Below are 57,671 nucleotides of genomic sequence, written 5' to 3' on the forward strand. Positions count from 1 at the left end.
CGCAGCAGCCCGCAACTCGACCGCGCGCTGCTGATCGAGATGTGGACCGCCGCGGCCTATGGCGACTTCCGCCGGCGGCAAGGGGGCTGAGGCATGTTCGAATCCCTTACCGAAGGCTTGTCCGGGATCGGCGCGGCCGCTGGCCAAGCAGTGCAGCAGGCACAACAAGCCGCCGCTGTCGCAGCCCAGCAGGCCGCCACCGCCGCGCAGGGCGCGATCGGCGAGGCCCAGACCGCCGTCTCCAATGCCGCCACCGCGGCGGCCGGTGCGGCCAACGGCGCGGTGGCGCAGGCCCAGCAGGCGACGCAGCAGGCCATGGCCCAGGCCGGCGCCGCTGCGCAAGGGGCGCTGGCACAGGCCAACCAGGCGCTGGACGGCGCCCGCGCTGCCGCCAACGACATGGCCCAGAACGCGCTGGGACAAGCCAACGCCGCATTGACCCAGGCCCGTACCCAGGCCGGGGCCGCCGCCCAGCAGGCGCTGGACCAGGCCCAAGCCGCGGTGGATACCGCCCAGCAGCAGGCCAGGACCATGGTGCAAGGCGCACTGGAGGCCGCCAACCAGGCGTTGGATCAGGCGATGGACACCGCGGAACAGGCCGCGCAGGACGCGATCGAGCGCGCCATGGGCATGGTGGACAACGCCATGGCCCTGGTCGAGGACGGCGTCGGCCGCGCGCTGGACGCCGCCAACAATGCCATCGACCAGGCCCAGTCGCGGCTGCGCAATGCGGCTACCGACGCCCTGCAGCAGGCGCGCGCCGCCACCCTCGACCGCGCCCGCGATGCGCTGGGCCTGGTACAGGGCGCACTCGACGCCTTGCCCGAAGCCTTCCCCGACCTGCCCACCGAGTTCCCGGCATCCGAATGCCCTTACGTGCGCGCCCTGCAGGATGAACTCGCGCGCCGCGCGGCCCAGGCTCGCAACGCCCTCGGCAATGCCGCCAACGCCATCCAAGGCGTGGCCGGCCCACTGCTGGACCAGGCCGGCGACCTGCTCGATCGCGCCAACGGCCTGGCCGACCAGGCGCTGGCCGCGATGGACACCGCGCTGGATGCGCTGGATCAGGCCCAGGCGATGGCCAACAATGCCGCCCGGCAGGCCCTGGACACCGCCAAGGGCGCGGTGCAACAGGCCCAGCAGGCCGTGCGCGAACAGGCCGGCAATGCGATCGCGCAGGCCCGCCAGACCGTGGGTGCGGTGCGCGAGCAGGCGCAGCAGGCGGTGGAAGGCGGCATCGACCAGGCGATGGCGGCGGTGGATGGGCTGCAGCAGCAGGCCGGCGACGCCGCACAGCAGGCGCTGGACACGGCCCAGCAGGCCGCGGAACAGGCGCAGCAGCAGGCCAGCGCGGCCGCGCAGCAGGTACTGACGCAGGCCAACCAGGCCGCGCAACAGGCGCAGCAGGCCCTGTCCGGCGCGGCCCAAGGCGCGCTTGCCAGCGCCCAGCAAGCCGCGCAGCAGGCCGCCGCGACCGCCGGAGACGCTGCACAGGGGGCCATCGCTGGCGCACAGGGGGCCATCACCCAGGCCTCGTCCGCTGTGGCCGAAGCGGCTGGCAGCGCGGTAGCGGGGGCGCAGTCGGCCATGGCGGGTGCCGCGCAGGCCTTGGGCAACGCGGCCTCCTCGCTCGGGAACCTCTAGCGCGACTTCCGGCCAAGGCGCGCGAGCCAGGCGTTGCATCGCGCCCTCCCAGCAGCATGGCCGCAGGCCTGCCGCCGCTAGCGCGGAAGCGGATGCTGATGCGGAACCGGGTGCGGCATTCGATGTGGAATCGCGTCCATGCCGGCACCCCAGCGAGCGCCTCCCCGCGCAACATGGATCAAGCGACGCGCAGTGCCACGACGGCAAGCGAACGTGCGAAACACGCCCCGCCATCGCCCGTCGGCTAGGGAATCATCTCCGTCATCTGCCCAGGGTTGACGACCGTGATCACCCCGCCCCAGGTGCATTGGCAGGTGCAGGTATTGTCCAGCGCGGGAATGCCGCCGATCAGCACGGTCGCCGCCCCCGGCTTCCACGGCGTGGTCACCGGAATGCAGGGCTGCGGGGTCAGCACGCCCATCGCCGCGGACGTGGCCGCCGCGACCTGCGGGTTGCTCGGCGTGGTGCACATGCCGAACGGCAGGATGTTCTTCATCGGCACGCAGTCCATGATCGTCGCCGCCGGCTGCGAACCGGACAGGACGCGGTTCTCCGGCGTCACCACCAGGGTGGACGGTGCCACCCCGAACGGACACATCAGGCTGGCGCCGTTGACCACCTGGATCGGCATGGCCTTCGCTCCCGTTATCCCGATGCCGATGCCGCAGCCGCCACGCGAGGGCGGCCGCGGCGCGTGCCCGGCTCAGCCGCCGGTGGCCAGGATTTCCACCCGCCGGTTTTCCGCGGCGTAAGGATCGGCCGGATTCAGCAGCTCGCTCTTGCCCTTGCCCACCGCGCGCAGGCGCGAGGCCGACACGCCCTTGTCGATCAGGTAGCGGCGCACGGCCTCGGCGCGGCGGTCGGACAGCGCCTTGTTGTAGGCGGCCGAGCCCTTGCCGTCGGTATGCCCGATCACGGTGAAATTGCGGTTCTGCAGCTGCGGCGATGAGAGCGCGGCGGCCAGGTTGGCCATGGTCTGCTCGGAGCTGCCGGAGATCTTGTCGGAGTTGAAGTCGAAGTTGATCTGCATGTTGATCGACGCCGGCTTGGCCGGCTTGGCCACCGTCGGCGCGGGCGCGGCGGTGGCCATCGCGGCGGCCCCCGGGCGCAGCGCGCGGGTCTGCCCCGGCGCCTGCTCGGCGTTATCCGCCTTCAGGCTGTCGATGATCGAATTCACCGAAGGATTGCCCTGCTGCTGCGACTGCGCGTCCTGTGCGGAGGCGCCACCACCGGCGATGAGGGCAACCGCCAGCGCGCTGCGCAGGATCATCTTCATGTTCATCGTCTTTTCCTCGTGGCAATCAGGTGGCAATGGGGGTTGCAGCGGCCGCAGCGGGAGGGCCATGCAGGCGTGCGCGACAACGCGGCATGCCTGCAGTCTGCTACCCGCGCGCGGCGATTTCGATACGCCGTTCGGGCTAGGCCGGGTGGCTGTCCCCGCCGCCCGGCACGCGACTTCAGAAATCCCCGCAGCGGCTGCGCTGCTCACTGTCGAAGCAGTTGACCAGGTTCGGCCGGGTGCGCACCTTCGACCACTCGTTGGCCAGGGTGTCGCCGGCCGCCGCCAGCCCCTCGTCCTGCAGCGACGCGTTCACCGCGCACGCCGGCGCACCGGCGAAGTTGCGGTCGTACAGGTAGGTGTTGGGCGGATCGCCGACGATGTCGATTGGACGGTCCGGTGCCAGCGGCTCCAGCACCCGCAGCGCGGTGGCATTGCCCGGCGCCTGCACGATCACGTAGTTCTGCGCGCTGCCAATGCCGTAGATCGGATAGAACCCTGGCACCGCGAAGATTCCGGCCGGTGAATACCACGGCGATGGATTGCCGAACACGCTCTGCACGGTGTCGCCGTTGCGGAAGCCGGTGATCGTCCCGCTGAAGATCGGGTTCGGCGTGCCATAGAAGCGCGCGAACGGGTCCGCCGTGAACACCAGGGTGGCGGGCGTGATCGCCAGCGTGCCGGGCAGCCACTGGATGGCATAGCCGGCCGGCGAGGTGAAATTGCCGGTGATGGCGTAATTGCCCACGTTGCTGCCCGGCGTTGCGGCGGTGACCGGACTGCCGGCGATGGCATAGGCGGCCAGGTCGCCCAGGATCAGGCCGGAGACGCCGTAGCTGAACACCGGATTGGGCAGCCCGTACTCGCGGGTGGCGTCACCGATGGTGATGAACGCGGTAGGCTGCTGCACGTAGATGAAGTGGTTGTCGCCACCGGAGACGGTGACCCCGCAGGCGCCGAGGTAGGCGCAGCCGTAGTAGTTGGGCAGATTGCCGCTGCCGGCCAGGCCGCCGCGGGTCTCGCCCACCCAGGTGCTGGCCCAGACCCGCCAATGGCCACTGGCCGCGAGGCTGGCACCGGCCACGTTCTGCAAAGTGCCGGCCGTCACCAGGTCGATGTCGGCGCCGCTGATGCCGGCGTTCAGCACCAGGTCGCCGGCGAGGTTGCGCACCAGCACGTTGCCGCCGGCGCTGATGCCCGTGTTGCCGACGCTCGCCAGGCTGCCGCTGCCGGCATCGAAGCCCGCCGCCGACACCGCGCCGACCGCCAGCCCGTTGGCGTCCTGGAACTGGAAGGCCCCGCCCGCGGAGCCGGCCAGGGTGGAGCTGGCCACGTCGTTCTGCGCCGCCCCCAGCAGCACGTCGCCACCGGCCTGCGCCAGCAGGCTGTGCGCCACAATCGCCGCGGCCGCCGATTGCGTGATGCTGCCGCCACTGAGCAGTGCCAAGGTGGCGTTGCCGACATCGATGCCGGCCTGCAGGTCGATCCCGCCGCTGCCGCCGCCGTTCTGCAAGGTGAGGTTGCCGGCACGGGTGATGGCCTGCTGCACCTGGATCGCGCCGGCATGCTGGTTGCTGCCGATCACCAGTTCCGGCGTCGCGATCCGGTCCAGCTCGGCATCGTCCAGCGCAAAGCCGTTGCCACTGCCCAGCAGGATGCCATCGCCGACGCGGTCGTAGGCGAGGCCATTGGCGTCCACTCCGCCCGGGCGCAGGTTGACGCCGGTGGTCGAACGCACGCTGCCATCGATGCGGATGGCATCGCTGCTGCCGTCGTTGCCGGCGCGCAGCACCACCAGACCGCTACCGGCATCCACCGAGGCCAGCGCGTCGATGCGCAGCCCGGCGCCGCTGCCGCCCTCGCCTGCCAGATCGATGGTGCCGCCATTGCTGACCAGGCTGGCGTATTGCCCGATCACCAGCCCGTCGCTGTAGGCGCCGAGTCCACGCGCATGCAGCGAGAGATTGCCGGTGTCGGTGAGGATCTGCCCGCCGTACAGCGCGAAACCGAGGTTGTAGCCGACGCTGACCAGGTCGATGTCGCCGCTGGTCGTCTGCAGCCGGCTGTCATTCGACATACGCACGCCTTCCGACTGCGGGCCCAGCCCCTGGACATGGATATCGCCCGCACCCGCCAGCACCTGGATCGAATTCAGCACGACGCCGCTGCCGTCGAGGCCGCTGCTGCTGCCATCGATGCGGACCGCACCGCCCGTACTGTCGAGGCGGTTGTTGCCATAGCCGAACCCGATCAGGGCCACGCCGTTCACGTAGCCGGTTCCGGTCAGGTCGATATCGCCGCCGCCGCTGGCGATGCCGCCGCTGTAGCCGCTGCGGAAGATCACGCCGCTGCCCTGCCCGCCATGGCCATCGACGGCGATCGCACCGCCGCCGCTATCCAGGTTGCCGATCAGCACGACGCCATCGCCGCCGCTGCCATTTCCGTGGATGCGGATGTCGCCGCCGTTGGCATACAGCCCGCTGGAATAGTCGCGCCAGTACACCCCGTTGCCGCCGCCTTCGCCGTCGATCACGAGATCGCCGCCGCTGGTGGTGATGCCCACGTCGGTGATGTCCACGCCGTCCCCGCTACCGCTGGCGCGCCCGAGGATATCGACGCCACCGGCGGTGATGTCCACGAAGTCGCCGCTGATCCACACGCCGCCGGCCGCCTGCGCGCCACGACCGACGATGCTGAGCAGGCCGGTTCCTGCATCGATCGGCACCTGCTCCAGCGACACCCCGGCATCGCCCGCGCCTGCCGCATCGCCGGTACTGGCGCCCCGCAGCAGCACGTTGCCACCGCCGCTGGTGATGCCGGTATTGAACAGGCGGATGCCGCTGGCACTGCCGCTGGCATAGCCGTTGGCCTGGTCGGACTGGCCATACATCAGGATGTCGCCACCGTTGCTGTCCAGGGTGGCGTTGCTGAAGTCGATCCAGCCATCGCCGGGATTGGCCGCGCCGGCATCGGCGTTGAAGCGCATCGCCAGCGGCCCGGTGCGGCCGATGATCGAGAACCCGGAGCCGGTGATGGCGCGCTGCGCGTTCACCGTGAACGCCAGCGGGACGCTGCCGCCCGCGATGATCTGGGCATCGTCGAACAGCACGCTGTCGGCCGAATTCAGGGTGATGCGGGTGTTGTTCGCGAATGCCGTGTTGAGCTCGGCATCCTGCAGGTAGGTGCCGCCGGTGGCGCTGTCCAGCTCGCCGGAATCGCTGCCGGCGATCACGGTCACATCCGGCAGACTCAAGGTCCAGAGTCCGGAAGAGAGCGGGGAGCCGGCATCCACCCGCAGGCCGCGGAAGTCGAAGCTGTCGGCGCTGGTGCTGGTGGTGATCACTCCACCCGCAGTGACGCCGCGCGCGGCGAGCGTGCCGAACAGCGACATCCCGCCGCTGCCGCCGATCAAGTCGATGCGTCCGCCGGCGGCTGCCTGACTGCTGGCGACGATCTGCGCGCGCGCGCCGAGCTCGATCGTGGCGCCCGAGATCGACACCTGGCCGCCGTTGCCGCTACTGCCACTGGCCAGGATTGCGCTCTGCGAATACAGCCTGGCCACATTGTCGACCGCGATGTCGACCACGCCACCGGAGGTATCGCCAGCGGCCAGAATCAGGCTGCCGCTGGACGCCGGATCCGGATTGAGCGGATTCGGATCGTCGTTGAACATCAGAAAATCGCTGCCGCGGATGTACACGGTGCCGCCGGACGCGCCGGACTGGCCGGAGACATCGATCACCCCGACGCTACCCACGGGTGAGGGCAACCCCAGGGCGATGAGGCCGCCCTCGGACGTGAGTTCGATGCGGCCGTTGCGGCTGACCAGGCTCTGCGCGCGCAGGGTTCCGGCATTGACGATCGTGCCGCCGGCGGCGGCCGCGGTCGCCGCGGTCCGCATCAGGATCTGCCCGCCGTCGGCCGTCACCGTGCCGAAGTTGGCCAGCTGGGGCAGCACCGGTCCCGGGCACGGCAGCGAAGGGCAGCCCCCCGCCGCAGGCTTGGCAATCCCCGGCCCCTGGATGGTGAGCATGGTCAGGCCGTCGCCCTGGAAATCCAGGGTGATGTTCTCGGCCGAGCCGAACAGCACGCTGCCGCCCGGCGCGCTGATGCTGCCGCTATTGCTGACCTGGCGCCCCAGCAGGGCCACGGTACCGGCAGTGGCGGTGGCGATCTGGGCGCCCTGGTCGATCTGGATGCGCTGGTCGCCAATGGCGGTCATCGGCTGGAAGACGTACTGCCCGCTACTGATACCGGCCAGGAAATCGGCATCCGCGAGGTCCATGGTGGAGGCCACCAGCGAGCCCACGTTGACCTGGGCCGTGCCCGCGAAAGTGATTCCGGCGGGATTGATCAGGAACACGCTGCCGTTGGCGGTGAGGCTGCCGGCGATGGTGGACAGCCCCGGACCGGCGCCATAGCCGATCACCCGGTTCAAGGTCACGCTGCTGGCGCCGAACTGCTGGTCGAAGACGACCCCGTAGCCCGGATCGATGTTGAAGCTGCCCCAGTCGATGATGGCACCGCGGCTGGTCTGGGTGATGGTCATCTGGGTGCCGGCCTGGTTGATGGTGGCCGAGCCCGAAGTGACGCTGCCGGCATCCGGCAGGCTTTGCGCCAGGACCGCCGGCGCCACCGGCATCGCCAGCGCACCGGCCAGGGCCACTGCCAGGCGCCTGCGGCGCAGGAGCATCCGCTGCTTGCGGGTCGTCATGTGCATGCGCATGGCCATCGTCCTCTCCCAGAATCCTTGCAACTGTCTCGAAACACCCTCGCTGCGGCATCCGCGGGCACGCCACCGGCGATGCCCGTAGCACCACGCCCTCAGAACGCTTTCTGGATCGTCCAAAACACCCGCGGATTGCGGTCGCCGCCGTCGGTGACGCCCGGCCCGGTGCCGCGCCAGGCCACGCTGAGGTTGACGGTGACGTTGCCGGGCTTGCTCCAGTTCAGGCCCAGCCCGTAGCCACGCAGGCTGCGCGAGAGATCCGGATCGAACGGCCGCGGACGATGGAACTGGTCGCCATGCGCGGCGTCGTAGAACAAAAACACGGTGGTGTGTGCGTCCAGTGGCCGGCGCAGCTCGGCCGTGGCGATCCAGCCGTCGTCCACCAGCACCTCGCCGATGGCGTAGGCGCGCACCGCCTTGGGGCCGCCCAGCGACAGCTTTTCGTAGGCATCCAGGTTCTTGTTGGCGCGCTGCAGCCCGCCGCCCAGGAACAGGCTCCACTTCGGGGCCAGGTACTGCAGCCGCGCGGCCTGCAGGGTGAACTTGGTGAACCCGCCCTGGGTGCCGTAGCCGAATGGAGGCTGGTCGAAAAAGCGGCTGAAGGCATCGCGGATATCCAGCTGCCCCCGGTACAGCTGGGCGTTGAGGCTGGTATAGCCACCGCCGCCCCAGCGGTCGCGGCGCTCGAACGCCAGCCCCAGGCCGAAGCCGTGGATGCGCTTGCGGCTGGTGAAGCCAACGGCCTCGAAGCGGTCGGTCAGGCGCTTGTCGTCCGCCACGCCGCGCAAAAACAGGTTGACGGTGCGCTGCCGGATCAGGGGGTAGCTGAACGAGAGATCGGCCACGTTGCCGACACCGGTGGGCTTGAGTGGCGCAAACGGCCCGCCCAGCTCGTACTGCACGCGCGCCAGGCCGCCGCCGAGGCGCAACCCGGAATAGCCCACCGGCGATTCGTAGGAAATCCGCCCGAATGCGGTGTGCATCCCCTGCGCGGCCATCACCCGCAGATCGAGGTTGTCGCCGCGCTCGAACGGGCTGGCCCAGCGCAGGCTGCCGGTCAGGCGCAGGCGGCCGGAATCGCGGGTGCCGTAGTCGTCCAGCTCCAGGCCGTACTTCACCCGCTCCAGCGCGCCCACCTGCACCGTCAGGTCGCTGGCGCCGGAGGCGCTGCCGAGGCTGATGGCCGATTGCGGACGGATGCCCGGCAGGTCCGAAAGCAGCAGCATCGCGCGCTCGTAGTCGCGGTTGTTGAGCGGCTTGCCCGGCTCCAGGATCGCCAGCGTGCGCGCCACCCGTTCGCGGGTGATCGGCGCCTCGGGAGCCAGGTTGATCGCCACCTCGCCCAGGCGGCCTTCCACCACGCTCAGGCGCACGCGCCCGTCCACCACTTCCTGCACCGGCACGAACACCTGCACGAGCGCGAAGCCGTGGCGGCGATACACCGCGGCCGCACGCGCCGCCATTTGCTCCAGATCGGCGAAGCCCACCGTCTTGCCGATCCAGGGGGCCACCGCCGCCTGCAGCTCCGCCTCCGGCACGCCGGTGACGCCGCTGAACTCCACCCCGCGCAGCACGAAACTGGCCTGCGCCTGCGCGGCCATCGGCGGCTCCGGCAAGGATTGCGCCTGCTGCGGATCGGCCGCCGCGGGAGGCGTTGCGACCGCCGGTGCGGGGCCGGCATCCGCTCCGTCGCCGGCGCGCGCCGGCGCGGCCGCCAGGCCGCCCAGCGCCACCGCCACTGCCAGTAGAGTCCGACCTGTATTCGGCATCATCGTGCTCCTTGCTGTCCCTGCCCTGGCGCCAGTCGCATTCATGGCGCCACCTGCAGCCGCCAATTGCCGATCAGGTTGAACGGCGCCCAGTAATACGGATGCGCGGTCTGCGGATTGGCCAGCACCGTGCGCTGGGCGTCGCGCATCGCGTCTTGCACCTTCTCGCCCTTGGCGAGGTCGGCATACAGGGTGGTCATCAACTGTTCGGTGGCCGCATCCGACACCGGCCACAGCGAGGCCAGCAGGGTCGAGGTGCCGGCAGACAGGAACGAACGGGTGAAGCCCAGCACCTCGTCGCCGTTGTCCACCCGCCCCAGCCCGGACTCGCAGGCCGACAGCGCCACCATCGCCACCCCGCCCAGCTTCATGCCCATCACGTCCTTGGCTTCCAGATAGTTCGGCTGGCCGTTCTCGTCCGCCAGCAGGACCTTGGAGTGCAGCGGGTCCAGGGTGTCGGCCATCGCGTGCGCAGCCACGTGCACCAGCGGCGAGGCCGGTGCGTCCTTGAGGAAGTTGTCCTTGTTGGCCTGCTCGCGGAAGTACAGGCGCGCGCCGGGGAACTGGCGCGCCAACTCCTGCACCTCGCGCTCGGCACCGGGCAGCGGGTCGGCCACGTCGGGATTGATCGCGGGATTGCCGAACGCCAGCAGCCGCGCCGACGCCTTGGGCGTGCGCTGGGTCAGGCGCGCGGCGATGCTGATCGAGGGCGCGATCGACATCGGATTGCGCTCGATCAGGTACTGCCCGTCCAGCCGCAGCGCCTGGAACGGCAGGTAGTGCAGCGGCCCGTGGGGGACGATCACCAGCCGCTTGCCGGCCGGCACCTGCAGCGGCGCCAGCAGCAGCTGGCCGATCTTGTCGCTGACCGCAGGCGCATTCGAGCTGATCCGGATCAAGGCATCGCGGTAGGCATCCACCAGCCGCGCCAGGTCGGCGCGCGGCAGCGCCACCGGAAACGCCACTTCGCGCACGCCGTCGCGGGTCAGCACCCAGGCCAGCAGGCGGTCCGGCAAGGTGTGGTAGGCCACCACCACCTCGTCCGGGGCCAGCATCGCGCGCAGGGTGTCGGCATCCAGCGCCGCCGCCTCGCCGCGGTCGATCTCGGCCCGCCCGGCCACCGCATCCAGCAGCGCGCGGGCGCGGCTGCGCTCGCTGATGTCGAACGCCTGTGCCGGCTGCCCGAGCTTGCTGTGCAACGCGATCGCGCGCTCGAACACCGACTGCAGGTCGGAGAACAGGCCCATCTTGAATTCGTCGCTGCGGAACTGCGCGCGCGCCTTGTCGAACTCGTCGATCGCCTGGTCCAGCGCCTGCGCGGCCGCGGCATCCTGGCCAAGGGCCTGCTCGCTGCGGGAGATGCCGTCCAGCGCCCAGGCGCGATAGAACCCTTCATCCCCGGACGCTGGCGCCTCCGCCAACTGGCGGTACACCGCCAATGCCTCGGCCGGCTTGCCTTCGGCCAGCAGCAGCCGCCCGTGGATGCGCTGCAGCTGGGCACGCTGACGGGCATCGGCCGGCTCGACCAGGGCATCGAGGGTCGCACGCGCGCGCGCCAGATCGCCGGACAGGATCAGGGCATTGGCCAGCGAGGCCTGCACCAGCGGCGCGAACCGCGGCGAGCTGTCCCGCGTCGCCTGCTCATAGGCGGCGATCGCCTCGGCATAGCGCCCCTGGCGGGTGCGCACGTCGCCCAGGATCTTGCGCGCCGGGCCATTCACCAGCGGCGGTTCCAGCCCCGGGTATTTGAGCGCCAGGTTGGCGAATTGCTCGGCCCGCTCGAGCTGGCCCGCATAATTGAAGGCAATCGCCAGGTCGCGGTAGGCCTTGCCGAGCAGATCGGTATTGCCGGTCTGCAGCGCCACGTGCAGGGCCTTGCTGGCGGCCCGCGCGCTCTCGCGGAACTCGCCCTGTTCGGCCAGCTCCACCGCCTGGCTGCAATAGGCGTAGCCATCCAGCTTGACCGGCTCGCGCGCATACAAGGCGGCCCCTTCGGCGGCCAGCGACAGCGCGGTATCGGCATCGTCCAGCCGGCCGATGGCGGCCAGCACTTCGCGTGCCTCGCGGCTGGCGTCTTCGGCGGGCGGCGCGGGCGGCGGCGCCGGCGGCACCTGCCCGGCCTGCGCGGAAACGGTGGCGGCGGCCAGCGCCGCAGCAGGGGCACAACCGGCCGCAACCGGTGGCGCCATCAGCCACAGCGAGAACAGGCCGATCAGGATGCAGGGCGTGCGGGGCATGCAGGCGACTCCCGGGCAAACGGCAGGCCCGGCCTGCACGATCCGGCGAGTCTAGGAAGCCATTCTCGGGCGGCCTATTCGCGATAAGGCATAGCGCGAACTGGGTATGCCGATCTGTCCGCCGGTTGCGGCGGATGCCGTATCCCCCCCCGGTATCTGCCCGCTGCCCGGATTCCGGGGTGATTGGGCAAACCGATGCAGCCCGGGATTACAAACACCGCAATGAACGGCAATAATGCAGTTTCCTCTGGCTGCATCCGTCCCGCCCGCGCATGCTCATTCTCGTTGGTTTCGCCGTCGTCCTGCTCAGCGTGGTCGGCGGTTTCCTCGGATCGCACGGAAAACTGGCCGCCCTGTGGCAGCCGTTTGAATTCGTGATCATCGGCGGTGCCGCGATCGGCGCGTTCCTGGTCGGCACCCCGATCAAGACCGTGAAGGAAACCGTGGCCGCCATCGCGGGGGTCTTCAAGGGGCCTCGCTACAAGAGTTCCGATTATCTGAACGCGCTGAGCCTGCTGTACGAACTGCTGAACCGTGCGCGCAAGGAAGGTTTCATGGCGCTGGAGAGCCACGTGGAGAATCCGGCGGAAAGCGCCCTGTTTTCCGCGTACCCGGACATCCAGAAGGACCACCACCTGATGGATTTCATCACCGACTGCCTGCGCCTGATGATTGGCTCCAATATCGAGCCGCACGAGCTCGAGCCGCTGCTCGAACTGGAACTGGAAAAGCACCACCACGAGGCCCTGGCCCCGGCGCATGCGCTGACGCGGGTCGCCGACAGCCTGCCCGGGTTCGGCATCGTGGCCGCGGTGCTCGGCATCGTCATCACCATGGGCTCGATCGGCGGCGATATCGCCCAGGTCGGCGCGCACGTGGCGGGCGCGCTGGTGGGCACCTTCCTCGGCATCCTGCTGGCCTACGGCTTCGTGGGGCCGCTGGCCTCCGCCATCGAGGCCCGCGCCGAGCAGGATTCGCGCATCTACGAATCGGTCAAGACCGCACTGATCGCCAGCCTGCGCGGCTATCCGCCGAAGATCGCGCTGGAGTTCGCACGCAAGACCGTGCCCACCGACATGCGCCCGGGCTTCCTAGAGTTCGAGCAGCATCTGAAAAATCTGAAATGACCGATGGCCCGCAAGGATGACAAATCCACGGTCATCATCCGCCGGGTCAAGAAGATCCAGGGTGGTGGCCACCACGGTGGTTCGTGGAAGGTGGCGTATGCCGACTTCGTCACCGCGATGATGGCGTTCTTCCTGGTGATGTGGCTGGTGGGCGCGCTGACCACCAAGCAGCGCGAGGCGATCTCCGACTACTTCAAGAACCCGAGCCCGGTGGCCGGCGAGAGCACGGTGAAGGCGCAGGGCCAGAACGGGCCGGGCGGCGCCAGCACCTCGATGATCAAGCTGGGTGGCACCATGGAGCTGCCGAAGAACGACGGCAAGGAACTGACCCGCGCGCCGCGCAAAGACCAACCGCCCGCCGATATGGATCAGCGCAAGCTCGATCAAAACCGGCTGGAGCAGTTGATGAAGGATCTACAAGAGGCGATCGCCAAGAGCCAGGCGCTGGAGCCGTTCAAAGACCAGCTGCTGCTGGACATCACGCCGGAAGGGCTGCGCATCCAGATCGTGGACAAGCTGAACCGGCCGATGTTCGACCTCGGCAGCGCCAAGCTGATGCCCTATACCGTCGGCATCCTGCACGAGCTTGGCCAGTTCGTGAATCGCGTGCCCAACCTGATCACCATCGCCGGGCATACCGATACCGCCAACTACGCCAGCCGCATCGGCTACAGCAACTGGGAGCTCAGCGCCGACCGCGCCAACGCCGCCCGCCGCGCCCTGCTGGAAGGCGGCATGCAGCCGGACAAGGTGGTGCGGGTGATCGGCTTCGGCTCCTCGGTGCTGTTCGACAAGCAGAACCCGCTCAACCCCATCAACCGCCGCATCAGCATCGTGGTGATGACCCAGGCCGCGGCGGACGAGGCACTGGGCAAGACCGAGGTGCTGCCGGTGCCGGTGGCCGGGCCAGTCCCGGCCATGCCTTCGCCGGGGCCCGTGCCCGCAGCGCCAGCCTCCGCGACAGCGAGCGGCGCGGCCGCCCAGGCCGCCACCGGGGCGCACTGAACGGACAACAACTCCCGCAGGATTACGCCGTGGGCATGCCCAGTGCGTCCCAGCGCGCGCGCAGGGCCTGCAGGCGCAGGTCGGCGGCCGCACCGGGCGAGGTGCGCGCGGCCAGCGAATCTTCCGGCGCCCTGCCCTGCCCGGCCGCCTCGGCATCCGCGGCCGCGGCCTTGTAGGCCTCGCGGAACGGCACCCCGGCGATCGCCGCTTCCACCGCCACGTCGGTGGCGTACATGCCGGCATCGATCGCCGCGCGCATCCGCTCCGGCCGCCATGCGAGGTTGGCCAGCAGGTCCGGCAACAGCGCCAGCGCCGCCAGCCCGCGGCGGAAGCCATGCACGATCGCGCCCTTGGACGCCTGCAGGTCGCGGTGGTAGCCGGAGGGGAGCGAGAGCAGCTGCTCGATCTCGGTGCGCGCCGCCGCCACGCTGGCGTGGGTGGCGCGCAGCAGCTCGATCACGTCGGGGTTGCGCTTGTTCGGCATGATCGAACTGCCGGTGGTGTACTGCGCCGGCAGCGCGACGAAACCGAACTCGGCGCTGGTGAACAGCGACAGGTCCCAGGCGAGCCGGCGCAGGTCGAGGGTGGCGCTGCCGAGGGCCTCCAGCGCGGCCAGCTCGAACTTGCCGCGCGAAAGCTGCGCATAGACCGGCGACACCTGCATGCGCGCAAAGCCCAGCGCCTGCGTGGTGTGCTCGCGGTCCAGCCGCAGGTTGACGCCGTAGCCGGCGGCGGTGCCGAGCGGATTGCAGTCCACCAGCGCCAGGGTGTCGCGCGCGCGCAGGGCATCGTCGATGAAGGCCTCGGCCCAGCCCGCCCACCACATCCCGGCGGAGGACACCACCGCGCGCTGGAGGTGGGTATAGCCCGGCAGCGGTAGCGCCTGCTCGGCTTCGGCGCGGTCCAGCGCGATCTTCGCAATCGCTTGCGCCAGCGCCGCCAGCCGTTCCAGCTGCGCCTTCAGCCACAGCCGCGTGGCCGCCAGCACCTGGTCGTTGCGGCTGCGCCCGGTGTGGATCTTGCGGCCGGCATCGCCCAGACGTTCGGTCAGGCGCGCCTCGATCGCGGAGTGGCCGTCCTCGAAGCGCGCGTCCAGCACGAACGCGCCGCTGCGGAAGTCCTCGGCCAGCGTGGCCAGCTCGCGCTTGAGGCCGACCACTTCGTCCTGGGTGAGGATGCCGATGCGCTGCAGGCCCTCGGCATGCGCGGCACTGGCGGCGATGTCGTGCAGGAAGAACTCGCGGTCCAGCAGCACGTCGTCCCCGGCCAGGAAGGCCTGGATGCCGGCATCCACCTGCACGCCGGGTTTTTGCCAAAGCAACTCGCTCATGCCGCCTCCGGGGCCAGGGGAATGCCCGTCAGTTCGTCGAACCCGAACGCCAGGTTGAGGTTCTGCAGCGCCTGCGTCGCCGCGCCCTTCAGCAGGTTGTCCTCGGTCGCCACCACCACCAGCCGGCGACCGTCGGCGGACAGCGCGAACCCGCCCAGTTCGACATGCTGGGCGCCGGCGATCCGGCTCACCCAGGGTGCCGGCTCCTGCACCCGCACCAGGCGCTCGCCGGCATAGCGGCCGCGGTAGCGCGAAAGCACCTCGTCGCGCTCGAACGCGATCGCCAGGTGCAGGTTGCAGGTGACGGTAAGACCGCGGAAATGCGGCGCCACGTGCGGCATGAACTCCACCGGATGCCCCAGCGCGTGCGCGACCTCGCGCTCGTGCAGGTGCCCGGTGAGCGCGTACGGCATCAGGTTGTCGTGCAGCAGCGCCGGGTCGTTGCGCTCGGACGGGGTGGTGCCAGCGCCGGAATAGCCGGATACGCCGAAGCACTGCACCGGCCCGTCCAGCACGCCCAGCATCGGCGCGATCGCCAGCTGCATCGCGGTGGCGTAGCAGCCGGGATTGCTGATCCGGCGCTGGCCGGCATAGCGGGTGCGGGTCAACTCCGGCAAGCCGTAGTACCAGCCGGGGTCGAAGCGGTAGTCCGCCGACAGGTCCAGCAGCACCGCATCCGCCCCGGCATCGTCGAACTGCTGCACGATATGGCCGGCCTTGCCGTTGGGCAGTGCCAGCACCACCGCATCCGCGCCCAGCTCGGGCAGGGATTCGTAGGCCGGCGAGGTGTAGTGCAACCCGCCGCGGTAGCCGGGCACGTGGTCGGCCAGGGCCCGCCCATCCAGCTCGCGCGAGGTGACGTAGGCCAGTTCGAACGCCGGGTGCCCGGCCAGCAGGCCGATCAGTTCCGCGCCCACGTGGCCGCGCGCACCCACGATCCCGATCCGCAAGGTCTTCATGCGCCTCCCTCCCCGCCCGGCTCTTCCAACGTCGGCGGCCGCTGCGCGCACAGCGCCACGTAGCGCGCGATGCGGTCGAACCCGGCCTCGCCGTACCAGTACACCTTCCACCGGGTCTGCTTGATGCAGCCGTCGGATTCGGCATCGTAGAACGCATTCACCGGGTTGCCGTGGCGCGAGCGCCAGAACAGCGCTGGGGTCTGCTCGCGCATCACCTGCCACACCGCGCGGCCCAGGCCTTCGCCCTGCGCCTCGTCCAGCACCGCGAACTTGTCGAGGTAGAGGCCGGCGTCCTCGCGGGTCAGGATCACCGCGGCGCGGTAGTGCTCGCTGACATAGGCCCGATGCAGGCGGGTGGTCTCGAAATAGTCCGGTACCAGCCGGCGCCCGAAGGCCGACTCGATCAACCCGCGCAGGCGCGGCAGGTCGAAGTCGCTCCACGCCTGCCCCTGCAGCACGCGCTCGCCGCGCCGCACCAGCGTGCCCGAACCCTTGTGGGTGAACAGCTCCTTGGCCAGCTCGGCCGGGCGCGTGATCGACACCGACGAGGCCTGCGGCAGGCCGTCCAGCAGGTCCTTGATCTGCGCGATCTTCACCCGCATGCCGCCGTCGATCCACGGCTGCTGCATCAGGTGGTCGTACTCGGTGGACAGGTTGATCGAATCGATGACCTTGCCATCGGCATCCAGCAGCCCGCCGGTGCCGGTCAGGAACACGATCTTGTACGGCTGCAGCTCCCGCACCAGCGCGTTGGCAGCAAAGTCGGCATTGATGTTGAGGATCTGCCCGCCGGCGGTCTCGCCCAGGGAGGCGATCACCGGGATCGAGCCGGCCTGCAGGCTGGCCTGGATCGGCGCCAGCTCCACCCGCTTCACCTCGCCCACCAGGCCATAGCGTTCGCGGTCGAGATAGTCGGCCTCGAACACGCCGGACACGATCGACGTCGCGCGCGCGTCGCTCGCCTGCAGCGCTTCCACCAGCTTCAGGTTCTGCGCATGGAACACCCGGCGCACGATGGCCAGTGCCTCCGGCGAGGTGACGCGCAGGCCGTCGATGGTCTGCTTTTCGATGCCGGCGGCGGCCAGCTCCAGGTCCAGCTGCGGGCCGGCGCCGTGGATGACGATCGGGGTCAGGCCCACGTCCTGCAGGAAGGCGAGCGAGGACACCAGCGCGTCGAGGTCGTCGCGCAGCACCGCGCCGCCGACCTTGACCACCGCGAAGCGCGCCGCGTCGAGCTGCGAGAAGCGCTTGAGGTACTGGCTGATTTCCTTCGCGCTGCCCATGCTGGACAGCAGGCGCACGATGGTCTGCCGCGTCTGCGGGTCGTGCACGGCGTGGGGATGGAGGATCGGTGTCACGTTGGCTTCAATTTCCAAGGATACGGGTGATGGACTCGGCATAGCGCTGCAGCTGCTCCAGCGCCACCCATTCGTCGGCGGTATGCGCCTGGGCGATGTCGCCCGGGCCGTACACGAACGCGGTCAGGCCGGCCTGCGAGAACAGCGAGGCCTCGGTCCAGAAATCGACCGCCGGGCCGACCGCCAGGCCCAGGCGTTCGGCCAGCGCCTGCGCGGCCTGCCGGCGCGGCTCGGCATCGGCCGGGTCGCCGGCCGGCAGCGACGGCCCGCGGAAGGTTTCCTCGTAGCGCTCCAGCGCGCCGGGCGCGGCGCAGCTGCCGAAGCGGGCGTGCAGCGCATCGATGTCGTGCGATGGCAGCGGCCGGAACCCGAAGCGCACCTCCGCGCTCGGCGCGATCACGTTGGCCTTGATCCCGCCCTCGACCTTGCCGATGTTGAAGCGCAGGCCGGCGAGGCCACCAAAGCGCGCGTGCGCCTCGCCTTCCACCAGCGCCAGTGCATTCGCGCCCCAGCGCATCGCCTGGTGCAGCGCATTGGCCTGTAGCGCGTTGGCGCCGGAGGCATGCCCCGCCTCGCCCCTGAATTTCAGCAGCACCGAACTGATGCCGCGATGCGCCAGCACCGCCTCGCAGCGGGTCGGCTCGGCGATGATCGCCTCGCTGAAGCCGCGGTCTTCGGCGAGGAAGGCCACGATGCAGCGCGGGTCGTTCGCCTCCTCGTCGCTGGAGAACAGGAACGCGGCATCGCCATCGGTGGCGTTCGCCGCGGCCAGCAGGCCGGCCGCCGCGCCCTTGATGTCGCAGGCACCAAGTCCGATGGCGCGCTCGCCCACCACCCGCAGGCGCAGCGGATCGGCGCTCCAGGCATCCGAGGACGGCACCGTGTCGAGGTGCACGTTGAACACCCGCGTCGGCGTGCCGCGCACGGCCAGCAGCGACACCGCGCCGTCGCCGTGGTCGACCACGTCGCAGCGGAAACCCGGCAACTGCGCGCGCAGGTAGTCGAAGATCCCGCCGGTGCCGATCCGGCGCGGCGGGTTGCGGGTGTCGAAAGACACCAATACGTCGAGGTGGCGCAGGACCGCATCAAGCATGTCAGCCACGGCCCTGCCCGCCGCTCTTGCCCCCGTTGACCTCGGCCCACAGGGTGCTGCTCATGCCGAACAGCTTGATGAAGCCCTCGGCCTCCTCCACGCCCCAGTCGGCCGACTGCGCGTAGGTGGCGCCCTTGGCATGCAGCAGGTGCGGCGAACGCACCGCCACCGCGTCCACCCGCCCGCCGGTGGTGCGCAGCACCACCTCGCCGTTCACCATGCGCTGGCTGCTGGCGAGGAAGGCCTCCAGGTCGGTCTTGAGCGGGTCGTGGTAGAAGCCCTCGTACACCAGCTCCACCCACTTGCGCGCCACTTCCGGCTTGAAGCGGTTCTGCTGCTTGGTCAGCACCGCCTCCTCCAGCGCGCGGTGCGCGGCCAGCAGCGCGGCCAGGCCCGGGGCCTCGAACACGATCCGCCCTTTCAGCCCGATCGTGGTGTCGCCGGTGTACATCCCGCGGCCGACCCCGTACTGGGCGAACATGGTATTGAGCTTGGCCAGGATCTTCTCGCCCGGAAGCGGCGTGCCATCCAGCGCCACCGCCTCGCCGTTCTCGAAGCGCAGCGCCACTTCCAGTGGCTCGGCCGGCCACTGCTCGCGGCGCGCGCACCAACCGCGCGCACCTTCGCCCGGCGCTTCCCAGGCGTCGATCTCGCCGCCGGACAACGTCACGCCCAGCAGGTTCTCGTTGATCGTGTAGGCCTTCTGCTTGGCGCGCACGCCGAAGCCGCGTGCTTCCAGGTAGGCCTGTTCAAAGGCGCGGGTCTGGGTGTGCTCCTTCTGGATCTCGCGGATCGGGGCGACGATGCGGTAATCGCCGGAGGCCTTCACCGCCAGGTCGAAGCGCACCTGGTCGTTGCCCATCCCGGTGCAGCCGTGCGCGATCGCATTGGTGCCCAGTTCGCGCGCGCGCGCCAGGGTGGCGTCCACGATCAGGTAGCGGTCGGACACCAGCAGCGGGTACTGGCCCTGGTAGGGCTCGCCGGCCCACACGAACGGCTTGACGAAGCCGGCCCACAGCGCCGGGCCACCGTCCACGGTGACGTGCGAGGCCACGCCCAGCTCGGCGGCGCGCGCCTCGATGGTGGCGCGCTCCTCCGCGTCCACGCCGCCGGTATCGGCGAACACGGTGTGCACGGTCCATCCCTGCTCTTTGAGGTAAGGCACGCAGAAGCTGGTATCGAGGCCGCCGGAGAAGGCAAGGACGATGTCGCGGGAGTCGTTGGGAGAGGTCATGTGGGGTGTCCGGACAGAAAAGGGGGAGAAAACCGGGAAAAGTTGGTTCAGCGCAGCAGCGCGGTCATCACCGCCTTCTGCACGTGCAGGCGGTTCTCAGCCTCATGGATGGCGATGCAGCGCGGGGAATCCATCACCGCGTCGGTGGCTTTCACGTTGCGGCGCAGCGGCAGGCAGTGGCTGAACACGCCATCGTTGGTCAGCGCCATCTTGGCCTCGTCCACGATGAAGTGCCTGTACTGGTCGCGGATGGGCTTCTCGGGGCCCCAGTTGCCGAAATACGGCAGCGCGCCCCAGCTCTTGGCGTACACCACGTCGGCGCCGCGGTAGGCCGATTCGATGTCGTGGCTGATCGCGAAGCTGCCGCCGGATTCGGCCACGTTCGCCTGCGCCCAGCCCAGGTAGCGCTCGTCCAGCACGTAGTCCGGAGTCGGGCACAGCAGGGTGACGTCCATCCCCATGCGGGTGGCGATGGTCAGCGCGGAATTGGCCACCGCGGTGTTCAGCGGCTTGGGATGGTAGGTCCAGGTCAGCACGAACTTCTTGCCGCGCAGGTCGGTGGTGCCGAAGTGCTCCTGCAACGCCAGCGCGTGGGCCAGCTCCTGGCAGGGGTGGGTGATCGTCTCCATGTTGATCACCGGCACCGTGGAATACCTGGCGAAGGCGCGCAGCACCTTGTCCTCGCGGTCCTGCGCCCAGTCCACGAACTTCGGGAACGCGCGCACGCCGATCAGGTCCACGTAGCGCGCCAGCACCCGCGCCACTTCCGCGATGTGCTCCTCGGCCTCGCCGTCCATCACCGTGCCGAGGTCGAACTCGATCGGCCAGGCGTCCTTGCCCGGCTGCAGCACCACCGCGTGGCCGCCGAGCTGGAACGCGCCGATTTCGAAGCTGGTGCGGGTGCGCATCGAGGGGTTGAAGAACACCAGCGCGATCGCGCGCCCCTTCATCGCGCCGCTGAGCTTCTCGCGCTTGAACACGGCGGCCTGCGCCAACAGGGCGTCCAGGTCGGGGCGGCTCCAGTCCTGGGTGTTGAGGAAATGCTTCATGGGCGAACTCGCGGAAGGTGACGGAAGAAACGAAAAAACCCGGCGCGGGGGCCGGGTTTCGGAAGCAAGACGCAGGAAAACGCTCCGGATTACCCAGCAGTGGCGGGTTCCGGTCGGCGCGCGCGCGAGGTCATGCCGGAGGCCATCCGGGCGGAGTCAGCGTGGCGCGTGGCGAGGTGGGCGTTCATCGAGGCGCGCATGCTCGCACGCCGGGGCAGCCGGCGCAAGCGGGCGGAGATGGGCGGCAGGCCCTGGGACTTATTCGACCGGATGCGGGGTGATGGAAATGCGGATGCGCAGGCGGTTGCCGGGATCGCTGTCCATGCGCGTGCGGAACTTGCTGCCGCGGTACATGTAATCGACATCGTAGGCGATCGTGCGGCGGTATTCCTTGGTCACAGGCTCCATCCGGCAAGTCTCGCCCTCGCCTTCCTTGCTAGGTGACAGGCGGTCGCGCACGGCGTTCATCACCCGCGCCAGGGTCACGCTCCTGGTCGGCTCACGCGGGTCGCAGACCTTTTCCATGCTGGTGGTGCGCAGGGTCTGGTAGACCGGGCGCACCGACAGCACCTGGGCGTAGTCGTAGCGCACGTTCTCCACCGGCACCACCGCCTCGCGCGGAGCATCTTGCGCCGCCGCCAGCGTGCACGCGAGCAGGCCCGTCGGCAGGGCGAGAAGGGGAAAGAGGGGACGCATCGGCATGCCCGGAGTGTATCGGCGGGCGTCAGCCGGCGCATGAATCGTCGCTGTCGCGGCGCGCCGCGACCGCGCCACGGGCACCCCGCTACAATGGCGCCCCGCATGCCTCACGCCGCCATGGACCTACATCTTTACAACAGCCTGACCCGCCGCATCGAACCGTTCATGCCGCAGGATCCGGCCGGTCCGACCATGTACCTGTGCGGACCGACCGTCTACAACTACGTGCACATCGGCAATGCCCGCGGACCAGTGGTGTTCGGGGTGCTGGCCGCGCTGCTGCGCCGCCGCTTCGGCCACCTGCGCTACGCCCGCAACATCACCGACGTGGACGACAAGATCAACGCGGCGGCGAAGGAACTGGGCGTGCCGATCGCCACCATCACCGACAAGTACGCCGCCGCCTACCGGCAGGACATGGCGGCACTGGGCGTCAGCGGCGCCTTCGCGCCCGACATCGAGCCGGCGGCCACCGCGCACATGCCGCAGATGATCGCGATGATCGAGCGCCTGATCGCCGACGGCCACGCCTACGTGGCGGAGGGCCACGTGCTGTTCTCGGTGGCCAGCTTCCCCGGCTACGGCAAGCTCTCGCGCCGCGACACCGACGAGATGCTGGCCGGCGCGCGGGTCGAAGTGGCGCCCTACAAGCGCGACCCCGGCGACTTCGTGCTGTGGAAGCCGTCCAGCGACGACCTGCCGGGCTGGGACTCGCCCTGGGGCCGCGGCCGCCCGGGCTGGCACATCGAATGCTCGGCGATGGCCGAGGCCCACCTGGGCGAAACCATCGACATCCACGCCGGCGGCGTGGACCTGCAGTTCCCGCACCACGAGAACGAAGTGGCGCAGAGCGAATGCGCGCACGGCGGCAAGCCGTTCGCGCGGTTCTGGCTGCACAACGGCATGCTGAACTTCGGCGGCGCCAAGATGGCCAAGTCCGTTGGCAACATCCAGCGCGTGCACGAACTGGTGCAGGCGCACCCGCCGGAAGCCCTGCGCTACGCCCTGCTCTCCGCGCACTACCGGCAGCCGCTGGAATGGTCGGACGGCCTGATCGAACAGTCGGTGCGCACCCTCGACCGGCTGTACGGCACCCTGCGCGACCTGACCGACGTGGAGGCCGCGGCGACGATCCCAGCCAGCATCGAAACCGCGCTGTGCGACGACCTCAACACCCCGGCGGCGCTGGCGGAACTCGCGCGCATCGCCGGCGAGGCGCGCAAGGCCGGCTCGAACGAAGAGAAAGCCGCGCTGAAGGCGCAGTTGCTGGGCGCGGGCCGCGCGCTCGGCCTGCTGCAGCAGGACCCGGCCGCGTGGTTCGCCCGCGGCGCGGGCAGCGACGATGACGTCCGCATCCAGGCGCTAGTCGATGAACGTACCGAAGCGAAGAAGGCGCGCGACTTCGCCCGCGCCGACGCGATCCGCAAGCAGCTGGCCGACGAAGGCATCCTGCTGGAGGACACGCCGCAGGGCGTGCGCTGGGTGAGGAAGCGCGCATAGCCGGTGCCCTATCGGCATCGGCTGCGCTTCCGAACGCCCGGCCATGGATGGCCGGGCCGGACGATCCGAATCATGAATGCAGCGCCATGGACGGCAGCCAGCAAGTTCCCGGAAACGATATGACCGATTCCCCCTTCCCCCTCGAACCCACCGCCGCCGAGGCGCAGGCCGCGATCGCGGAGGAGTTCGCGTTCTTCGGCGACTGGTCGGAGCGCTACCAGTACCTGATCGACCTCGGCCGCAAGCTGCCGCCCTTTCCTGAGGCCTGGAAGACGGACGCGCACCGCCTGCACGGCTGCCAGTCGCTGGTGTGGATCGTGGCCGAAGGCGATGCCGACCGGCTGGTATTCCATGCCGCCAGCGATTCGGCCATCGTGTCCGGGCTGGTGTACCTCGCGCTGCGGGTGTACTCGGGCCGCAGCGCGGCCGAGATCCTGGCCACCGAACCGAATTACATCGCCGCCATCGGCCTGGCCCGGCACCTGTCGCCCACCCGCAGCAACGGCCTCGCCGCCCTGCTCGCCTTCATCCGTCAGCGCGCGCAGGCCGTCAGCGCCGCATGAGTGCTGGCACCGGAGCTTTGCTGGAGGACGCCTCGCCCCTGCGCAGCGCCGGCTTCCGCTGGCTGATGCTGTACCGTATCTGCACCCTGCTGTCCTACCAGGTGGTGGCGGTCGCCGTGGGCTGGCACATCTACGTGCTCACCCGCGACCCGCTGGCGCTGGGGCTGGTGGGGCTGGCGGAGGTGGTGCCGTATTTCTGCATCGCGCCGTTCTCCGGCTATCTGGTGGACCACCTGCCGCGCCGCAAGCTGGGCAGTGCGGCCTGCGCCCTGCTGGCGCTCAATGCCGGCGTACTGGCACTGGCCGCCAGCGGCATGCTGGCGCTGCACGGCACCTGGCCGATCTACCTTGCCGTCGCGGTGGGCGGCATCGGGCGCTCGTTCCTCGGCCCGGTGTACAACGCGCTGTTCGCACGGGTGCTGCGGCGCGAACAGTTCGCGCGCGGGGCCAGCCTCGGCAGCGTGGTGTTCCAGGGCGGGCTGGTGCTCGGCCCGGCCCTAGGCGGGGTGCTGGTGGGCGCGCGGGGTGCCGGCGCGGCGTTTGCCACCGGCACTGTACTGGCGCTACTGGCCGCCAGCGCCCTGCTTCTGATGCCGGTGACCGAGCCACCGCGACCGCAGCAGCGCGGTCCGATCTTCGCCAGCATCGCAGAAGGCGTGCGCTTCGTGGCTGGCAACCAGGTGCTGCTGGGGGCGATGGCGCTGGACATGTTCTCGGTGCTGCTGGGAGGCGCGGTGTCGATGCTGCCGGCCTTCATCAAGGACATCCTGCACGCCGGGCCGGAGGCGCTGGGCGTACTGCGCGCGGCCCCGGCGCTGGGCTCGATCGCGATCGCGCTGTGGCTCACCCACCACCCGCTGCAACGCCACGCGGGGCGGGTGCTGTTGCTGGCGGTGGCCGGCTTCGGCCTGTGCACGATCGCGTTCGCACTGTCGCGGCAGCTGTGGCTGTCCACTGTGCTGCTGGTGCTGTACGGGATGTGCGACGGCATTTCGGTGGTGCTGCGTTCGACCATCATGCAGTTGGTGACGCCCGACGACATGCGCGGGCGGGTGTCCTCGATCAACGGCATCTTCATCAGCTCGTCGAACGAGTTGGGCGCCTTTTACGATGGCGTGATGGCGCGCCTGCTGGGGCTAGTGCCGGCGATCATCGTGGGCGGCTGCGTCACCCTGGTGGTGGTCGCCACCACCGCGCGCCTGGCCCCGCGCCTGCGCCGGCTGGATCTGCGCGAGCTGCAATAGCGCTCCCGCCGCGCACGCAGCGGCATCGCCCCCGGCCTCATTGCCACGAACGACGACGGCGCCCGCAGGCGCCGTCGTTGGCATCGCACCGCCCAACCAGCGGATCAATCGCCCATCAGCTTCTGGGTATGTTCCCAGCGCTCCTGCGCGTCGATCGTGCGCTCGGCGGTGAGGCGGGCCTCCATGCGCTCCAGGCCGATCTCCTCGCCGGTGTCCACGCAGTAGCCGTACTCGCCGTTGTCCATCCGCTTCAGGGTGGAATCGATCTTGCCGATCAGCTTGCGGTAGCGGTCGCGGGTACGCAGTTCCAGCGAGTTCTCGGTCTCGCGGGTGGCGCGCTCGGCCTCGTCGCCGATGTCGCGCACTTCCTCCTTGAGGTTCTCGATGGTCTGCTTGGATTCCTCGACCAGTTCCGCGCGCCACTGCAGCAGGCGCTGGCGGAAGTACTCCAACATCAGCGGATTCATGTATTCCTCGTCCGGCGAGGGCTTGTAGCCCGGCGGGACGATCGGGCGCCCGGTGGCTTCGTCCACCTGGTACGGCACCACCTTGACGTTGCCCTTGGTCACGGCCGGCCCCGAGGACGTCTTCTTCACTGCCACCATCACTTTCCCTTTCAGTTTCGTGGTCGGCGCCGCCGGCTTCGCGGGCGGCGGCGGCACGGGTTTGCTTGCATCCTTCTTGGCCGCGGCCGGCGTGGGCTTGGGCGGCGCCACCTTGGCCGGCGCAGGCGCGGCCACGGGCTTGGCGACCGGCTTCTTCACCGGCACGGGCGCCTTCACCGCCGATTTGGCGACCGGCTTTGCCGCCGGCTTGGCGACGGCTTTCTTGGCAGGCGCAACCGGCTTGGCCGCCGGCTTCTTCGCGACCGGGGCGGGCTTCTTCGCGGCAACTGCTTTCTTTGCTACAGGCTTGGCGGCCGGTTTTTTCGCGACCGCCGGCTTCTTCGCCGCGGCGGCCTTCTTGGCCGGCGCCGCCTTCTTCACCGCGGCCTTCTTCGCGGCCGGCTTGGCGACGGGCTTCTTGGCGGGAGCCAGCTTCTTCGCCGAAGCGGCCTTGGTGGCCGGCTTGGCGGCCTTCTTGGCGGGTTTCTTCGCTGCCACGTCAGGTATTCCTCGTCGTTTTCCCTTGAGGCGGGAAGGCGCGCTGTTATACCCTGCCCGGCGCAAGGCGGCAACCGCGCCAGCCGCGCCGCCAACGGCCGCCACGGACACCGTGATTTCCCGATTCCTCATCGCCCTGCTGCGCGGCTACAAGCGCTGGATCAGCCCCTTGCTGGGGCCGCGCTGCCGCTTCGTCCCCACCTGCTCGGAATACGCGATGGAAGCGATCGCCCGGTTCGGGCCGATCAAGGGCAGCTGGCTGGCGGCGCGCCGCATCGCCCGCTGCCATCCGCTGCACCCCGGCGGGCATGATCCCGTGCCGCCGGCATGAGCCTGCGCCCACCGACTCGCCGCGTCATCGCCCTGGCGCTGCTGGCCGCGCTCCCGCTGGCGGCCGCGCGGGCACCGTCGCAAGCGGCGACCGCCGCATCCAGCGCCATCACCGATGCCGCCTTGGGCGTGGTGTTTCCCGCCAGCGTGCCGCAGGGGGCGTTGGTGATCGGCAAGGTGCCCACGGGCAGCACGGTGTCCTACCGCGGCCGCAGCCTGCGCCCCACCGCCTACGGCAGCGTGGTGTTCGGCGTGGGCCGCGACGAGCCGGGCCCGCTGGAGCTGACGGTGCAGCCGCCCGGGATGCCGGCACAGGCGGTGCGCATCGCAGTGACGCCGCGCGACTGGCCGCTGGAGCACGTGCACGGCGCCCCGCCGGCCACGGTGAATCCGCCGCCGGAGATCGCGCGCCGGATCGCGCAGGAACAGGCCCGGGTGGTCGCCGCGCGCCAGCGCGATGGCGATGAAACCGGCTTCGCCCAGCGCTTCCAGTGGCCGCTGCGAGGCCGTATCAGCGGGCGATTCGGCAACCAGCGGATCTACGACGACACCCCCGGCGCCCCGCATTCGGGCATGGACATCGCCGCGCCCGCGGGCACGCCAGTGCGAGCGCCCGCCAGCGGCGTGGTGACCTTCGCCGCCCCGGATCTCTATCTCACCGGCGGCACGCTGCTGCTCGACCACGGCCATGGCATCAGCAGCAATTTCCTGCACTTGTCGCGGATCGACGTGCGGGTGGGCGACGTGGTCCGGCAGGGCCAGGTGATCGGCGCGGTCGGTGCTACCGGGCGCGCCACCGGGCCGCATCTGCATTGGGGGATGAATTGGTTTGAAATCCGCATCGACCCGCTGCTGGTGCTGGAACGCGGGCAATAGCCGGCAACGCCGCCGCGGCGATCAGCTGTTGCGGCCGCTGACGCTGGCCACCGCGTCGTGCGGATGCAGGCTTTCCAGATGCGCCACGCGCGCGCTCCAGGCGGCGATGCGGGCATCCGCGGCCAGCACGGCGGCCACCCGGCGCGCGGCGTCCTCGCAGAACATCAGGTTGGCGGCATTGGCCTGCGCGAAGGCCTGTTCGTCCTCGCGCTTGACCGCGGTCTGTACCGGGGTACCCAGCGCGGCTTCCAGCGCATCCACCAGCGCAAGAAGCGGCAAGCAGTCGAAGGCCGGCTTCAGCTCCACCCGCACCTCGGCGCGGCTGCGCTGGGCATGCGGGGTGGCGGCCAGCCCGCGCGGGCTTTGCAGCCAGTCGCACACGGCCTCGGCCGGAACCGCGCCGGCCTCCGCGAAATCGGTGGCGAAGCGCTGCGCATTGGCCTGCCGCGACAGGGCCGCCGACGCCGGGCAGGTGCTGGAATAGTCCAGCGCGAACGCCAGCACCAGGCGCAGGTGGCCATCGGCCAGCTCCGCCTCGACTTCGACCGGATAGCGCTTCCAGCCGGCGTTGTCGCTGCGCAGGGCGCGCCGCAGCAGCAGCTGCTCATAGCGCAGGCGCAGACGCGCCCGGCTCGACAACCCTTGTTGCGAAGCGATGCAGGCCTCCAGCAGGCGGCGCAGCATCGGCGCGCCCAGCGTCTCGTTGGCCAGGCCCTGCTGCAATTGCAGGTACAGGCGCGACATGTGGATGCCGCGGGTGGCCGGGTCGCGCAGGTCCACTGCGACATCCACGCTGGCCGGCACCGTCATCTCTTGGCCATCCTGCCCCTGCACGCGGATCGGCAGGGCCATGCCCTCCATCCCCACCCAGTCCAGCGCACGCGCTTGCGCGGCGGTGTCGAAGGCGACATCAGGCAGGATCGGCGAAGTCAGCGGCTTGTGCATTGCGGCATTGTACCGGGCCGGGCGTGAGTGCCCCTGCAACGCTGTGGTTCAGCCGCGCGCGGCGCGCCAGGCCGTCAGCAGCGCCAGCGGCGCGGGCAGCGGCGGCCTGCGCCCGGCCGCCAGCCGCCGCAGACGGGCGCGCACCAACCCAGCCTGGATGCGCTCGGACCGCGCCCCGGCGCGCAGCGCGGGCAATGCCAGCAGGTCCGAAAGCGCCGTCCCGGCCGCCGGCACCCCGCGCTGCGGCAGCAGCAGCACCCATTCGGCCAGCAGCGCCTCGGCCATCGCCTCGGGCGTGGATGCCGTGGTCACGGCGAACAGGCGGGCCGACAGTTGCGCCAGCACCGCGGCCAGCGGCGCCAGCCCGGCCAGGGTGGCCGCGCGGTCGCCTTCCGGCACCCGCCGCAGGCGCAGCGCCGGAAGCGCCGTTGCCAGCGCGGCCCAGTCCACCGGCTGCTTCTGCAGGGCCAGCCCCAGCGGATGCCGGCGCGCGCCGCGCGCCCAGCCGTGCAACTCCTGCTCCCACCAGCCCAGCTTGGCCGCGCCCGGGGTGGGATCCTCCCCGCCCCAGGCGGCCTCGGCCAGCTCCGCGCGCAGGGCCAGCCAGGCCTGCGCCAGCGGACGCTCGGCCGGCGCCAGGAACACCTGCGCGATCGCCCATTCCGGCCAGCGCGCACGCCATTTTTCGAGGAAGGCCTCGAGCGCGGCGGCGTCGCTCATGGCGCGGTCTGCAGCGGCAGTGGCCAGCGCAGCAAATCGCGCGGGGCCTGTACCAGGACATCACCACCCCAGGCCGCCGGCTCCTCGTCCGGCAAGCGATAGCCCCACAGCGCGACCAGCGCGGGCATCCCCGCCGCGCGTGCGGCCTCGATATCGCGCGCGTCGTCGCCGACGTAGGCGCACTCCGCGGCGGCCACGCCAAGCTGCTGTGCTGCATGCAGCAGCGGTAGCGGGTGCGGCTTGCGCTCGGGCAGGGTGTCGCCGCCGACCAGCACCGCGCAGCGCGCATCCCAGCCCAGCCCCGGCAGCACCTGCCGCGCCAGGGCTTCGGGCTTGTTGGTGACGATCCCCCAGCGGCTGCCGGCGGCCTCGATCGCCTCCAGCAGCGCGGGCACGCCGTCGAACAGGCCGCCATGCCGGCCCAGCTCCTGCGCATAGGTGTCGAGGAACTCGCGCACCAGCGCCGCCGGCACCTCGCCGCCGAGCTCGGGGAACGCCACCGAACTCATCGCGCGCGAGCCCCGGGAGACATGCGGGCGCAGTGCTTCCAACGCCATCGGCCCCTGCCCGCGCGCGGCGCGCATGCGGTTGACGGTGGCCAGCATGTCCGGCGCGCTGTCGAGCAGGGTGCCGTCCAGGTCGAACAGCACCACCTTCGGGAACGCGGCCGCGCTCATTCCGGCTTGCGCGCGCAGGCGAGGTAATTGACATCGGTGCGGCGCACGATGCGCGCCGCGTTGCGCCACGGCTCGTACAGCAGGCCGCTGACATCCTCCAGCTCCAGCCCGGCCTCGCGCAGCAGGCGCGCCAGCTCCGAGGGCCTGATGAAATCGCGGTATTGGTGTGTGCCCTGTGGCAGCAGGCGCGCGATGTATTCCGCACCCACGATGGCCAGCGCGAACGCGGCCGGCGTGCGGTTCAAGGTGGACAGGAACAGGCGGCCGCCGGGCTTGAGCAGCGCCGCGCAGGCGCGCACCACCGAGCCGGGGTCCGGCACGTGCTCGAGCATCTCCATGCAGGTCACCGCGTCGAACGCGCCTGGCAATTCCCCGGCCAGGGCTTCCACCGTCGTTTGCCGGTACTCGACCTTCACGCCCGATTCCAACCCATGCAGGCGCGCGACCTTCAGCAGGCCCGGAGCGAGGTCGATCGCGGTGACCTTGGCGCCAGCCGCCGCCATCGCCTCGCTCAGCAGGCCGCCGCCGCAGCCCACGTCCAGCACCGCGGCATCGCGCAGGGGGATGCGCTGCGCCACGTAGCCCAACCGCGCGGGGTTCAGCGCGTGCAGCGCTTTCTGCGGGCCATCCGGGTCCCACCAGCGCTGCGCGAGGGCGTCGAACTTGTCGAGTTCGGCCTGGGCGAAATTGCCGGCGGCGGCGCTCATGCGCGCACCTCCGCGATGCGCGCGCGCCACTGGCGGGCGTTGGCGACGATGGCCTCGCTGTCGATGTCGACCAGCTCGCACCCGCGCAGCTTTGGCTGGCCGGCGATCCACACGTCCGTCACCTGCTGGCGGCCGGCCGCATACACCAGCTGCGAGACCACGTGGTGCAGCGGCTGGGTCTCCAGCGCGGACAGATCCACGCAGGCAAGGTCAGCCTCCTTGCCGGGCTCGATCGAACCGATGCGGTCGCCGAACCCCAGCGCCCTGGCGCCGCCCAGCGTGGCCGCGTGCAGCGCCTCGAACGCCGAGAAGCCGGCGGCGTCGTTGGCCACCGCCTTGCCCAGCAGCGCGGCGGTGCGGGTCTCGCCGAACATGTCGAGATCGTTGTTGCTGGCGCAGCCGTCGGTGCCGATGGCCAGGTTCACGCCGGCCGCCAGCAGCGCGCAGGCCGGGCAGAAGCCCGAGGCCAGCTTGAGATTGGATTCCGGGCAGTGCACCACGCTCACGCCGCGTTCGGCGCACAGGTGGATCTCGGCCTCGGTGAGCTGGGTCATGTGCACTGCGATCAGGCGGTCGTTCACCAGCCCCAGCCGGTCCAGCCGCGCCAGCGGGCGCTGGCCGTGCAGCTTGATCGAATCCGCCACTTCCTGCGCGGTCTCGTGGGTATGCAGGTGCACCGGCACGTCGAGCTGGTCGGCCAGCACCCGCACCCGCTCGAAATTGGCGTCGCTGACGGTGTACGGCGCGTGCGGCGCGAACGCGGTGGCCACCAGCGGGTCGCCGCGCCAGGCATCGTGCAGTTCGCAGGCGCGGTCGAAGTATTCGTCGTCCGATTTCGCCCAGGCGCTGGGGAAGTCGATCACCACCGCGCCGACCAGCGCACGGAAGCCGTGCTGCTTGTAGACCGCCGCCTGCACGTCGGGGAAGAAGTAGTTCTCGTTGGCGCAGGTGGTGCCGCCGCGCAGCATCTCGGCGATCGCCAGGCGCATGCCGTCGGCCACGAACTCGGGGCCGATCACCGCCGCTTCCACCGGCCAGATGTGCTCGCGCAGCCAGGTCATCAGCGGCAGGTCGTCGGCCACGCCGCGCAGCAGCGTCATCGGGTTGTGCGTGTGGGCGTTGACCAGGCCGGGGATCAGCGCTGCGTCCGGGCGCGCGACGGTCTCCTTCGCGGCGAAGCGCACGCGCGCCTCGTCGGTGGGCAGCACCGCCAGGATGCGCCCCCCGGAAACGGCGACGGCGTGGCCTTCGAGGACCACGCCGTGCGGGACGACCGGCACCACCCAGCCGGCTTCGATGAGAAGGTCGCAGGGCTGCGGTGCGGGCTCGGTCATGTCGTTCCTTCCAAAAACGGCACCCGCCTGCGCCCGGCGCGGACGGGTGGGTGCATCACTTCACGCGCGAGACGTACTCGCCGCTGCGGGTATCGACCTTGATCACCTCGTCCTGGCCGACGAACAGCGGCACGCGCACCACCGCGCCGGTCTCCAGGGTGGCGGGCTTGCCACCGCCGCCGGAGGTGTCGCCGCGCACGCCGGGATCGGTCTCGACGATCTTCAGCTCGACGAAGTTCGGCGGCGTCACCTGGATCGGCACCCCGTTGAACAAGGTCACGATGCACATTTCCTCGCCCTTGATCCACTTGGCGGCGTCGCCGACGCCGGCCTTGTCGGCCTGGATCTGCTCGAAGGTCTCCGGATTCATGAAGTGCCAGTACTCGCCGTCGCTGTACAGGTACTGCATGTCGGTATCCACCACGTCGGCGGCCTCCACCGAGTCGGTGGACTTCATGGTGATTTCCTGCACGCGGCCGGAACGGATCATGCGGTAGCGCACGCGGGTGAAGGCCTGGCCCTTGCCGGGCTTCACATAATCGGTTTCGGTGATGATGCAGGGCTCGTTGTTGACGAGGATCTTCTGCCCGGACTTGACGTCGTTCATGCCGAGAGAGGCCATGGGTGCTCCTTGGGGCCACCCGGCGCGGGCGGCTAAACTGTGGGTTTTACGAGGGTTCCGGCTGGGCCGGAACGGTGTTCTTGCAGCCCGACATGATACCCGCAGCCCCCATCTCCTTGCAGCAGGACCCCACCCCACGCTGGCAGGCGCTGTGGCGCGAGGCCGTGCGCGACCCGCGCGAGCTGCTGGCGCTGCTGGGGCTGGACGCCCTGGCCGGGCGGATTTCCGAGGCCGCCGCGGCGCAGTTCCCGCTGCGCGTGCCGCGCGGCTTCGTGGCCCGGATGCGCCCGCACGACCCGCACGACCCGCTGCTGCGCCAGGTGCTGCCAGTGCTGGACGAGGAGCGCGTGGTGCCCGGCTTCGTCCTCGACGCCGTGGGCGACACCGCCGCGCGCCGCGGTGGCGGCGTCATCCACAAGTACAACGGCCGCGCCCTGCTGATCGCCACCGGCAGCTGCGCGGTGCACTGTCGCTACTGCTTCCGCCGCCACTACCCGTATGCCGAGGACATCGCCGCCGCGGCCGGCTGGCGCGATGCGGTGGCGCTGATCGCGGCCGACCCGTCGATCCACGAGGTCATCCTCTCCGGCGGCGACCCGCTATCGCTGGCCGACCATAAACTGGCAGAGCTGACCGACGCGCTGCGCGCGATCCCGCACATCCGCCGCCTGCGACTGCATACCCGGCTGCCGGTAGTGCTGCCGGAGCGGGTGGACGCCGGCCTGCTGGCCTGGCTGGGCGGCCTGCCCTGGCCGGTGGTGGTGGTGCTACACGCCAACCATGCCAACGAGTTCGACCCCGCGGTAGATGCCGCGCTAGCGCGCCTGCGTGCGACCGGGGCCAGCCTGCTCAACCAGGCCGTGCTGCTGCGCGGCGTGAACGACGATGTGGAGGCGCTGGCGGCCCTGTGCGAACGCGGCTTCGCCGCCGGCGTGCTGCCTTACTACCTGCATCAGCTCGACCGGGTCGCCGGCGCTGCCCACTTCGAGGTGGACGATGCCCGCGCACTGGCCCTGCACGCGGCGCTGGCGGCGCGGCTGCCCGGCTACCTGGTACCGAAACTGGTGCGCGAGATCCCCGGACAGCCCGGCAAGACGCCCCTCACGGGGCTTTGACCGGCATCACGTTCGTGGGTACGGTAGCCTGCTATCTATCCCCCGACACGATGGCACCGGAACACCCATGGCGATTGGCAAGGACACCGCACTGCGCTTGATGCTCGTCGCCGACCTGGTGAACGAGGCCGAGGCCATGGTCAGCCGCCTGCGCAACGCCGGCACCGCGGTGCGCCCGCTGCGCCCGGAGTCGCTGGACGAACTGCTGTCGATGCTGGCGCAGCAGCCGGTGGACATGGTGCTGGCCGACTACGCCTCGGCCCTGCTGCCGTTCGAGCAGGTGGCCAAGGCGGTGGCCGGCGGTGGCCGCGACGTGCCGCTGCTGGCAGTGCTGGACGGGATCAACGACGACATCCTCGAGCAGGTGCAGGTACTGGGCGCGCAGGCGGTGGCGCTGCGCGACCGCCCGCAGCAGTTCCTCAAGGCGGTGCATGCGGAATGGCAGGCGCTGGAGTCGCGCCGTTCGCAGCGCCGGCTGGAGGCGCAGATGCGCGAGACCCAGCGCCGCTGCGACATGCTGATCGATTCCTCGCGAGAGCCGATCGCCTACATCCACGAAGGCATGCATATCCGTGCCAACCAGGCCTACCTGGAGATGTTCGGCTACGACGCCTTCGAGGACATCGAGGGCATGTCGCTACTGGACCTGGTGGCGCCGCAGGACGTACCCGAGTTCAAGGCCCTGCTCAAGCGCCTGTCCAAGGGCGAGGACGCGCCGCCGCGCTACGAGCTGACCGCGCGCGACGTCGAGGGCCAGGACTTCCCGGCGGTGATGGAATTCAGCCCGGCGCAGTACCAGGGCGAGGCCTGCCTGCAGGTGATCTTCCGCCACCAGGCCAGCGAGGTGGACCCGGAGCTGGCGCGCCAGGTCGAGGAGCTCAAGCAGCGCGACCCGGCCACCGGCCTGCTCAACCGCCCCACCTTCCTCGGCCTGCTGGATGCCGCGGTGGCCGAGGCCGCCGCCAACGGTGCCGCGCATGGCCTGCTGCTGGTGGAGCCCGACCACTACATGCAGCTGCTCGACGTGATCGGGCTGGATGCCGCCGACGACCTGATGGCCGCGCTTGGCCAGCGCCTGACCGCGGCCGCGCCGGAGGCGCTGGTGGCGCGCTTCGGCGAGCACCAGCTGGCGGTGCTGGCGCGCAACAGCGACTACCACGCCACCAGCGCATTGGCCGAGCGCCTGCGCGCGGGCATCGCGGATGCGGTGCTGGCGGTCGGCAACAATTCGCTCAACGCCACCGCCAGCCTCGGCGGGGTGCAGATCGGCGAGAAGATCGCCAGCACCAGCCAGGTGCTGGCCAAGGCCACCCACCACCTGGCCGCCGCGGTCGGCGTCGGCGGCAACCGGGTGGAGCTGTACGACCCCAGCGCGGTGGACCGCGCCGAGCAGGAGCGGATCGCGGCGTGGGTGGAACGCATCCGCGGCGCGCTCGCCGGGGACGGTTTCCAGCTCGGCTTCCAGCCGGTCATCTCGCTGCAGGGCGAGAGCGAGGAAGCCTACGAGATGTTCCTGCGCCTGCTCGGCAGCGACGGCGTGCCGGTGGAGGCCGAGGCCTTCCTGCCGATCGCCGAGGAGCACGGCCTGCTGGGCGAGATCGACCGCTGGGCGGTGGCGCGCGCGATCACCGTGATCGGCGAGCGCCTGCGCGCCGGCAAACGCACCCGCCTGCTGCTGTCGGTGTCGCAGGAGGCGGTGCTCGACCCGCAGATGCCTGCATTCATCCAAGCCCAACTGGATCAGGCCGGGGTGCCGGGCGAATTGCTGATGCTGGCGGTGCCCGAGGCCAAGGTGTTCGTGAACCTCAACGGGGCTCAGGCCTTCGCCAAGGCGCTGTCGGCCTGCGGCGTGCAGCTGGCGCTGGAGCGCTTCGGCGCCGGCCTCAATTCACTTCAGATCCTGCAGCACGTCAGCCCGGCCCTGCTCAAGATCGACCCGCAGTTCATGGAGGACCTGGCCAGGAACGGCGCCTCCCAGGCCAAACTGCGCGAGATCGCGCTCAAGGCGCGCGAGCACGGCATCCGCACCATCGCCCCGCACGTGCAGGACGCCGCCAGCATGACCCTGCTGTTCTCCACCGGCGTCAGCTACGTGCAGGGCGATTTCCTGGCCCCGGTCGGGCGCGAGATGAACTACGACTTCAGCGTCTGAAGGCGAACCGCACTCGACTCGGCCCGAATCGGCCACGCATTGACGTAAAAACACGAACGCCCGCCTTGCGGCGGGCGTTCGCTCTGGTGGAGCCGCGGCCGTGGCCGGCCTCGCGGCGGGTCACGCAACGTGGGCGATCAGGCGGTCAGCCCCTCGCGCAGGGCCTCCGGCGCGGCATTGCGCAGGGCGGCGATGCGCTCCTCGATCGGCGGATGGCTCATCAGCAGGCGCTGCAGGCCGCTGCCGACCGCGCCACTGATGCCGAACGCCGCAACCTGCTTGGGCAGGGTGCTGGCACCGTGCATCTGCGCCAACCGCTCCAGCGCGGCGATCATCTTGCCGCGCCCGGCCAGAGCGGCACCGCCGGCATCGGCGCGGAACTCGCGGTAGCGCGAGAACCACATCGCGATCATCGAGGCGAACAGGCCGAACACCAGCTCCAGCACGAACACGATGATGTAGTAGCCGAAGCCGGGGCCATCGCTGCTGCGGTTGCCGTTGATCGCGCCGTCCACCACCCGCCCGACCACGCGCGCCAGCACGATCACGAAGGTGTTCAGCACGCCCTGCAGCAGCGCCATGGTGACCATGTCGCCGTTGGCGACGTGGCTGACCTCGTGCCCCAGCACCGCCTCGGCCTCGTCGCGGGTCATCGCCCGCAACAGGCCGGTGGACACCGCCACCAGCGCGTTGTTGCGGTTGGCGCCGGTGGCGAAGGCGTTGATCTCGGGGGCATCGTAGATGGCGACCTCGGGCATGCCGATGCCGGCCTGCTGGGCCTGCCGGCGCACGGTGGCCAGCAGCCACTGCTCGGCCTCGTTGCGGGGCTGCTCGATCACCTGCGCGCCGGTGGCGCGCTTGGCCACCCACTTCGACATCAGCAGCGAGATGATCGAACCGCCGAAGCCGAACAGCGCGGCCATCACGATCAGGCCGCTGAACTGCTGCGGATTCACGCCGAGGATGGACATCACGATGCTGACCAGCAGCAGCACCGCGAGATTGGTGGCCAGGAACAGGAACATGCGCTTGAACATGGATCGACTCCTGCGCGCCCGACGCGCGCGTGTTTGCGGTAGTGTGGCCCATCGTCGCGGATTTCAATCCGGCATCCTGAACGGCATGTTCAATTTCACCGCCAGCGCCCCCGTCCGCGGCCGCTTCGCGCCCTCGCCCACCGGCCCGCTGCACGCCGGATCGCTGCTGGCGGCCCTAGGGAGCTGGCTGTACGCGCGCCATGCCGGCGGGCAGTGGCAGGTGCGGATCGAGGACCTCGACCCTCCGCGCGAGGTGCCCGGCGCGGCGCAGGCGCAGCTGGCTACCCTGGCCGCGTTCGGCCTGCATCCCGATGGCGAGGTGAGCTTCCAGAGCCGGCGCGGCGCGCTGTACCAAGCCGCGCTGGAGCGCCTGCTGGCGGCGGGGGTGGCGTTCGAATGCCATTGCAGCCGCAGCGCGCTGGCCGCGACCGGCGGCATCCACCGCCGCTGCGTGGTCGGCCATCGACGCCCCGACCCCGCGATCCGGCTGCGGGTGGAGGACGGCTGCACGATCGCCTTCGAGGATGCCTTGCACGGGCCCATCACGCAGCGGGTGGACCGCGACGTCGGCGATTTCGTCCTGCGCCGCAGCGACGGCCTGTGGGCCTACCAGCTGGCGGTGGTGGTGGACGATGCCGAACAGGGCATCACCCAGGTGGTGCGCGGCGCCGACCTGCTGGATTCCACCCCGCGCCAGATCCTGCTGCAGCGGGCGCTGGGCCTGCCCACCCCGGCCTATGCGCACCTGCCGCTGGTGCTGGATGCGGACGGGCGCAAACTGTCGAAATCGGAGGGTGCCCAGGCACTGGCCGATGCCGACCCGCTGCCCACCCTCGACCGGCTGTGGCGGATGCTCGGGCAGGCTCCGCTGGCGCTGGCCGGGATGCGTGGGCCTGGAGAGTTCCTGCTGGCCGCGCGGCAGGCGTTCCGGCCGGAACGGGTGCCGCGCCGGCTGCCGGCGCAGGCCCCTGCGGCGCACAACGCAAATGCCATCCAACCCGCCTAGAATCGAGCCCACCCTTCCATCCGCATTCGCACTCGCAAGGAGCACGGCATGACGTCCAGGGTTGCATTGGTCACCGGTGGCACTGGCGGCATCGGCACCGCCATCGTGAAGCGGCTGGCCGCGATGGGGCACCGCGTGGCCACCAATTACCGCAACGAGGAAAAGGCGCGCGCCTGGCAGCAGAAGATGCGCGATGAAGGTTATGACGTGTTCATCGCCCGCGGCGACGTCACCTCGCCGGAGGAAGCGGCGGCAATGGTGCGCGAAGTCGAGCAGGCGCTGGGGCCGATCGACATCCTGGTCAACAACGCCGGCATCACCCGCGACGGCACCTTCCACCGGATGAAGGCGGAGCAGTGGATGGAGGTGATCAACACCAACCTCAATTCCTGTTTCAACGTCACCCGCCCGCTGATCGAGGGCATGCGCGAGCGCAAGTGGGGCCGCATCATCCAGATCAGCTCGATCAACGGCCTCAAGGGCCAGTACGGCCAGGCCAACTACGCGGCATCGAAGGCCGGCATGCACGGCTTCACCATCTCGCTGGCGCGCGAGAACGCGCGCAACGGCATCACCGTAAACACGATTTCCCCCGGCTACATCGCCACCGACATGGTGATGGCCGTGCCGGAGGAAGTCCGCGCCAAGATCATCGCCGACATCCCCACCGGCCGCCTCGGCACCCCGGAGGAAATCGCCCACGGCGTGGCTTTCCTGGTGGACGAGCAGGCCGGCTGGATCACCGGCTCCAACCTCGACATCAACGGCGGCCACCACATGGGCTGGTAAGGTTTCCCACGCCCACCGCCCGTTTTCCCATTCCACACGCCCGTTCAAGAAGAAGGAGGCCGCATGTCCACCCCCGCTCCCGAAACCCCCGCCCGCAAGTCCAACGCCGGCCGCTACCTGTTCCTGCTGGTGCTGGGCCTGGTGATTGGCGCCGTGGCCACGGTGATGGTGCTGCGCGCGCTGAATGCCCGCAAGGACCACTTCCCCGAGGCGCTGATGGAAGTGCAGAGCTGGCACATGGGCCAGCTGAAGGCTGCGATGGAGCAGAACCGCTGCACCGCCACCGACGTGCTGCCGCACCTGCAGGCGCTGCGCGCGATGGGCACCGACCTCGAGGCCGCCTTCCCCGACCTGCGCGATGACGAGCGCTTCCGCACCGCCGCCGCCGCCATGCGCGCCGCCGCCGACCGCGCCCTGAGCGCGCCACCGATGAGCTGCGAAAGCCTGGCCGGCACCATGAAGTCGCTGGGCGACAGCTGCAAGGGCTGCCACCGCGATTTCAAGAACTAAGCGCATGCCTGCCGCAGCACGACCCGTGGCCCGGCGATCGCAGCGCCCGACCCCGGGCCTGATGGTCACCAAGACCGCATGAGCCTGCCCGTCGTGCTCTACCTGCTGGCGGCCGTGCTGGTGCTGGCGGGCCTCGCCGGCACCCTGCTGCCGGTGCTGCCCGGCGCGCCACTGGTGTTCGCCGGCCTGCTGCTGGCGGCCTGGGCCGACGGTTTCCAGCATGTCGGACCGTGGCCGCTGCTGGCGCTGGGCGGGCTGGCCCTGCTGTCGCTGGTGGTGGACCTGTGGGCCACCGCGCACGGCGCACGCCGGGTGGGGGCCAGCCGGCTGGCGATGCTGGGCGCCACCCTCGGCACCGTGGCCGGGCTGTTCTTCGGCCTGCCCGGGCTGCTGCTGGGGCCGTTCGCCGGGGCGCTGGGCGGCGAACTGCTGCACCGGCGCAGCCTGGACCCGCAGCATCTCGGCGCGGCCGGCAAGGTCGGGGCCGGCACCTGGCTGGGGCTGGTGCTGGGCGCCGTGCTCAAGCTGGCGCTGGCCTTTGCGATGCTGGGCGTGTTCGCGCTGGCGTGGTGGCTCTAGGCCGCCGGCGCGGGCTCACTCACCGTAAAGCAACCACTGACGCGCGCTGAGTTCGTCGGTAAAAGTCCGAACGTGCATCCCACGCTCTCGGCACAGGATTTCGGCATATTCGTTCCCCGCAAGGTCTTCCCGCAGTTCGACGAAAGCAATCCGCACGTCTCCCAGCCCAGCCTCCAGCGCCGCAGTGATCACCATGTCAACATCGGCAGCCTCTACCGAGGCCTCCAATTCCTCCACCAGCAGCAATCGCGTATGCCCGGAGACGCGACAAGCCTCAGCTAGCATTTTCTGATACGCAATCGAAACCGCCTGCGAATCCACACCGTCGTACACCCGCGCGTGCAGATAACCGTCCTCGCGCGTGATACAGAGCTTGAAGCCCTCGCCCTGGATCACCTGCACCGCGCTCAAGCCAGCACCTCCAGCGGGATCTTGCCGATCTTCTCGCGCCACTGGCGCGGGCCGGTCTGGTGCACCGAGGTGCCGCTACTGTCCACCGCCACCGTCACCGGCATGTCCTTGACCTCGAATTCGTAGATCGCTTCCATGCCGAGGTCCTCGAACGCCAGCACCTTCGCGGCCTTGATTGCCTTCGCCACCAGGTAGGCGGCGCCGCCCACTGCCATCAGGTACACCGACTTGTGCTTCTTGATCGCCTCGATCGCCGCCGGCCCGCGCTCGGCCTTGCCAACCATGCCCAGCAGGCCGGTCTGCGCCAACACCTGCTCGGTGAACTTGTCCATGCGGGTAGCGGTGGTGGGGCCGGCCGGGCCCACCACCTCGTCGCGCACCGGATCGACCGGACCGACGTAGTAGATGAAGCGCCCCTTGAAATCGACCGGCAGCGGCTCGCTCTTGTTGAGCATGTCCACGATGCGCTTGTGCGCGGCGTCGCGGCCGGTCAGCAGCTTGCCGTTGAGCAGCAGTACCTCGCCCGGCTGGAAGCTGGCGACCTCCTCGGGGGTGATGGTGTCCAGGTCCACCCGGCGCGCATTGGTCGGGTTGTAGGTGAGCTTGGGCCAGTCCTCCAGCGACGGCGCGGCCAGCGCCACCGGGCCGGAGCCGTCCAGGGTGAAGTGCGCATGGCGGGTGGCGGCACAGTTCGGGATCATCGCCACCGGCAGGTTCGCCGCGTGGGTCGGGTAGTCCTTGATCTTCACGTCGAGCACGGTGGTCAGGCCGCCCAGGCCCTGAGCGCCGATGCCCAGCGCGTTGACCTTCTCGTACAGCTCGATGCGCAACTCCTCGAGGCGGTTGGACGGGCCGCGCGCGATCAGCTCCTGGATGTCGATGTGCTCCATCAGCGACTCCTTCGCCAGCAGCATCGCCTTCTCGGCGGTGCCGCCGATGCCGATGCCGAGCATGCCTGGCGGGCACCAGCCGGCGCCCATCGTAGGCACGGTCTTGAGCACCCAGTCGACGATGGAATCCGACGGGTTGAGCATGACGAACTTGCTCTTGGCCTCGCTGCCGCCGCCCTTGGCCGCCACGATCACGTCGAGCTTGTCGCCCGGCACGATGGAGACGTTGATCACCGCCGGGGTGTTGTCCTTCGTGTTGCGGCGGGCGCCGGCCGGATCGGCCAGCACGCTGGCGCGCAGGCGGTTGTCGGGATGGTTGTAGGCGCGGCGAACGCCCTCGTTCACCGCGTCCTCCAGCGAGCCGGTGAAGCCCTCCCAGCGCACGTCCATGCCTACCTTCAGGAACACGGTGACGATGCCGGTGTCCTGGCACAGCGGGCGGTGACCTTCGGCCGCCATCCGCGAGTTGATCAGGATCTGCGCCATCGCGTCCTTGGCCGCCGGCGACTCCTCGCGCTCGTAAGCCGCGGCGAGGCTCTTGATGTAATCGACCGGGTGGTAGTAGCTGATGTACTGCAGTGCGTCGGCGACGGACTGGATCAGGTCTTCCTGGCGAATCGTACTCACGGTAAAGGCAATGCGATGGAAAGCGGCATTGTACCCGCCCCGCCCCGCGGCCCGCGGGCGGACGGCAGGGCGCGACTGCGCGATGATCGGCACACCCGCATCCGTCCCGGAGGCCGTCATGCTCCCGCGTGTCCTGCAAGCCTTGCTGTGCCTGGCCCTGGCCGCCTGCGCCAGATCCGCCACCCCCATTCCCGCCCGCATCGAAGCCACCGCGGACGGCCCACTGCGGATCGAGACCCTCGCCTGCGGCCTGGAACATCCCTGGGCCGTGGCCCTGCTGCCGGATGGCACCTTCCTCGTCAGCGAGCGCCCCGGCCGGCTGCGCCGGATCGCCGCCGACGGCCGCCTCTCCCCGCCCCTGGCCGGGGTGCCTGCGGTGTTCGCCGAGGGCCAGGGCGGCCTGCTCGACGTGGTGCTCGATCCGCAGTTCGCGCGCAACCGCCGCATCTGGATGAGCTATGCCGAGCCCGGGCCGGAGGCCACCGCGGGCACCGCCGTGGCCACCGCCCCCCTGGGCGATGCCGGGCTGTCCGAACTGCGGGTGGTCTACCGGCAGCTGCCCAAGCTGGAAGGCCCCAACCATTTCGGCTCACGCATCGCCTTCGACGGCCGCGGACACGTCTTCATCAGCCAGGGCGAACGCAACCAGAAAATGCTGGCGCAGGACCTATCGGTGTTGCAGGGCAAGCTGGTGCGGCTGAATCTGGACGGCCGCATTCCGCCCGACAACCCGTTCGTGGGACGCCCAGGCGCACGCCCGGAGATCTTCAGCTACGGCCATCGCAACAGCCAGGGGCTGGCGGTCGATCCGCGCACCGGGCGGCTCTGGGAAAGCGAACACGGCCCGCGCGGCGGCGATGAACTCAACCGGCCCGAGGCAGGCAGGAACTACGGCTGGCCGGTGATCAGCGACGGTATGGATTACGCAACCGGCCGGCCCTATCCGGAGACCCGCGGGCGCGCGGCACCGGGAATGGAAGCGCCGTACCACGTCTGGCCCATATCGCCGGCGCTGTCGGGCATGGCCTTCTACGTCGGCCATCCGGAGCGGGCCTGGAACGAAAGCCTGCTGCTGGGCGCCCTGGCCGGGCAAAGCCTGATCCGGCTGCGCCTGGACGGGGAGCGCATCCTCGGCGAAGAACGGGTGCTGACCTCCTTGCCCCGCCGCATCCGCGATGTGCGCGTGGGCGCCGATGGCCGCGTCTATGTCCTGACCGACGCTGCCGATGGCTGCCTGCTGCGGCTGACGCCGCCCGCTGCCGACGCCGCCCGGATTGCGCCAGATCAAGCCCGGCCCACCGCAAGCCCGTAAAATACGCGCCAACTTCGTCTCTCCCACACCCCACGCATGGCCTCTCCCTTCGGGACCGAAACGGTGCTTGATGTCCGCCACTGGACCGACGCCTATTTCAGCTTCACCACCACCCGCGACGACGGCTTCCGCTTCGACAACGGCCAGTTCGTGATGATCGGACTGGAAGTGGACGGCAAGCCGCTGATGCGCGCCTATTCCATCGCCAGCGCCAACTGGGAAGAAGAGCTGGAGTTCTTCAGCATCAAGGTGCCCGATGGCCCGCTGACCTCGCGCCTGCAGCACATCAAGCCCGGCGACACGATCCTGATCGGCCGCAAGCCCACCGGCACCCTGCTCATCAGCGACCTGCACCCCGGGCGCAACCTGTACCTGCTGGGGACCGGCACCGGGCTGGCGCCGTGGCTGTCGGTGATCAAGGACCCGGCCACCTACGAACGCTTCGAGAAGGTGATCGTGGTGCATGGCGTGCGCACCGAGCAGGACCTGGCCTATCGCGATTACATCAGCCGCGGCCTGCTGTGCCATGAGTACCTGGGCGAGGAGATCCGCGCCAAGCTGCTGTATTACCCGGCGGTGAGCCGCGAGGATTTCTACTGGCACGGCCGCCTGCAGCGCGGGCGCATCACCGATCTTCTCGACAGCGGCCGGGTCGCGGCCGATCTCGGCCTGCCTGCGCTTGATCCCGCCCGCGACCGCGCCATGATCTGCGGCAGCCCGCAGATGCTGGCCGACTTCCGCGCCATCCTCGACCGCCGCGGCTTCACCGCCTCGCCGCGGATCGGCAGCCCCGGCGAATACGTGTTCGAACGCGCCTTCGTGGAGAAGTGACCGCCACGCGGGCGCATCGCCCGCTCAGGCCGCGCCGTAGCGCAGCCAGAGCCGGGCTTCCGGCTCGTTGGCGAATGCGCGCACCCGGTAGCCCCGCTCCTGCGCCAGCAGCTGCGCGTATTCGATGCGTGCCACCTGGTCCAGCCGCGCCTCGACATAGGCGATCTGCACCTGCTCCAGCCCCAGCCCGGCCAGACTGTCGAAGAATCGCCGCAGTTCCTCGTCGCTCATGACCTCGCCGGGCAGTTCGTCCAGCACCAGCAACTGCCCAGCCCCCACCTCGCGCACGGCCCGCGCGATGTGCTGCCAGTATTCGGTCGTGATCGCCAGGTTGGCGTCCGGCGCCACCGCGCCGCGCAGATGCACCTCCAGCAGCGGCGGCTGGAAATCGAACTCCAGCCGGTAGCCCTCGCCGTCGGTGCGCCAGACGCTCATCCCAGCGCCGCCTCGATATCCGCCGCCAGCGATTCCGGCGCGTCGGTCGGGGCATACCGCTTCAGCACGCGACCGTCGCGGCCGACCAGGAACTTGGTGAAGTTCCACTTGATCGCGTCGATCCCGAGCAGCCCGCCCTTCTCGGCCTTCAGCCATTTCCAGAGCGGATGGGCGTTGGCCCCGTTGACCTCGATCTTGGCGAACATCGGGAAGGTGACATCGTAGGTCAGCGAGCAGAAGCGACGGATCTCCTCGGCGTCGCCCGGCTCCTGGTGGCCGAACTGGTCGCAGGGAAAGCCCAGCACCACCAGCCCGCGCGGGCCGTATTTCCGCCACAGCGCCTCCAGCCCCTGGTACTGGGGCGTGAAGCCGCATTTGCTGGCCACGTTCACCACCAGCAGCACCTTGCCCTGCCACTGCGACAGCGGCTGCACCCGGCCGTCCAGGTCGGTGGCTTCGAACTCGAATGCGGTTGGCATGCGCGACTCCTGGTGGATGGGCCGCCGGCCGCGGCGGGCCGGCCCCCGCATTGTGCGCCCACTCCTGCACCCGGGCCAACGACCGCGCGCGCCCGTGCCGGCCACCCGGGCGGGCCGTTGCATGCCATCGTCTAGAATGCAGGTTCATTCGACGTCCACGACCAGGAAGCCCATGACCCGTCCGATCGCCTGCGCGCTCGCCCTCGCGGTGGCCACCGTGCTGGCCACCCCCGCCAGCCCCGCCCTCGCCGCCCAGAAGACCGTCCAGAGCAAGAAGAAGCCGGAGGCCCCGATGCCCGCCATCGCCTACAGCGGCCCGTTCGCCGCGCCCAGCCCGCTGCCGATGCACTATCCGCAGTTCGACAAGATCAAGGACAGCGACTTCGCGCCCGCGTTCGACGCCGGCATGGCGATCCAGCTGCGCGAGATGGCGGCGATCGCCGACAACCCGGCGCCGCCCACCTTCGAGAACACCATCGTGGCGATGGAGAAGAGCGGCCAGGTGCTGAACCGGGCCACCAGCGTGTTCTTCAACCTGGTCGCCACCGACAAGAACGACGCGCGCGAGAAGCTCGAGACCGAGTACGCGCCGAAGTTCTCCGCGCACGCCGACGCCATCGCCCTGAACCCCAAGCTGTTCGCGCGGATCAAGACCCTGTACGACGCGCGCGACAGCCTCGGCCTGGACGCGGTGGACCGCCGCCTGCTGGAGAAGCGCTACCAGGACTTCGTGCGCGCCGGCGCCGCGCTGGACGAGACCCAGAAGGCGCGCATCCGCGCGATCAACACCGAGCTGGCCACGCTCAACACCCGCTTCGACCAGAACGTGCTGGCCGAGGTGAATGACTCGGCAGTGGTGGTGGACGACCGCGCCCAGCTGGCCGGGATGAGCGAGGAGCAGATCGCGGCCGCGGCCGAAGCCGCCAAGGCGCGCAACCTGCCGGGCAAGTACGTGATCGCCCTGCTCAATACCACCGGCCAGCCGGCGGAGGCGCAGCTGCAGGACCGCGCGCTGCGCCAACGCATCTTCAACGCCTCGGTGGCGCGCGGCAGCCGCGGCAACCAGTGGGACAACACCGGCGTGGTGGCGCAGGTGCTGAAGCTGCGCGCCGAACGCGCGCGCCTGCTGGGCTATGACACCTATGCCAACTACGTGCTGGCCGACGAAACCGCCGGCAACCAGGACAACGTCAACGCGATGCTGCGCCAGCTGGCGCCGAAGGCGGTGGCCAATGCCCGCCGCGAGGGCGCCGACCTGCAGGCGATGATCGACGCCGAACAGAAGGCCGCCGGCCATCCGGGCTTTTCGCTGCAGCCGTGGGATTGGGCCTACTACAGCGAAAAGGTGCGCAAAGCCAAGTTCAGCTTCGATGAAAGCCAGCTCAAGCCGTATTTCGAGATGCGCAACGTGCTGGAGAACGGCGTGTTCTACGCCGCCAACCGGCTGTACGGGCTGACATTCAAGGAGCGCACCGACCTGCCGAAGTACCGCGCCGACACCTGGACCTACGAGGTGTTCGACCGCGACGGCAAGCCGCTGGCCATCTTCATCTGGGACCCGTACGCGCGCGCCTCCAAGCGCGGCGGCGCGTGGATGAACACCTATATCGCGCAGTCCAAGCTGCTGGGCGAGCAGCCGGTGGTGGCCAACCACCTGAACATCCCCAAGCCGTCGGAAGGCAAGCCCACCCTGCTGACCTGGGACGAAGTCACCACCGCCTTCCACGAGTTCGGCCATGCCCTGCACGGCTTCTTCCAGGACGTGCGCTATCCGTATTTCTCGATGAACGTGCCGCGTGACTTCGTGGAATACCCCTCGCAGGTGAACGAGATGTGGGCCGACTGGCCGGAGGTGCTTGCGCACTACGCCAAGCACTACCAGACCGGCGCGCCGATGCCGAAGGAACTGCTGGACAAGGTGATCGCAGCGTCCAAGTTCAACCAGGGCTTTGCCACCACCGAATACCTCGCGGCCGCGATGCTCGACCAGCGCTGGCACCAGCTGCCGCTGGAGCAGATCCCGGACGCCTCCGGGGTGATGGCGTTCGAGGCCAGCGCGCTCAAGGCCGACGGCTTCGACTACGCGCCGGTGCCGCCGCGCTACCGCACGCCCTACTTCAGCCACATCATGGGCGGCTACGCGGCCGGCTACTACGCCTACATCTGGTCGGAAGTGCTGGCGGCCAACACCAGCAAGTGGATCCGCGACCACGGCGGGTTGACCCGCGAAAACGGCGACCGCGTGCGCGAGAAGGTGCTGGCGCCCGGTGGCGAGATCGCCCCCGACCGCCTGTTCCCGAACCTGGCCGGCTACGAGGCCAAGATCGAGCCGCTGCTGGAGCAGCGCGGGCTGGACAGCAACTAAGCCTGCCGCCTGTCAGCGCGCCACGAACGCCGCCTGCGGGCGGCGTTCGCATTTCCGCGACCGGGCTGCCAGCGCTGGAAGCGGCGCGGTAAAAGATGCCCGCTCAGCGATGCAGGCCGAGCGGATCGGCCTGCGGGGACGCGCCCGGCGGCAACGGCAACCGCTCGCCCGGCGCACGCCGCAGCGCGTGGCGCGCCGCCTCGAGCGCATCCGGCGCCAGCGATTCGCGCGGCGCGAACACACCACCGACCTGGGTGGCGATCACCACGCCGTCGCGCAGCAGCAGCCGCGCGCCCGGCTGGCGCGGCACCTTCTCGCCCGGCAGCAACAGCCCGGCCAGGTTCAGCGGGTCGGCCGCCGATACCACCAGCAGCGCGCCGTCGGGCGCCCGCGCACGCACCGCGCGCAGCCCGGCCACCGCCTCCGGCAATGCGAACTGCGGCCCGGCCACCCCGGCCAGGAAGCGCCCGCCGCGGATCTCGCCGCGCGCCTCCAGCCGCTGGTACACCCGCAACAGCTCGCGCCACGGCGGCAGCCACGGCGCCTCGCGCGCCAGCAGCGGCCAGCACACCACGCCCCAGCGGCGCAGCAGCACGCGCGCGACGTGCTCGCGGTCGGAAAGCGCCTGCTGCGGGTCCAGATCCTGCAGCCCGGCCAGCGCTGGCCCCACCCGCGCCCAGCGCCCGGCATCGGCGATCCCGCGCAGCGCGGCGCGGCGGCCGTGGCGGGCGAAGCGCGGTGCGCGCCGGCTGGCCGGCTGCAGCAGGGCGCGCAGGCCGGCGAAACTGTCGCAGCCCACCCGTCCGCGCGCCACCAGTTCGCCCAGCGCATCTTCCAGTTCCACCTCCAGCAGGCCGCTGGCCTGGCGCAGCTCCTCGAAGAACAGCGCTCCATGCGCCTGCAGCGCGGCCTCCACCCGCTGCGCGCGCGAGGACGGCGGCGACTCCGGCTCCGGTTGCGCCGCCGCCAGCCGCATCCAGCGCGCCAGCTGCGGGCGCGGCAGCAGCACCAGCGGCGCCGCCCGCACCAGCGCCTCGCCGCCGGCGCGCAGCCGCGCCCAGGCGATCCGTCCGCTGCCGCACAGCGCATCCAGCCAGTCCAGCGTGTAGTCCTGCACCCGCGCCGGCAGCAGCTCGGTTTCCCATCCCTGCGCCGGCGCCTCGAACCCCTCCAGCTGCGACAGCACCCCCGCCAGCGCTTCCGGCCCGCGCACGCGGGTGGCGGCGGAGAGGTGCTGCCAGTCGCACAAAAAGCGCACGTAGTCGCGCACCGCGACCGGCTCGATCTCGCGCCGCAGCCGCGCCACGGTGTGCCGGTGGATGCGCGCCAGCAGGGTGCGCTCGCACCACTGTTCGGCCCCCGCGTCGGGGGCGAAATGGCCGCGCAGGGCATAGCCCTCCTGTTCCAGCGCCAGCAGCGCGAGCTCCACCTCGGCCACCGGCAGCGCCAATCCCGCCGCCAGTTCCTGCGCATCGGTCACCGCCAGCGCCGACAGCCGCGCGCGCACCAGCTCGCGCAGCGCCTCCTCGCGCGGCCAGTCGCGCGCCAGCGCGGGCGGCAGCGCCAGCGGCGGTGCGCAGGCGGCCTCCGGATGCAACGCGCGCAGCAGCGGCAGGCGCTCGGCGGCCACCCAGCGCGCGCCGGCCGCCGTCGTCACCTGCGTCGCCCGCCCCTGCGCGGCCAGCGCCTGCAGCAGCGGCAGCCAGCCGCAAGCCGCGGCCTCGTCCGCGGTGAGCACGCCCAGATCGCACAGCGCGGCGTGCAGTTCGTCGGCATGGGCGGCCTGCGGCCAGGCATCCTCGCGCGCAGATGCAATCGCGCCCGCATCCAGCCGGCCGAGGTCGTCCGCCTGCTCCGGCAGGCCGAAGCGGCGCGCGGCCACCGCGCGGGTGCGGCGCTCCTCCAGCGGGGCATCGTCGAGGAAGGCATATGGGCGCGCGCCCAGCACCTCGGAGGCGAACGGCGACGGCCCGGTGAGATCGCGCGCGGTGACCTGCACCCGGCCCTGCTCCAGAGCGCGCAGCAGGGCCAGCCAGCCGTCCACGTCCATCGCCTCGGTCAGGCAGTCCTCCAGCGTCTGCGCCACCAGCGGGTGGTCGGGCACCTGGCGCTCGCCGACGATGTTCTCCAGGCACGCCACCTGGTCCGGGAAGACCGTGGCCATCAGGTCCTCGGCGCGCATCCGCTGCAGCTGCGGCATCACCCGCCGGCCGCCGGAAAACCGCGGCAAGGCCAGGGCGGTGGCGGCATTCCAGCGGAAGCGCGCCGGGAACAGCGGGGCATCCAGCAGCGCCTGCACCAGCACCTCGCGCGCGCTGGCCGGATGCAGGTAATCGAGCACCTCCGCCAGCGGGAAGCTATGGCTGGTGGAGAGCGAGAGCAGGATGCAGTCCTCGGTCGCCGCCGCCTGCAGTTCGAAGTTGAACTTGCGGCAGAAGCGCTTGCGCAGGGCCAGGCCCCAGGCCTTGTTGATGCGGCTGCCGTAGGGCGCGTGGATGATGAGCTGGGTGCCGCCGGATTCGTCGAAGAACCGCTCCAGCGCGAGGTGCTCGCGGGTCGGCAGCATCCCGAACCCCGTCCACTGCGCCGCCGCGTAATCGGAGATCTGCTGCGCCGCCTCCGCCGGCAGTTGCAGCCCATCGCGCAGCCAGGCCGCCGCCTGCATCGCGCCGCCCTGCTCCAGCTGCGCCTGCACACCGGCACGCAGGCGCGAGAGTGCGATCGACAGCTCGTCGGTGCGCCCCGGCGCCTCGCCTACCCAGAACGGGATGCTCGGCGGCTGGCCCTGCGCATCCTCCACCCGCAGCACGCCGGCCTCGACCCGCAGCACGCGGTAGCTGGCGTTGCCGAGCTGGAACACGTCGCCGGCCAGGCTCTCGATCGCGAAATCCTCGGTGACGCTGCCGATGGTGATCGCCTGCGGCTCGAGCACCACGCTGTAGTCGCCAAGATCGGGAATGGTGCCGCCACACTGGGTGGCGATGAGGCGCGCGCCCTTGCGCGCACGCAGCACGCGCTGCACGGCGTCGCGGTGCAGGTAGCGCGCGCGGGTACCGAAGCGGCTGGCGAAGCCTTCGTCCAGCATCCGCACCAGCGCATCGAAGCGTTCCCGCGGCAGGTCCGCATAGGGATAGGCGCTGCGCACGCAGGCGTACAGCGCGTCCTCGTCCCAATCGCACGCGGCCACCTCGGCCACGATCTGCTGCGCCAGCACGTCCAGCGGTGCCAGCGGCATGCGCAGGGCGTCCAGCTCGCCGCGCCGCACCGCGTCCAGCAGCGCCGCGCATTCCAAAAGTTCGTCGCGGCTGGTCGGAAACAGGCGGCCCTTGGGCACGCCGCCGACATGATGACCGGAGCGCCCCACCCGCTGCAGGAAGGCGGCGATGCTGCGCGGCGAGCCGATCTGGCAGACCAGCTCGACCTCGCCGATGTCGATCCCCAGCTCCAGCGAGGCGGTCGCCACCAGCACCTTGAGCGCGCCACGCTTGAGCCGCTGCTCGGCGTCCAGCCGCAGCTCCTTGGCCAGCGAGCCGTGGTGCGCGGCCACCTGCTGCTCGCCCAGCAGCTCGGCCAGCTGGCGCGCAGTGCGTTCGGCCATGCGCCGGGTGTTGACGAACACCAGGGTGGTGGCGTGCACGGCGGCCAATTCGGCAATGCGCGCATATACCTGCGCCCACTGCGGATGCGACATCACCGGCTCCAGCGGCGTCGGCGGCAGCTCCAGCGCGAGGTCACGCGGGCGCTCATGGCCGATGTCGATAATGGTCGGCAGCGGCGCAGTACCAGCGAGAAAGCGCGCCACCGCCTGCACCGGCTTCTGGGTGGCCGACAGCCCGATCCGCTGCGCGCGGCGTCCGGTCAGCGCATCCAGCCGCGCCAGCGACAGCGCCAGGTGGCTGCCGCGCTTGCTCTGCACCAGGGCGTGGATTTCGTCCACGATCACCGTGTGCACCCCGCCCAGCATCGCCCGGCCCGAGGCCGAGTTGAGCAGGATGTACAGCGACTCCGGGGTGGTCACCAGCACATGCGGCGGCTGCCGGCGCAGGGCCGCGCGCTCGCCGGCCGGGGTATCGCCGGTGCGCACCGCGGTGCGGATCGCCACCTCCGGCAGGCCCAGCCGCGCCAGTTCCGCGGCGATCCCGGCCAGCGGCGCCTCCAGGTTGCGGTGGATGTCATTGGACAGCGCTTTCAGCGGCGAGACGTACAGCACGCAGGTGGCATCCGGCAGCCCGTGCGTGAGGCCTTCGCGCACCAGCGCATCCAGCGCGGCGAGGAAGCCGGTCAGGGTCTTGCCGGCGCCGGTGGGGGCCGCCACCAGCACGTCGGCGCCGGTGCGGATCGCCGGCCAGGCCTGCTGCTGCGCCGGGGTCGGCGCAGGGAAGCGGCGCGCGAACCAGCCGGCCACCGCCGGGTGGAACGCAGCGAGCACGGGATGCAGGGCCATGCCGGGATTATCCGCCGCCGCGCCGGCAGGCGTCTGAACCGGATGGACGTAGGCGATGCGCAACTGGGCCGGCATCGGCGCAGCCTGCACCTGCGGCGTCGCAGCGGCTGCGACGCCCGCTCAGCCCGCGCGGAACAGCGGCCGATAGGCGGGTGCGACCAGCGGCAGCAGCACCCTGGCCGGCACGTCCACGGTCTGGGTGCCTTCCACGTACGGGGCCACCTGGTAGGGCGGAAACACGAAGCGCAGGGCGCGGATGCTGCCATCGGCATTCATCACCGGCTCGAAGCGCGCGAAATGCGCGGGCTTCGGCGCGGTGCCCTCGTCGATCATGCCGCCGCGCATCTGCAGCTGCTCGGCGTACACGTCGGGATCCAGGTGGTCGTCGTCGAGATCGCGCTGCACCCGCGTCTTCAGCTGTGCGCGCACGTAGTCGGACACCGGCACCCAATCGGCTGCGTTCGGGATCAGCTGCTCGGCGGCGAGCATCTGCTGCATCTGCGGCAGCCAGACGAAGCGCTGCTCCAGCGGCACGCCATGCGCACCGCCGAGGTAGCTGCTGCCGGTCGCAGCCACCGCCACCACCCGCGGGGTCTCCGCGACCAGGCTGAAATTCAGGCTGAGGTCGTACGGCACCGCCGGCCTGCGCCCCTTCAACTCGCCCAGTGCCTGCATCAGCTGGTCCTGCACCGCCGCAGCGTAATCCTGCAGCGCGCGCGCTAGCGGCGGATAGCGCACCGCTTCCTGCGGATAGCTGATGCCGATGATGTAGGCCGGGGTGGTTTCGATCACATCTTTCAATTCCGGTGTCGCGGCCACCGCGACCGGATCCGCAGGCGCGGCCGGCGCGGAAGCCGGCGCCTCCACCTCGCGCCCGCGCTGGCAACCGCACAGAGTCGCCAGCGCCAGGCCGACGGCAAGCACGGCATGGAAAGAGGCGGGACGACGACGGCACATGGGCATGTAACGACGGGTAGGGCGGTTGGCGTGCGCGGATTCTGGCATGCCGCACCGGAATGGAAAGCCGCCGACACCGTTCCCGTGACCGCGCTCCGCGACAGGCGGGGCCGGCATCGCGGCGGTCAGTCGACCTGCATGCCCGCCTCCTCAAGCAGGGCGCGCAACTCGTCCAGCGCCGACCCGTAGCGCTTCCAGCGCGCCAGTGCCTGCCGGTGCAGCGGCTCACGCACCTGCACCGCGCTGGCGGTCGCCACCGGCGCGGCATTGTCGGAAAAATGCAGGCAGGCCGGGTCCCACTCCAACCCGCAGTGCGCCAGCAGGCGCCGGGTCTGGCCCTCCTGGTCGTCCACCAGCGCCTCGTAGTGCAGCTCCAGCACGCGTCCGGGAAGCACCTGCTGCCAATGCCGCATCAGCGCATCGAACTGGAGGTAATAGCGCCCGGTATCGAGCAGGTCGAAGGAGTAGTCGTAATACGGGCTGGTCTGCGCGAACAGCTGGCGGAAATTGCCCAGGCAGGTATCCATCGGGTGGCGCCGCAGGCAGACGATCCTGGCATTTGGCAGGGCACGTGCGATATGCCCGAGATACAGGAAGTTGTGCGGCAATTTGTCCACGAAGCGCGGCTTCACGGCCGTTCCCGGCCGGGTGCTCGCCACGTAGGCCCGGCCCAGCACCCCGGGATCGACCCTGGCGCCGCGACGCAAGGTGTCGGGATCGAGCAATTCGGGTGTTGCGCTTCCCGAGAGCCGCTTGAGCACCACCCCGAAGTTCTGCAGCTCGCCGGCCGAATGGACCTGCGGATGGCTCGACAGGATGCGATCCACCAGGGTGGTGCCGCTGCGCGGCATGCCGACCACGAAGATCGGCGCCGGGTCGGGATCCCCGCCACTGGCCTCGATCGGACCGGGGAATAGCGCGCGGATGGCATCGAACAGGGCGGCATCGCGCGCGCTGGAGTATCCGCGCCCTGCGCCGCCGGCGGCCTTGCCGGCCACCAGGTGGGAAAACGCGCGCGGATAATCCTCCAGATCCTCCAGCTCCTTGGCCAGCGCCAGGTTGAGGTACATCCGCGCCTCGCTGCCATCCGCCCGCTCCAGCAAGGCGCGCAGGCGGTCCAGATGATTCTGCTCCGGCGTGGCCTTGCGCAGTTGGGCCAGGGCCAGGTGCGCCTTCCAAAACGTGGGGTCGGCGGCGATGCAGGCCTCGTACTCCTGCCCGGCGCGCTCCAATTGGCCAATGAAGGTCAGCGATGTGGCCAGATTGAAGTGGCCCACCGCACGCCCTGGAGTCCGCTGCACGGCGAGCTCGAACAAAGGCGCGGCCTTGGCGTGCTCGTTGGCCTGGGTATAGACCACGGCCAGCGTGTCCAATGTGGCCGCATCCTGCGGATCCATCGCCAGCGCGGCATCCGCCGCCACCACCGACTCGCGGGTCAGGCGCGCCATCGCCAACGCGCGCGCGAACTGCGCCGCATAGTCCGGGCGCTGCGGGTTGTGGTGGACGGCTCGCTGCAGGTGGCGAATCCCCTCCTGCAGGCGCTGCATCTGCAGTGCCGCCACGCCCGCGACGAAATGGACGCCCGCATGCGGCGGGATCTTCGGCAGCAGAGACTCTGCCAGCGCCGATGCCTGCGCCCAGTCGCCGCGGTTGAGCGCGTCCACGGCGCGCGCGTAGGTTTGGGGGGGAGTTTCCATCCACGAATGGTAGCGCGGGCTGCTAGGATTTCCCCGGGGAACGACTCTTCAGGGGAACGATACGATGCACCTCCGCGTCCGCATTCAGTTGCTGGCGGCATGCTTTGCCTTCTCGAGCCTGGCCGCGACGGCCGGGCAACCAATCCCGGCTGAAGTGCTGGCCCGGACGCCGGCGATCCAGTCGGTTTCGATGAGCACCGATGGCAAGAACCTCGTCGCGCTGGTGGTCGCCCCCGGCAGCAAGGACGGGGACACCGCGCTCGCGAGCTGGGATCTCGACCATATCGATGCAGGCAGCCGCATCACGCCCTCGGGTGACCGCATGAAGTTCATCGCGGCCAGCGCACTGAAGGCCGACCGCATCCTGGTCATCGGACGGCAGGAATGGACCGGCCAGCTTGGTGGCTGCGGCGAGGGCAAGCAAACCGGCGCAACCAAGACCTTCGTCAGCAAGGCCTATCTCACCGATACCAGCCACAAGAAATTCGACGAGGCGTTCGCCGCCAAGACCAGCAAGATCGACATGCCCGAGGACATGCGCCGCTGCCTGGAGCTCGCGGGTACGGCATCGCTCGTCAATCCGCTGCCGCTGGACCCGGACAATGTGATCATCCGCCAGCTCGACCCCGGCTCGCTGGCGAGCAACTACCTGCTCTACAACCTGCGCAGCGGCGAGAGCAAGCTGCTGTTCAAGGGCGGCGGCCGCTCCGAGCCGGGCCTGTTCGATCCCCGCACCGGCGAGCTGCTCACCCGCACCCAGCTGGAGCCGGTCGGCGGCGGCGAGTACGAGCAGCAGGTCCTGATCCGCGATCCGCAGAGCGGGCAGTTCGTGGTCCACCCCAACCTGACCCGTCGCCTGAGCGAGCGCTACACGGTCGACATCGTGGGCCGCGACGAAGCCAGCGGCAAGTTCTACGTGCTCACCGACCTGTTCTCCGACAAGGTGCAGGCCTGGATGTACGACCCGGCGACCCGCCAATTCGACGCTGAGCCACTGCTGGCACACCCGAACTATTCGATTGCAGCCCTGATTTTCGGGCGGCAGCCCAGCAACTTCGGCCGCATCCTCGGCTTTGCCGTGGAGGGCCCGCGGGTCGAAGTCACCTACATCGACCCGCAAATGCAGGCGATCCAGTCGCTGCTGGAAAAGAACTTCCCCGGCCAGACGGTCACGATCACCGGCTATGACAACAGCCTCGGAAAGATCCTGTTCACCACATCCAGCCACCGCGACCCGCCGGCGTATCACCTGCTGCTGGATCGCAAGCGGATCGTCAGCCTCGGCAACCAGAATCCGGACTTCAAGCCGGAGTGGGTCGGTGAGCAGCGCTGGGTGGAGTACACCGCACGCGATGGCCTGACCATCCCGGCCATCCTCGACCTGCCCGCCGGCTGGACGCCGGCGCAGGGACCGCTGCCGGCGATCGTGCACCCGCACGGCGGCCCGTGGGCGCGCGATTACACGGGCTGGGACGCCACCGGCTGGGTGCCGTTCCTGACCTCGCGCGGCTACGCGGTACTGCGCCCGCAGTATCGCGGCTCCGCTGGGCTAGGCCGCGCGCTGTGGCTGGCCGGCGATGCCGAATGGGGCCAGAAGATGCAGGATGACCTCGACGACGGCGCTGCCTGGCTGGCCCGCGAGGGCATCGCCAATCCCAAGCGCGAGGCGATCTTCGGCTACTCCTATGGCGGGTTCGCCGCCGCCGCCGCAGTGGTGCGCCCGAATGGCCCGTTCCAATGCGCGATCGCAGGCGCGCCGGTCACAGACCTCACCAAGCTGGGCTGGTCGTGGAGCGAGAATCGCCTGCAGCGGATCCTGCAGGGACGCACGGTCAAGGGCATGGATCCGATGCAGAACACGGCCAAGGCCAGCATCCCGGTCCTGCTGTACGTGGGTGACCGCGACGTGCGTACCCCGGCCTTCCATGCCGAGGGGTTCTACAAGGCGGTGAAGGACAAGGTGCCGGCGAAGTTCGTGCTGGTCCCGGACATGCCGCACAGCATGCCCTGGTACCCGCGGCAGCAGGCCCAGACCTTGCGCCTGATCGAGGATTTCCTGACCCGCGACTGCACTCGCAACCCCTGAGCTCGCCAGGGACGGTAATGCTTCAACGATCGCCTTGTTTTGCGATAAACGTCACAATATTCCCCCATTTCCGCACGACCTTCTCTATTGCTGGGCGATGAAATAAACATTAATTTTCTTTAACGTCGCACGCCGGGAGGGGCCCGGCGTCCGTGTTGGGGAAAATTTGATGAAGAAGCACTCGCGCGCAGCCCGACTGCGCAAATTGCCGTTGTTCGTCGCCATGCTGGGCTGCCTGTACGGCATGCCTGCGCTGGCCCAGGAGACAGGGGCCAAGAAGCCCGACGCCGCCAAGCAAGAAGAGGCGAAGAAGAAGGACGAGCCCAAGGAGCTCGACAAGATCACCGTCACCGGGTCGCTGCTGAAGCGCTTGGAGTACGACACCACTTCGCCAATCCAGGTGATTTCGGCCGACGTCAGCGTGGATGCCGGCCAGATCAACACGGCCGAGATGCTGCAGAAGTCCAGCGTCGCCGCCGGCTCCACCCAGATCAGCAACCAGTTCGCCGGCTTCGTGGTGGAAGGCGGCACAGGCGTACAGACCATCAACCTGCGTGGCCTGGGCGCCCAGCGCACCGCCGTGCTGCTCAATGGCCAGCGCCCCGGCCCCGCCGGCACCCGCGGCCAGGTGCTGGCGTTCGACCTGAACGTGATCCCGCAGTCGATCCTGCAGCGCGCGGAAATCGTGAAGGACGGCTCCTCCTCGATCTACGGCTCCGACGCGCTGGCCGGCGTGGTCAACTTGATCACCCGCAAGAACTTCAACGGACCGGAGTTCAGCTTCACCGGCCGCGCTCCGCAGCAGGGTGGCGCCGAAACGGTCAGCTTCTCGATCGCCAATGGTTGGAACTTCGGCAAGGGCAGCATCTCCGCCGCTGCCGAGTACTATCTGCAGGAGCCCCTGCGTTTCCGCGACCGCGACTATCTGCGCTGTGCGCAGGACCTGGTGTGGGACCAGAACGGCAACCGCATCGACCGCCAGGACCGCTCCGTTCTGGCCGGCACTCCGCTGGGCGGCTGCTCCGGTAGCAACCTCTACGCCAACACCGTCATCGATGCGGTGTACGGCACCCGCTACATCCCGTCGCCGACCGGCAACACCATCGGCCTGATCCCGGGCTACCGCCCGCGCACCAATGCCAGCTATGGCCCCGGCAACACCGGGCAGGCGTATTTCGAGGACGTGCTGAACTTCGACTTCTTCGGCGAGCAGCAGCTGATCGACCGCCAGGAGCGCTTCAGCGTGTTCGCCAGCTCCGACTTCAATCTCGGGGCGGTCAACTGGACCACCGATTTCCTGTACAACCGCCGCGGCACCGACACCCACCGCTGGCGCCAGTTCTTCCCGCTGACCGGCGGCACGACCGCGATCCTGTCGTCCTATCGCTACACCGATGGCTCCAGCTTCGCCAGCCCGGTGCCGAGCGGGATCGCGCAGCCGGTGATGCCGTTCCCCTCGGATCAGAAGGTGCGCATCAACTACTACTACCTGCGTACCGGTCTGGACGGACTGATCGGCAACATCGACACCTGGAGCTGGACGACCAACCTGTCCTACACCCGCTCGGATGGCGACTACTCGGTCCTTTCGATCCTGAAGTCCAAGTCGGGCGATGTCGATCCGGCGCTGCGGCCGTGGACGGGCGGACGCTCGCCGTCGGTCAACTACTTCGACCCCTGCTTCCTCAGCGGCCAGTGCATGGATCAGCTGGTCGCGGCCGTCGGCCAGTGGCACACCGGCAACACCGTGTATGACCAGTACCTGATCAATGCGGTCGCCACCGGCGAAGCCTTCAACCTGCCTGCTGGCCCTGTC

The 57,671-nt window shown here is 70.0% G+C and carries 46 protein-coding genes and 1 pseudogene (2 of these 47 only partly in view); 20 read left to right on the top strand and 27 right to left on the bottom strand.

Going from position 1 to position 57,671, the window contains the following annotated elements; genetic code table 11:
* A protein-coding gene (locus EDC34_RS01600) for a hypothetical protein (RefSeq protein ID WP_114959093.1) crosses the window boundary here: on the top strand, positions 1-90 show its 3' portion. The gene continues 267 nt to the left of window position 1, outside the view; 90 of the gene's 357 nt are visible here — the last part of the coding sequence; its start codon lies off the left edge, out of view; the stop codon is at positions 88-90.
* 3 nt (positions 91-93) lie between these two features.
* Entirely contained in the window at positions 94-1,644 is a 1,551-nt protein-coding gene (locus tag EDC34_RS01605) for a hypothetical protein (RefSeq protein ID WP_114959094.1), read from the top strand.
* 244 nt (positions 1,645-1,888) lie between these two features.
* Here EDC34_RS01605 and EDC34_RS01610 read toward each other — a convergent pair whose 3' ends face one another.
* The 5 genes from EDC34_RS01610 to EDC34_RS01630 form a co-directional block, all read right to left on the bottom strand.
* Positions 1,889-2,275, bottom strand: coding sequence for a DUF4280 domain-containing protein (locus EDC34_RS01610; protein WP_114959095.1), 387 nt, complete (start codon positions 2,273-2,275; stop codon positions 1,889-1,891).
* 72 nt (positions 2,276-2,347) lie between these two features.
* Complete coding sequence (locus EDC34_RS01615; RefSeq protein WP_114959096.1) at positions 2,348-2,926, bottom strand: OmpA family protein; 579 nt, start codon at positions 2,924-2,926, stop codon at positions 2,348-2,350.
* Positions 2,927-3,101: 175 nt separating this feature from the next.
* Positions 3,102-7,637, bottom strand: a complete 4,536-nt coding sequence (locus tag EDC34_RS01620; protein WP_165921010.1) for a beta strand repeat-containing protein — start codon at positions 7,635-7,637, stop codon at positions 3,102-3,104.
* 110 nt (positions 7,638-7,747) lie between these two features.
* Entirely contained in the window at positions 7,748-9,421 is a 1,674-nt protein-coding gene (locus EDC34_RS01625; protein WP_162797652.1) for a ShlB/FhaC/HecB family hemolysin secretion/activation protein, read from the bottom strand.
* 41 nt (positions 9,422-9,462) lie between these two features.
* On the bottom strand, positions 9,463-11,658 hold the full coding sequence (locus tag EDC34_RS01630; protein ID WP_205388024.1) for a CHAT domain-containing protein: 2,196 nt from the start codon (positions 11,656-11,658) through the stop codon (positions 9,463-9,465).
* 272 nt (positions 11,659-11,930) lie between these two features.
* Here EDC34_RS01630 and motA point away from each other — a divergent pair, with 272 nt between their 5' ends.
* Positions 11,931-12,785: a flagellar motor stator protein MotA gene (gene motA / locus EDC34_RS01635; protein WP_114959099.1), complete on the top strand. Its 855-nt coding sequence runs from the start codon at positions 11,931-11,933 to the stop codon at positions 12,783-12,785.
* 3 nt (positions 12,786-12,788) lie between these two features.
* A pseudogene (gene motB / locus EDC34_RS01640) lies at positions 12,789-13,784 on the top strand (flagellar motor protein MotB); the annotation flags it as partial.
* 28 nt (positions 13,785-13,812) lie between these two features.
* On the opposite strand, the gene argH reads toward motB, so the two are convergent.
* The 7 genes from argH to EDC34_RS01675 form a co-directional block, all read right to left on the bottom strand.
* Positions 13,813-15,120 carry an argininosuccinate lyase gene (argH, locus tag EDC34_RS01645; RefSeq protein WP_114959101.1) on the bottom strand — a complete coding sequence of 436 codons (1,308 nt, stop codon included), beginning with the start codon at positions 15,118-15,120 and terminating at the stop codon, positions 13,813-13,815.
* Positions 15,117-16,079 (bottom strand): N-acetyl-gamma-glutamyl-phosphate reductase, encoded by a 963-nt coding sequence (argC, locus tag EDC34_RS01650; RefSeq protein WP_114959102.1) that lies wholly within the window; start codon positions 16,077-16,079, stop codon positions 15,117-15,119. Before argC ends, argH begins: the two co-directional genes overlap by 4 nt.
* Positions 16,076-17,362 (bottom strand): acetylglutamate kinase, encoded by a 1,287-nt coding sequence (locus tag EDC34_RS01655; RefSeq protein ID WP_240311038.1) that lies wholly within the window; start codon positions 17,360-17,362, stop codon positions 16,076-16,078. The genes argC and EDC34_RS01655 overlap by 4 nt, the downstream gene beginning before the upstream one ends.
* Before the next feature lie 82 nt (positions 17,363-17,444).
* The gene (locus tag EDC34_RS01660; protein WP_114959104.1) at positions 17,445-18,539 is read right to left on the bottom strand and encodes an acetylornithine deacetylase; all 1,095 of its coding nucleotides are present in this window, start codon (positions 18,537-18,539) and stop codon (positions 17,445-17,447) included.
* Positions 18,532-19,764, bottom strand: coding sequence for an argininosuccinate synthase (locus EDC34_RS01665; RefSeq protein WP_114959105.1), 1,233 nt, complete (start codon positions 19,762-19,764; stop codon positions 18,532-18,534). The genes EDC34_RS01660 and EDC34_RS01665 overlap by 8 nt, the downstream gene beginning before the upstream one ends.
* Positions 19,765-19,811: 47 nt before the next feature.
* Positions 19,812-20,813: an N-acetylornithine carbamoyltransferase gene (locus tag EDC34_RS01670; protein WP_114959106.1), complete on the bottom strand. Its 1,002-nt coding sequence runs from the start codon at positions 20,811-20,813 to the stop codon at positions 19,812-19,814.
* Between the two features lie 258 nt (positions 20,814-21,071).
* Entirely contained in the window at positions 21,072-21,515 is a 444-nt protein-coding gene (locus EDC34_RS01675) for a glycine zipper 2TM domain-containing protein (protein ID WP_240311029.1), read from the bottom strand.
* 114 nt (positions 21,516-21,629) lie between these two features.
* Here EDC34_RS01675 and cysS point away from each other — a divergent pair, with 114 nt between their 5' ends.
* The 3 genes from cysS to EDC34_RS01690 all read left to right on the top strand — a co-directional run bounded on the left by cysS (position 21,630) and on the right by EDC34_RS01690 (position 24,819).
* Positions 21,630-23,012, top strand: coding sequence for a cysteine--tRNA ligase (cysS, locus tag EDC34_RS01680; protein WP_162797654.1), 1,383 nt, complete (start codon positions 21,630-21,632; stop codon positions 23,010-23,012).
* A 119-nt stretch (positions 23,013-23,131) separates the two neighbouring features.
* Complete coding sequence (locus tag EDC34_RS01685; RefSeq protein WP_114959274.1) at positions 23,132-23,575, top strand: SufE family protein; 444 nt, start codon at positions 23,132-23,134, stop codon at positions 23,573-23,575.
* 65 nt (positions 23,576-23,640) lie between these two features.
* A complete protein-coding gene (locus EDC34_RS01690; RefSeq protein WP_240311039.1) occupies positions 23,641-24,819 on the top strand; it encodes an MFS transporter in 1,179 nt (392 codons plus the stop codon).
* Positions 24,820-24,923: 104 nt separating this feature from the next.
* Here the strand turns inward: EDC34_RS01690 and dksA are convergent, their stop codons facing one another.
* Positions 24,924-25,922, bottom strand: coding sequence for an RNA polymerase-binding protein DksA (dksA, locus tag EDC34_RS01695; protein ID WP_114959109.1), 999 nt, complete (start codon positions 25,920-25,922; stop codon positions 24,924-24,926).
* 112 nt (positions 25,923-26,034) lie between these two features.
* On the opposite strand from dksA, the gene yidD reads away from it, so the two are divergent.
* Entirely contained in the window at positions 26,035-26,253 is a 219-nt protein-coding gene (yidD, locus tag EDC34_RS01700) for a membrane protein insertion efficiency factor YidD (protein ID WP_114959110.1), read from the top strand.
* The gene (locus EDC34_RS01705) at positions 26,250-27,128 is read left to right on the top strand and encodes a M23 family metallopeptidase (protein ID WP_114959111.1); all 879 of its coding nucleotides are present in this window, start codon (positions 26,250-26,252) and stop codon (positions 27,126-27,128) included. The genes yidD and EDC34_RS01705 overlap by 4 nt, the downstream gene beginning before the upstream one ends.
* 21 nt (positions 27,129-27,149) lie before the next feature.
* Here EDC34_RS01705 and folE2 read toward each other — a convergent pair whose 3' ends face one another.
* From folE2 to efp, 6 genes are read right to left on the bottom strand one after another with little or no spacing between them, the layout of a single operon-like run.
* Positions 27,150-28,073 (bottom strand): GTP cyclohydrolase FolE2, encoded by a 924-nt coding sequence (gene folE2 / locus EDC34_RS01710; RefSeq protein WP_114959112.1) that lies wholly within the window; start codon positions 28,071-28,073, stop codon positions 27,150-27,152.
* A gap of 48 nt (positions 28,074-28,121) precedes the next feature.
* Entirely contained in the window at positions 28,122-28,793 is a 672-nt protein-coding gene (locus tag EDC34_RS01715) for a phytoene/squalene synthase family protein (protein ID WP_114959113.1), read from the bottom strand.
* Positions 28,790-29,488: a phosphoglycolate phosphatase gene (gene gph, locus EDC34_RS01720; RefSeq protein ID WP_425477432.1), complete on the bottom strand. Its 699-nt coding sequence runs from the start codon at positions 29,486-29,488 to the stop codon at positions 28,790-28,792. The genes EDC34_RS01715 and gph overlap by 4 nt, the downstream gene beginning before the upstream one ends.
* Positions 29,467-30,177: a bifunctional 2-polyprenyl-6-hydroxyphenol methylase/3-demethylubiquinol 3-O-methyltransferase UbiG gene (ubiG, locus tag EDC34_RS01725; RefSeq protein WP_114959115.1), complete on the bottom strand. Its 711-nt coding sequence runs from the start codon at positions 30,175-30,177 to the stop codon at positions 29,467-29,469. The genes gph and ubiG overlap by 22 nt, the downstream gene beginning before the upstream one ends.
* The gene (locus tag EDC34_RS01730) at positions 30,174-31,511 is read right to left on the bottom strand and encodes a TRZ/ATZ family hydrolase (RefSeq protein ID WP_114959116.1); all 1,338 of its coding nucleotides are present in this window, start codon (positions 31,509-31,511) and stop codon (positions 30,174-30,176) included. Before EDC34_RS01730 ends, ubiG begins: the two co-directional genes overlap by 4 nt.
* Before the next feature lie 55 nt (positions 31,512-31,566).
* Positions 31,567-32,133: an elongation factor P gene (gene efp, locus EDC34_RS01735; protein WP_114959117.1), complete on the bottom strand. Its 567-nt coding sequence runs from the start codon at positions 32,131-32,133 to the stop codon at positions 31,567-31,569.
* 92 nt (positions 32,134-32,225) lie between these two features.
* Between efp and epmB the strand changes: the two genes are divergently transcribed.
* Positions 32,226-33,248: an EF-P beta-lysylation protein EpmB gene (epmB, locus tag EDC34_RS01740; RefSeq protein WP_114959118.1), complete on the top strand. Its 1,023-nt coding sequence runs from the start codon at positions 32,226-32,228 to the stop codon at positions 33,246-33,248.
* Between the two features lie 67 nt (positions 33,249-33,315).
* Positions 33,316-35,400, top strand: coding sequence for an EAL domain-containing protein (locus EDC34_RS01745; protein WP_114959119.1), 2,085 nt, complete (start codon positions 33,316-33,318; stop codon positions 35,398-35,400).
* 137 nt (positions 35,401-35,537) lie between these two features.
* Here EDC34_RS01745 and htpX read toward each other — a convergent pair whose 3' ends face one another.
* The gene (htpX, locus tag EDC34_RS01750) at positions 35,538-36,437 is read right to left on the bottom strand and encodes a protease HtpX (protein ID WP_114959120.1); all 900 of its coding nucleotides are present in this window, start codon (positions 36,435-36,437) and stop codon (positions 35,538-35,540) included.
* Positions 36,438-36,522: 85 nt separating this feature from the next.
* On the opposite strand from htpX, the gene gluQRS reads away from it, so the two are divergent.
* From gluQRS to EDC34_RS01770, 4 genes are all read left to right on the top strand, one after another.
* Positions 36,523-37,443 carry a tRNA glutamyl-Q(34) synthetase GluQRS gene (gene gluQRS / locus EDC34_RS01755; protein WP_114959121.1) on the top strand — a complete coding sequence of 307 codons (921 nt, stop codon included), beginning with the start codon at positions 36,523-36,525 and terminating at the stop codon, positions 37,441-37,443.
* A 48-nt stretch (positions 37,444-37,491) separates the two neighbouring features.
* Positions 37,492-38,232: an acetoacetyl-CoA reductase gene (phbB, locus tag EDC34_RS01760; RefSeq protein ID WP_114959122.1), complete on the top strand. Its 741-nt coding sequence runs from the start codon at positions 37,492-37,494 to the stop codon at positions 38,230-38,232.
* Between the two features lie 63 nt (positions 38,233-38,295).
* Positions 38,296-38,742 carry a cytochrome c gene (locus tag EDC34_RS01765; RefSeq protein ID WP_114959123.1) on the top strand — a complete coding sequence of 149 codons (447 nt, stop codon included), beginning with the start codon at positions 38,296-38,298 and terminating at the stop codon, positions 38,740-38,742.
* A 78-nt stretch (positions 38,743-38,820) separates the two neighbouring features.
* Complete coding sequence (locus EDC34_RS01770; RefSeq protein ID WP_114959124.1) at positions 38,821-39,321, top strand: DUF456 domain-containing protein; 501 nt, start codon at positions 38,821-38,823, stop codon at positions 39,319-39,321.
* A gap of 15 nt (positions 39,322-39,336) precedes the next feature.
* Here EDC34_RS01770 and EDC34_RS01775 read toward each other — a convergent pair whose 3' ends face one another.
* Both EDC34_RS01775 and EDC34_RS01780 read right to left on the bottom strand, forming a co-directional pair.
* The gene (locus EDC34_RS01775; protein ID WP_114959125.1) at positions 39,337-39,732 is read right to left on the bottom strand and encodes a hypothetical protein; all 396 of its coding nucleotides are present in this window, start codon (positions 39,730-39,732) and stop codon (positions 39,337-39,339) included.
* Positions 39,729-41,249 carry a fumarate hydratase gene (locus tag EDC34_RS01780; protein WP_114959275.1) on the bottom strand — a complete coding sequence of 507 codons (1,521 nt, stop codon included), beginning with the start codon at positions 41,247-41,249 and terminating at the stop codon, positions 39,729-39,731. Before EDC34_RS01780 ends, EDC34_RS01775 begins: the two co-directional genes overlap by 4 nt.
* A gap of 118 nt (positions 41,250-41,367) precedes the next feature.
* Here EDC34_RS01780 and EDC34_RS01785 point away from each other — a divergent pair, with 118 nt between their 5' ends.
* Both EDC34_RS01785 and EDC34_RS01790 read left to right on the top strand, forming a co-directional pair.
* Positions 41,368-42,561, top strand: a complete 1,194-nt coding sequence (locus EDC34_RS01785; RefSeq protein WP_275895178.1) for a PQQ-dependent sugar dehydrogenase — start codon at positions 41,368-41,370, stop codon at positions 42,559-42,561.
* 36 nt (positions 42,562-42,597) lie between these two features.
* Entirely contained in the window at positions 42,598-43,392 is a 795-nt protein-coding gene (locus tag EDC34_RS01790) for a ferredoxin--NADP reductase (RefSeq protein ID WP_114959126.1), read from the top strand.
* A gap of 24 nt (positions 43,393-43,416) precedes the next feature.
* On the opposite strand, the gene EDC34_RS01795 is transcribed toward EDC34_RS01790, so the two are convergent.
* Together EDC34_RS01795 and EDC34_RS01800 are read right to left on the bottom strand one after the other, a co-directional pair.
* Positions 43,417-43,827 carry a hypothetical protein gene (locus tag EDC34_RS01795; protein ID WP_114959127.1) on the bottom strand — a complete coding sequence of 137 codons (411 nt, stop codon included), beginning with the start codon at positions 43,825-43,827 and terminating at the stop codon, positions 43,417-43,419.
* Positions 43,824-44,306 (bottom strand): glutathione peroxidase, encoded by a 483-nt coding sequence (locus EDC34_RS01800; protein WP_114959128.1) that lies wholly within the window; start codon positions 44,304-44,306, stop codon positions 43,824-43,826. Before EDC34_RS01800 ends, EDC34_RS01795 begins: the two co-directional genes overlap by 4 nt.
* A 172-nt stretch (positions 44,307-44,478) precedes the next feature.
* On the opposite strand from EDC34_RS01800, the gene EDC34_RS01805 reads away from it, so the two are divergent.
* Positions 44,479-46,671, top strand: a complete 2,193-nt coding sequence (locus EDC34_RS01805; RefSeq protein ID WP_114959129.1) for a M3 family metallopeptidase — start codon at positions 44,479-44,481, stop codon at positions 46,669-46,671.
* Between the two features lie 103 nt (positions 46,672-46,774).
* Here the strand turns inward: EDC34_RS01805 and EDC34_RS01810 are convergent, their stop codons facing one another.
* From EDC34_RS01810 to EDC34_RS01820, 3 genes are all read right to left on the bottom strand, one after another.
* Positions 46,775-51,109, bottom strand: coding sequence for a DEAD/DEAH box helicase (locus tag EDC34_RS01810; RefSeq protein WP_162797658.1), 4,335 nt, complete (start codon positions 51,107-51,109; stop codon positions 46,775-46,777).
* 126 nt (positions 51,110-51,235) lie between these two features.
* Positions 51,236-52,039 carry a DUF3298 and DUF4163 domain-containing protein gene (locus EDC34_RS01815; protein ID WP_240311031.1) on the bottom strand — a complete coding sequence of 268 codons (804 nt, stop codon included), beginning with the start codon at positions 52,037-52,039 and terminating at the stop codon, positions 51,236-51,238.
* A 158-nt stretch (positions 52,040-52,197) separates the two neighbouring features.
* Complete coding sequence (locus EDC34_RS01820; RefSeq protein ID WP_114959131.1) at positions 52,198-53,769, bottom strand: tetratricopeptide repeat-containing sulfotransferase family protein; 1,572 nt, start codon at positions 53,767-53,769, stop codon at positions 52,198-52,200.
* Between the two features lie 64 nt (positions 53,770-53,833).
* Here EDC34_RS01820 and EDC34_RS01825 point away from each other — a divergent pair, with 64 nt between their 5' ends.
* Positions 53,834-55,855: an alpha/beta hydrolase family protein gene (locus EDC34_RS01825; RefSeq protein ID WP_114959132.1), complete on the top strand. Its 2,022-nt coding sequence runs from the start codon at positions 53,834-53,836 to the stop codon at positions 55,853-55,855.
* Between the two features lie 169 nt (positions 55,856-56,024).
* Positions 56,025-57,671, top strand: partial view of a TonB-dependent receptor domain-containing protein gene (locus EDC34_RS01830; RefSeq protein ID WP_114959133.1) — the 5' portion only. Its footprint extends 1,308 nt past the window's final position; the window shows 1,647 of its 2,955 coding nt (coding positions 1-1,647); its start codon is at positions 56,025-56,027; the stop codon falls past the right edge of the window.

Source organism: Thermomonas haemolytica (assembly GCF_004346265.1).
Lineage (GTDB): Bacteria > Pseudomonadota > Gammaproteobacteria > Xanthomonadales > Xanthomonadaceae > Thermomonas > Thermomonas haemolytica.

What these genes read in the sequence shown, in the direction of transcription:
- EDC34_RS01605 (WP_114959094.1), top strand. Translation starts at nt 94, where the DNA reads ATGTTCGAATCCCTTACCGAAGGCTTGTCCGGGATCGGCGCGGCCGCT.
- EDC34_RS01610 (WP_114959095.1), bottom strand. Translation starts at nt 2,275, where the DNA reads ATGCCGATCCAGGTGGTCAACGGCGCCAGCCTGATGTGTCCGTTCGGG.
- EDC34_RS01615 (WP_114959096.1), bottom strand. Translation starts at nt 2,926, where the DNA reads ATGAACATGAAGATGATCCTGCGCAGCGCGCTGGCGGTTGCCCTCATC.
- EDC34_RS01620 (WP_165921010.1), bottom strand. Translation starts at nt 7,637, where the DNA reads ATGACGACCCGCAAGCAGCGGATGCTCCTGCGCCGCAGGCGCCTGGCA.
- EDC34_RS01625 (WP_162797652.1), bottom strand. Translation starts at nt 9,421, where the DNA reads ATGCCGAATACAGGTCGGACTCTACTGGCAGTGGCGGTGGCGCTGGGC.
- EDC34_RS01630 (WP_205388024.1), bottom strand. Translation starts at nt 11,658, where the DNA reads ATGCCCCGCACGCCCTGCATCCTGATCGGCCTGTTCTCGCTGTGGCTG.
- motA (WP_114959099.1), top strand. Translation starts at nt 11,931, where the DNA reads ATGCTCATTCTCGTTGGTTTCGCCGTCGTCCTGCTCAGCGTGGTCGGC.
- argH (WP_114959101.1), bottom strand. Translation starts at nt 15,120, where the DNA reads ATGAGCGAGTTGCTTTGGCAAAAACCCGGCGTGCAGGTGGATGCCGGC.
- argC (WP_114959102.1), bottom strand. Translation starts at nt 16,079, where the DNA reads ATGAAGACCTTGCGGATCGGGATCGTGGGTGCGCGCGGCCACGTGGGC.
- EDC34_RS01655 (WP_240311038.1), bottom strand. Translation starts at nt 17,362, where the DNA reads ATGGGCAGCGCGAAGGAAATCAGCCAGTACCTCAAGCGCTTCTCGCAG.
- EDC34_RS01665 (WP_114959105.1), bottom strand. Translation starts at nt 19,764, where the DNA reads ATGACCTCTCCCAACGACTCCCGCGACATCGTCCTTGCCTTCTCCGGC.
- EDC34_RS01670 (WP_114959106.1), bottom strand. Translation starts at nt 20,813, where the DNA reads ATGAAGCATTTCCTCAACACCCAGGACTGGAGCCGCCCCGACCTGGAC.
- EDC34_RS01675 (WP_240311029.1), bottom strand. Translation starts at nt 21,515, where the DNA reads ATGCCGATGCGTCCCCTCTTTCCCCTTCTCGCCCTGCCGACGGGCCTG.
- cysS (WP_162797654.1), top strand. Translation starts at nt 21,630, where the DNA reads ATGGACCTACATCTTTACAACAGCCTGACCCGCCGCATCGAACCGTTC.
- EDC34_RS01685 (WP_114959274.1), top strand. Translation starts at nt 23,132, where the DNA reads ATGACCGATTCCCCCTTCCCCCTCGAACCCACCGCCGCCGAGGCGCAG.
- EDC34_RS01690 (WP_240311039.1), top strand. Translation starts at nt 23,641, where the DNA reads ATGCTGTACCGTATCTGCACCCTGCTGTCCTACCAGGTGGTGGCGGTC.
- EDC34_RS01705 (WP_114959111.1), top strand. Translation starts at nt 26,250, where the DNA reads ATGAGCCTGCGCCCACCGACTCGCCGCGTCATCGCCCTGGCGCTGCTG.
- folE2 (WP_114959112.1), bottom strand. Translation starts at nt 28,073, where the DNA reads ATGCACAAGCCGCTGACTTCGCCGATCCTGCCTGATGTCGCCTTCGAC.
- EDC34_RS01715 (WP_114959113.1), bottom strand. Translation starts at nt 28,793, where the DNA reads ATGAGCGACGCCGCCGCGCTCGAGGCCTTCCTCGAAAAATGGCGTGCG.
- ubiG (WP_114959115.1), bottom strand. Translation starts at nt 30,177, where the DNA reads ATGAGCGCCGCCGCCGGCAATTTCGCCCAGGCCGAACTCGACAAGTTC.
- EDC34_RS01730 (WP_114959116.1), bottom strand. Translation starts at nt 31,511, where the DNA reads ATGACCGAGCCCGCACCGCAGCCCTGCGACCTTCTCATCGAAGCCGGC.
- efp (WP_114959117.1), bottom strand. Translation starts at nt 32,133, where the DNA reads ATGGCCTCTCTCGGCATGAACGACGTCAAGTCCGGGCAGAAGATCCTC.
- epmB (WP_114959118.1), top strand. Translation starts at nt 32,226, where the DNA reads ATGATACCCGCAGCCCCCATCTCCTTGCAGCAGGACCCCACCCCACGC.
- EDC34_RS01745 (WP_114959119.1), top strand. Translation starts at nt 33,316, where the DNA reads ATGGCGATTGGCAAGGACACCGCACTGCGCTTGATGCTCGTCGCCGAC.
- htpX (WP_114959120.1), bottom strand. Translation starts at nt 36,437, where the DNA reads ATGTTCAAGCGCATGTTCCTGTTCCTGGCCACCAATCTCGCGGTGCTG.
- gluQRS (WP_114959121.1), top strand. Translation starts at nt 36,523, where the DNA reads ATGTTCAATTTCACCGCCAGCGCCCCCGTCCGCGGCCGCTTCGCGCCC.
- phbB (WP_114959122.1), top strand. Translation starts at nt 37,492, where the DNA reads ATGACGTCCAGGGTTGCATTGGTCACCGGTGGCACTGGCGGCATCGGC.
- EDC34_RS01765 (WP_114959123.1), top strand. Translation starts at nt 38,296, where the DNA reads ATGTCCACCCCCGCTCCCGAAACCCCCGCCCGCAAGTCCAACGCCGGC.
- EDC34_RS01770 (WP_114959124.1), top strand. Translation starts at nt 38,821, where the DNA reads ATGAGCCTGCCCGTCGTGCTCTACCTGCTGGCGGCCGTGCTGGTGCTG.
- EDC34_RS01785 (WP_275895178.1), top strand. Translation starts at nt 41,368, where the DNA reads ATGCTCCCGCGTGTCCTGCAAGCCTTGCTGTGCCTGGCCCTGGCCGCC.
- EDC34_RS01790 (WP_114959126.1), top strand. Translation starts at nt 42,598, where the DNA reads ATGGCCTCTCCCTTCGGGACCGAAACGGTGCTTGATGTCCGCCACTGG.
- EDC34_RS01795 (WP_114959127.1), bottom strand. Translation starts at nt 43,827, where the DNA reads ATGAGCGTCTGGCGCACCGACGGCGAGGGCTACCGGCTGGAGTTCGAT.
- EDC34_RS01800 (WP_114959128.1), bottom strand. Translation starts at nt 44,306, where the DNA reads ATGCCAACCGCATTCGAGTTCGAAGCCACCGACCTGGACGGCCGGGTG.
- EDC34_RS01805 (WP_114959129.1), top strand. Translation starts at nt 44,479, where the DNA reads ATGACCCGTCCGATCGCCTGCGCGCTCGCCCTCGCGGTGGCCACCGTG.
- EDC34_RS01820 (WP_114959131.1), bottom strand. Translation starts at nt 53,769, where the DNA reads ATGGAAACTCCCCCCCAAACCTACGCGCGCGCCGTGGACGCGCTCAAC.
- EDC34_RS01825 (WP_114959132.1), top strand. Translation starts at nt 53,834, where the DNA reads ATGCACCTCCGCGTCCGCATTCAGTTGCTGGCGGCATGCTTTGCCTTC.